The following is a 54,451-nucleotide window of genomic DNA, read 5'->3' as shown; positions in this document are numbered from 1 at the left end:
ATCTCGGGGTATGCGGCAACCGTGGAAAGCTGCACGCCGCTTTCCAGATTGCCAGCGCTGCCGGCTGTGACCGCCTCGGCCGTGACGATGACTGTGCCACCGGCCGCGATCGTGCCGCCCGAGGTGGTGACGTATGTGGTGGTGGCAGACGAGGCCAGCACGATACCCGATGCCAGGACGGTTCCGGCCACCCCTTCGACCGTGACCGATCCGACTGCCTTTGTCGCCGCGCGCGGCTCCACGCCCCAGATGGAGGCGTGCCGCAGGATCATTGTTTCGTCATCGGCGCTGTCCGGCATCCACTGTCGCGCCCACCATGCGATATGGTCGTGGGTTTCGCGAACCTCGGGAGCCACGGCGCTCCAGATAACCGCGAACATGCCACGCGCCGAACGGACGGCGCGGGAAATAGCCTTCACGTCCGCCTCGGGATAAAGGCCTAGCAAACCGATTTCGGCGGCGGCGGCGATGCGGGAGAAGATTTTTTTTGCCGAAGGGACAGGCCAGGCCATTATGCCACCTTCCGCGTCAGTTCGAGCGTGACATCCTCGACCAGGACGCGATAGGCCAGAACGCCGTCGCGAAGCCACCAGACTTCAATTTCTGCCGGCGTGCCGGTATCGGTCTCTGCCCACGCCAGCCCCTCGGCAAGGTAATATTCCGCGAGCTGGCGGGTGGTCTCGGTTTCCTTGGCCCGCTCCAGCAGCCACATCTTGCAACCGGCCATGTCGCCGGCAGCGTTGAGGCCGTCGAGAAGCGCGCCACGGCGCTCGGAGAAAGAGACAGGCGCGAGAAACTGAGAGCGGCCGTCCGGCAGGTCATCGTCCGGAGAAGCGCGGCGATCGACGCCGACCGAAAGCAGGATCGGCGTGACCGGGGTTTCGTCGATGACCAGATTGAAATCGTCATCGAGCACCAGATCGCAGCAGCGCCGCGTGGCGTTATAGGTCAAAGCAAGGTCGAGAAATCCGGTCATGGCGCGAAATTATCGCGCGCGCGAAAGCCTGATCAGGCCCGCCGTGGTGGGCGGTCAACCGCCAACTGGTACGCTACTGATGCCGCCGCCTGGCACAACGCCCGTGTGCTTGTGCGTCTTGTCGATCACCACGCCGTCATGCTTGATGCTGCCGCCTTCGACACTCAATCCCGAGGCGTCAAGCGTCATCGTGACGCCCCCCACCTTGAAGGTGATGGAGTTGGCGGCCTGGACATTGATGCCGCCGCTGGCTTTGATGATCATGCGATCGCCGAACTTGTTGGAAAGACCGACATCACCCTTGCCGAGACCGCCCATGCGTTGCGACGGATTGCCGAGCGGCAGAAGCACCATATCACCTTCGTCGCCGCCGATAGCAAGCGCCACGCCGACCGCGCCGTCATCATCCGGCACGGAGATCAGGCCATAGGGCAGCATGATTTCCAGATCGGAGCGAAAGACGCCTTCCGCCACCTCGGCCGAGGCCGTCTGCATCTGGCCATCATCCTTGATGTCCTTCACTGTGACACGGCGGATCATCCCGCGCATTTTGTTGAAGATTTCGCTCATAGCGCCTCCGCCGTGCCGTCGAGCGGGCCGGAGCTGGCCTTTTTTGCACCCTTGCCGGATTTGTTCGTGCGGCGCTTGCCGACCGGCTCCTTGTCGAAGGCCTCGGCCGAGCAGACGGAAATATCCGTGACGATCTCGCCTTCTTCCTCGCCATAGCGTACGGCCGAAATCAGCAGATCGCGCTCGATGCCGAGGAAGGCATCGGAGACGGCAACCTGCTGGTTGACGGTCCATAGCTCGCCGTTCACCTCGTGTCCCTTGACGGTATAGGTCTGTTCGTCGCCTTCAGCGCGGGATGTACGATTGCGCCAGTCGGCTTCGTCCTGGGCGCTCACTGCGCCTGCCTTGCTGCGGGCCAGATGGACGACAGGTCGATAACGTTTGATTTCGTCATCGGACGAAGTACCGGTTGCAACCGTGCCTTTCCGTTCGCGCTCGCGGGCTGAACCGTCGCCATCGTTGCGGGCATCCGCGCCAATCGGCTCGGCGGTGGCGTCGAGGGCGGCAGCGCTGCGGGCCTTGCCCGACCGTTCCGACTGGCCGCGCACCACGGTCTTGCTGAAGCGGTTCGCGGTGCTGAAACTCGCCCTGATGCCGATTACGTTGCCTGGAAGATTAATCCCATCGGGTGCGCGGGTCTTGCCCGTTCGGGTGATAACGATATTGCCAACGCCATCCGAAAGGATCAGGGCACTACGTTGCCGTGCCCCTTTCTCGATGGCGGAAAAGGCAGTCTCGCCTAGGTCGATCGAGTACCGATCGAAGGTTTCGCCGGTGTCTACTTCTGTCCGGACCTTCAGGCCGAACGGTTCGGCGATCTTCGCGGCCGCAGCCTCCAGCTTGACGCCCTTCAGCTCGGCCGGACCTTCCGCCAGTGCGGAACAGTCGATCAGATCGCCGGTCTTGTCGCGGCCGGAGATCGTCACAGAGGCGTTGCCGGGACTAACATCCGGGGCGACAGTTTCGACATGGCCGATCAGAACCGTCCGCTTTCCGATCATGATCTTTGCCTGCATCTGAGGGCGAAGACGCGGGAGTTTCGGCATCGAGACGAAAGGGAACGTAGCGTCCGACGCCTCGCCATCGCGAAATGTGAAGCTGAAGCTACCGGAGAAGTCCTTCAGGTCGCGGGTGACTTCACCGGATGTCCACTGGTCGTAGGCTGTGCCATCGAGAAAGAGTTTTATGCTTTTCGCCATTAGCCGCGCTCCAGAAACTCGACATTGCCGGCAGGCAGTTGCGCCGGATGGGTCGGGTCGTTGCGAGTGACGATATCGGCATAGACGGTTTCGAGCAGCGCCGGCGTATCGCCGGAAAGATGCTGCGCCACCAGCCACGCATCCGTGTCGCGACTGACCGACAGGCGACGGACGGACGGCAGGCGGCCAATCACCTCGTTGAGATCGGAGACGATTGCGGCCGTCAGCGATCGCGCGGCCGAGGAAAGTGCCGAACTGGCGGCCTGCATGGCCTCCGGCGCTTGCTGTTCGACCTGGTCAATGAGTGCGGCAAGTGCCGAGGTCATCGCCGAACGATACCGAAGCGCCTCCTGCCGGGAAACGAAATCCGCATAGGAAGATTGCTCGGCCGTCGCCGCAAGGAATTGACCGGCCGCATCGACCAGCAACAGCGCATCGATCGCGGAAGGTGCCTTGCCCGCTTCCGCCAGCAGTCCCGACGCCAGGGAAAGGCCGGCGCTCATCAGCGCCTGGGCGCTCGGCGTGGTGGCCCCGGTTGTCGTCGCCGGCGCAACGGCTGGCACCTCGACCGTCTGGGCAATGACCGACGCGGCCGAGCTAGCCCAACTGTCGAAAGCCACGGGCGAGGACGGCGACGAAGCCGCCAGCGCGGAGCGTATCTGGCTGACGGCCGAACGCGCGTCCGGACGCGCCGTGACGGAATCGGCAACCGACGACGTGATGCGGCGACTGCGGACGGTGGCGGCCGTTCTGGCGCTGGAAATGACGGTCAGCGCGATCGATGCGGCAAGCGAGGTCACGGCGCTGGTGAAACCGGAGAGCGCCGAGGACAACAGCCCACCGGAAAAGCCGGAGATCGATGACGACGGCGCACGCTTGAACCGTGCTGAAATCCGAATGACGCGCAGCTCACGTTCAGAGAAGCGGATTTGCGCCGGCTCCTCCATGATGACCTGCATCGGTCCAAGCCATGGGTGAATGAGAAGCGCCGGCCCCGGTGTCTCGAAGGCTTTCGCAAGGAGCTGCGCGCGCAAGCGATAGTCGTCACCGACATACAGCGCCTCGATGCTGATGCCGGACGGCCCGACGCCGAAATCGTCATAGGCGGCCGGATCGACGCCCGGAAACAGATATTCAAGGACCCGCCGTCCATGGTCGCTGGATATATCGACGATGGAAATAGGAATGCCGCGATAAACACCCGGCAATAACCCTTGCGCGGAATTGAGGCTGTCGAGAAGCATTAGGGCCTCCCGACAGCGCGGCCGGTGTTGACGTTCGGCGACGGCGACGTGACGGTCGTTGTCTGGCCGACCACCTTGCCCGGACCTTCGACAACAACCTTCGCTTCGGTGTTGACGTTGAGCTGCTGCGGCGCGGCCGGTGCGGTCGGCGACGCCTGCGCCGGCAGAACACCGTTCTGGTTGGCGGGCAGCACGCTGTTACGGCCAAAGCGGGTCATGTTGCGCTGGCCAGAAACGCCGAGCGCGTTCGAGACGCTTTCAATGCTGAGCGCATTCTGCACTCTCTCAAGCGCCGATGCGACGCTGTTCCACGCCTCGGCAATACCTTGGGGCACAAGGGCGCTCCAGTCGATGCCGCGATTGATCGCTTCCACCAGTGAGGCGATCCCGTTCACGACCCACTCAATGGCCTTCGCAACGTCTTCCAGAACCATGACGGCCGCCAGTACCGTCTTGCCCGCGAGATCGCCGAGGAACGACATGATGCCGGTAAGCATACCGGTAATCTTTCCGCCTTCGCCCAAGCCGACCAGTTCGCGGATTGCTGTTCCGAGGCGATAGAAGCCGGTGGCAATGCCGCCGATCGCTCTGACCGCGCCACCGGCCGATTGTCCGATCGGCTCCAGCCAGTTCGCAAAACCGGAGCCAAAATCCCGGATCATTCTCCAGGCCGTGGCAATGCCGTTCAACGCGGCGTCGAGAACGCGGAACGCGCCGAGCTGGACATCGCTGATCGTCAGGTCGGAAAAGTCGAACTTGAGGTCGAGGCCGCGCATGAAGCCGGACACGAAGGTCTTCAGGTTCTGCCAGCCGGCCGTCACGTCCTGGAGCGCCCTGCCGAGGCCGGAACGGATGATCGGACCGAAGCGGTTGACGATCGCTGTTCCGACCGTCATGGCGTCGGCGTAGGCCTTACCCATACGGTTCCACAATTGCGACAGACGCGGCGCATAGCTCGACCAGTTGCGATAGAGATAGACGCCGGCGGCTGCGATACCGGCAAGCGCGATGCCCACCGGGCTGAAGAGTGCGGCCAGAACCGACAGGCCCGCGCCGATTGCGGGCAAGACAACGCCGAGAACGCCGAGGCCGGCCGCCGCCAGGACAGCCACACCGGCAAAGGCGAGACCTTGCTTGACCATGCCGCCTGTCGCCGTGTCCAGCTCGCGCAACCATTTGAGGCCATCCATCAGATAGCCGTTGATCGCCGGCATCCAGGTGCCGAATGCGAGGCCCACTTCGCGGGACGCCTGCGTGCCGATTTCGCGGAAGATGGTAAGCTGCCGATTGAGGCCCTGCATCTGGGTTTGGAAGTCGCCATCGATGGCGCTGCCGGTGGCCTTGGCCACCTCATCCTTGATCGACTTGTATTCGTCGATGTTGCCAAGCATCGGGATCAGAAAGTCCATCACCTGCATGTCGGAGAACAGCTCGCCGAGCTTGCCAGCGCCGTAAATCTTTTCGAGCTGCTCGCGCACGGATGCCAGTGCGTCGGCGTCGGACATGCCGGCATCTTTCGCCTTCTTCATCAGCCCCTGAATTTCCTTGCTGGAAACGCCGGTCAGCTTGGTGATCTTCTGGACCACGGCTTCGATCGGGTTGATGCCCTTCGTGACCGCATCCTGCATCACGCCCTGGATATCGACGCCCATGTCGGCAAAGTTCTTGACCGTGGTCGGCGCAAGCACTTTCGAGAGGAAGTTTTTCAGGTTGTTGGCGGCCTCGACCGGATCAGATGTTCCCTTGCGGGCGATCTGGAGGGCAGCGCCGAGGAAGTTGATGGCCTCACGGCCGGTCACGCCGAACTTGGCCATCTGACCAGTGAGGGTTGGGAAATAACGCGACATATCCTTCAGCTCGAAGGAACCGAGCTTGCCGGCCGTCACCAGAGCGCCCAGCGCATCATCCAGTTGGTCGGCCGGGAGCTTCAGCGTGGTCAGAAGCGACGTGGCGACGGACGCCATGTCGTTCATCTCGGCATTGGCGGCGGTGGCGGCACGGCTGATTGATCCGATCGAGCGGTCTACCAGCCCATTATCGACGCCGGCCGCGATCATCTGCCCTGCGCCTCGGGCGACGGTGTCGGAAAGCTGACCGACATCGAGGGCGAGCTGCTCGAATTTCGCCTTCGACTGATCGACGAATGCAAACGCCGCCTGTCCCGTCAGATTTGACGTTCCGGCGATGTCGATCAATTGCTGCTGAAAAGCTGCGGCCTCCTGCATGGGGCCGAGGAAGGAGATGCCGGCAACCGCCGCGCCGACGATACCGATCTTGCGGGCGGCGCTGGCGATGCCGTCAAGCGCGCCTCTAAGGCCGCGTAAAGGCCCGCTCAAGAGGTCCTTGAGGCGGACGATGACATCAAGGTTCATGTTCCGGTTGGCCATGCGCGCGCCGCTCCAATCTGGGGGCAAAATATCGCGCGCACGCGAGCCAATTCAGGCCCGCCTCAACGGGCGGGGCCTGAATTATCCTTGAGCGAGGTCGTTCACATGTTTTCGGTATGCCTGGATGCAGTTCCACCACATCCTTACCTGATCAATCGTCATGTCGCCGATCTCGGCCGCGCTGAAGCCGGAGCCGTCAGCGAGGCCGCCGAGCATTATCGGCCAGTCGTCCGACCACTCGTCAAAAAATGGTTGAGCACCCGGCCGGCGTCGGTGATGTCTTCGAGGTCGAGCTTTTCATAGAGCTTGTCCATGACCATCTGCGACAAACGTGTCGAGCAGGAAAAGGCGACAGACACCTGTTTTGCGTCGGACGCACTGGCGATGCGCTGCTGATCCGCACCGCGCAAACGATGGAAAGTGAGAGCGTCAAACTTGTCCTCCCACGTTTTGCCTTCCTTTTTGCGTCCGATGACCTGTGGATACAGCAGTGGTAGCGTAACCGAGCCATCCGCGTTCTGCACAGCACGCTCCGGAAGTCTGTCCCGTGGGTCAGCATCTTCATCGACGAAGTCGGCACGTCCGGTCACACCTTCGTCCACAATGTCGGTGGTAGCGGTTCCGATACTGTTCGTTTCGTCCTCGTCCAGGTCGATGGTGATATTTTTGCTGGTGCCGCCCATCAGAGAATTTCCTCGGGCGCGGATGCCGCCCACTTGAGTTCGATTTTGCCGCCTTCGCCGCCCGTCATCTCGGGGATATCATCCACGAGGAAGGCATCATTGAAGACATATGTCTGGCCGGTGTCACAAAGCACCTGCAGTTCACCTTCGCCGGCGTCCCAGAGATTGCCCCAGCGCTGGCCCTTTTCGAGGTTGGTGGTGGCGGTGACCTGCGACCCCTGAAACTCCTGGGCGCGGCCGACCTTGCGGCCATAGGTCACTGCGTTGTTCTTGATGCCGCCGATGCGCAGTTTTGCGCCCTTCTCGACGGGGAGATTTCGCCCCCGCCAGACAATATCGACGATGCCCAATACCTGTGTCATCGCTTAAAAGCTCCTATTAAACCTGAAACTCGATCCGGCCGGCAAACACCATGAGGTTGCCGACGATCTCCACCTGCTGCCGGCTTTCCAGCCGGTTGCGATCGTCCGTGGACCGTTCGAAGACGCTTTCCCTGACGGTGCGCTGCACGTCCTCGATCCAGACCTTTTCGCCATAGAGCGAGCACCGGGCCGCCCAGGAGGCCGCCATGCGCTTCGGGGTGACCACCGCCGTGCCGGGGTCCTGATCGTCATCATGGCGGGAAGCGAATGCGCCGGCGCTTTCGTCATCGACCAGCTTGGAGCGCGGATACATCAGGCCCACGTAAGCGGACCAGTCGTAGCGGATGCGGCTCATGGTGACGGGCACCATGATATCCAGCCAGGCGCGATCGGCGATATCGAGCGTGGTCTTCTTGTAGGTCGTGATCATGCGCGAGATTGTGATCGAACCATCCGACAGGCAGTCGAATGTGGAAATGCCGTTGCGCAACAGCAGATCGTTTTCCTCGTCAAGGAATTGATCCGCTTCGTCCGGAGCCTCGACACCGGGCAGCACGAGAGAGCGCAACTGGCGGGCCGGGTCATTGGTCAGATGGAACGAGGCGACACCAAGCGCCGAGGCTGCGATCGCCCAGGACGGCGTCGGGCTTCTCTTCAGGCCGGCGTTAGTCAGGAAAGCCGAGTTTGTGAGATTTCCGAAGGTGGTCAACTGACCATAGGTACCACCCTTGAACACGAAGCCGTGGCAATCGAGCTTCGAGGTCGCGATATACCGGATGCGCAACCACTCAGCGGTTTTTGCAAGGTTTGTCGCATCCGCCCAGGGATGCGTGATCTTGGTTACCCAGGTGCTTGCCAGCAGATCAAGTGCCGGCTGCACGTCCGGATTACCGGAACCGCCTGCCATGGCGACGACGGCACATGTCAGACCGGCCGGAAGCGGCTGAACCTTGGTATCAACACGCAGATCGATCTCGTTTCCGACCTCACCGCCGTGGCGGGCCGTGACCGTCACGACGGCTGCGGCGGCCGCTGCGGTCGCGACCATATCGAGGTCCGCATTGATGGCGGCGGCAAGCTTCGTCGCCAGCGCTGCGGGCGCATCTCCAGAAAGCGCGGTCATGCGAACCTGTCGGCCGCCGACCTTGAAGCGCAGGACGACAGAGCTGCTGGGGGAACCGGCGAAGGTGAAGGTGCCGGTTGCCTTCACGGCCTCTTCATCGTCGGCAAGGCCGATGACGTACAGTGGCGTGTTGCGGTTCGCCTTCTTGAAGTAAGCGACCTGCTCCGCGCCGATCGAGCCACGGCCGAAAAGCGCGACGGCCTGGTCAGCGCGGGTCACCTCCTGAATGACACCAGCCGCCAGCGTGCCGGTGGCGAGCTTGGGGCCGATGATGAAGACCTTTTCCGGCCAGGGCAGGATGCCGACATTGCGATAATTCGGCGCGATCTCGATAAGGGTCGCGGGTTCGAGGCGATCGACGGGGATTTCGTTGAAATCCATTACTTGTCTCCTTCAGGCTTCTTCGCCTCTTCCGACTTGGCCGTCCGGGCGGGTTTCTCGATCAGATCACCGTCAGCAATGCGCCGGCGCGTGAAATGCGTGTTCGGGTCGGGCAAGCCTTCCTTCGGCCATTCGGAACCGTCCGGAAGGTGGACCGTGCGGCCCTCGGCCGCGATGAGTGTTTTCGGGGTGGCCATGGCCGGGTTTACTCCTGCGGTGGTTGGATTTCGTCGCTGATGGTTTCGGTCGAGCCATTGATGGACCAGGTGACGCCAAGCGCCTCAAAGTCCTCGGGCTGCATCTTGCCCGTCGCAGCGGCGCGGGTTGCGAAGCTGAAGGTGAAGTCGAGCTGGGCGATCGCGACATTATCGTCGGTCCAGCCATCGGCGATGACGCTGTTGATCAGCGTCACGTTGGTGACACCCTGGCCCTCGAAGCTGACGCCCTGGAGAAGCACCGACGCGACATCGACCATGGCGTCCATGCCGATATCGTACTTGTCGCCCTTAAAGCGGGCTTCAAGGCCGCTCGAAACCCTGTTTATGAGGATCAGACGCCAGAGCATATTGCCCTTCAGCATCCGGCCATTGTCAGGGTCCGGCTTCATGCCCGTCCAGGCGAGGCCGATGAACGGCGACAATTTGACCACGCGCTTGAACTCATCAAGGCTGAGAACTTGAGGGACGCGCTCGATCGTGAAAGGGTTTTTCGGAAAGGCGATGCGGAGCCGCTCAACGATAAGCGGCTCCTGGTTGCGGATCGGCATCAGGGGGAACGTGTCCATCAGAAGCCCCTCAGCGTGTCGAAGGTCACGATGCGCTCACGATCGGAGATGCGCGGGCCGGAGCCGACCGCGTTGCCGCCTGTCGGCGATGCCAACTGAATGTCCAGGTGCACGATTTCCTTGGCGACGTTCTCAAGCCACTTGATGACCTCGGCGCGGCCCTTGGCCATTTCTTCCGAAGGGCTGGAACGTTCGGTATCGGCGAGATCGTAGCGGGCGAGGATGCAGGTGGCGCGCACTACGTCCTGCGGCGGGGTCGCGATTGGCGTCAGGTAGCGGCCGCGAATGTAGCTGTTGATCAGCTCGGTCGCGTCGGTCAGCGCGGTGTTGACCTTTTCGACGTCCGGCGTCTCGGCCTCACGATCTTCCGGATTGGACAGGCGCACGATCTGCACCTCTCCAAAGCGGGCGATCATGTCGGTGACGGTGGCGTACATGTCGAAGTCTCCAGTGGGAAAAAGGGCTGACCCGAAGGCCAGCCCCGGACAAGTCAGTTCGATCAGCAATAAATCCAGCGGCGGTAGTGCAGAGACTGCCCGCTGGTCAGCCAGCTTTCGCGATAGACGTGCTTCAGCTTGCCGATGACCCTGAAACCGGAGACCTTCGGCAGGGCGAGACGCGCCCAGAGGAAGGTCGCAGGCTTGGCCACGGCGTGGACAACGAAGCGCACGAGGTTCAGGGCGAAGACGACAGTGCCTTTGGCAAAGGTAGAAAAGGCCGTGAGGCAGGCGAAGAAAGCGAGGCTGAAATAGCCGTAACGTCGTGTCATGCGGTTTTCCTCTTTGGGTTGGCTTCAGGGTTTTGCCGCTGTTCTCGATGGTGGAGTTTCACAGCCATCGGTGGGCTTCGGGGCGATTGGTCCGGCATGCTGATCCGGTCCGCCAGCTCCCTCGCGGCGCTCCCGTCAAAAATTACTTTTTCTGGCCACCGCCCGCCGAGGCGGCGATCGTCTTCTTCATGTCGGCGATCGTTTCGACGTGGCCCTTGATGGTCTCGGCGTCCTTCGCGATGTGCGCTTCGAGATCGCCGACGCGGACCTCTGCTGCCTTCAGCTTCTTGCCGAGGGCGTCCATCGCGTTGTCGTGTTCCGCTTTCGTGTTGGCGAGCTTTTCGGCGACGGCGTCCGCAACAGCCTGGTTAAAGCTGTCCTGAAGCTTCCGGCGCTCGATCTCTACGAGGCCGGCAACGGTTGCCTTGATGTCGTCGCTGGAGACGGCACTGCCTGCGGCTTCTTGGACAATGAAGGCAGGATCGGCGCGAAACGCCGCGAGCTGCTCTTCCGTCCAGTGGCCGGCGTCATAGACCGCCTGGGCGGGATGCTCGGCACCGTTGCGGCGAATGCCCGGTTTCGAGCAAATGATCTGGATTTTCGACATGAGTGGTTCCTTGGGCTTCGGGTTTCGGGAAAGCGGCGGTAAGGGCCGTTTTCCGAAAACCCGCCAGCAATCGGGAGGTGACTGCTGGCGGTCGATCGAGCGATGTAGAACGCTCGACCATTAAGGTCAGGCGAGATGCGGGACGGACACGACGGTCGCAGTCTTTGCCCAGACGTTGGTTTCACCGCCGTTGATCAACGCAGCTTCGACGATCTGGCGGGCCTGACGCTCCAGCGCTGGTGGAACGAGCAGCTTGGTCGGACGGATCGCGTTGATCTGGCCATCGCGCTTGCGGATCGACTGCATGGCGGTACGAGCGGCTTCGTAGTTTGCCTGCGTGAGCTCAAGCTTGGACTTGAAGGCCAACTGCCAGAGGCCAAACCCGGCGTTGCCACGCGTGTCGGCGCCCCAGACATATTCATCACGCCAGAACACATTCGGGTCAGTTTCCGAAAACAGCTGCGTCAGTTTGAGCGCCTTTCGGGACTGCCAGATCATCGGCTTGATGACCTGCGTATCGTCGATCAGATACCAGGCGGGCTGAGCACCGGCTGCATAGTTGGCAACCGATATCTGGTTACCCTGTTCGTTGTAGCCGGGATGATCCGTGTCGAAGTAATACTGCCCGTCATAGCAGGTCGTGGTTTCGCCCTTCTTGAGCAGCGGCCATACGAGCGTGTCGGGGAAAGCTGCGCCGTCCTGGCCGTACTGTGCGGCGATCGGTGTGAAGATGCCGACCTGATCGTCTTCGATCTGCCGTTTCTTGATGGCGATCGTCTTTTCGAACGAGCGGTTCGTGATCGAGTAGAGCGAAGCGCCGACATCATGAGCAACACGATCACCGATCCATTCGCGGAAGCCGGGCAGTTCGTCCAGGCGCGGGTACTCGTTTGCGAATGTCGTGGACCCCACGGTCATCGCAATGGTGCTGTAGAAGGTCTGTGTTGCCGCAAGCGACTGATTGAAGATGGTCGAGAGCGAGGTGTAGATGCCTCGAAGATTGGTGGCGTTGATGTCCATTTCTGCCCCTTAAAGCGTCTTGAGCCAGACGCCGTCCGCGTCGATGGCATCGATGGTGCCAGCCTGGAGCAAAGCGCCCGCAGCCAGCGTGAAGGTGTCATCGGCCGAGGCGTAGACCGGCTTGTTGATATCGGCCGGCGTCGCACCAGCGAGCGGGATGTTGACCACGCCCTTCCGGGCATTGATCAGCTTGTCGCCGGTTGCGCCGTCGCGATTGTCTACCGCTTCCTCGGCAAAGCCGATCAGCGCCACGCAAGAAGCGTGGGCGGCCGGGACGGCGGCAAGTGCGGCGGTGACGCCGATCATCGTGCCGCCAAAGATGCGGACGCCGCCCAGAACGGGATAACCGTAGGCATCGCCCTTGCGCCATTTGCGGCGAATGTCGGTGGTGGCTGTCATTTCACTGACCCTTTCCGAAGAGCGCCTTGTGCTCTTTCTTGAAGGCTTCCGGATCGACACCCATCATGGCGGCGACGGAAAGCTCATCGCTGGTTGCGGTTTCGCCCTCGCCGGGCAACTGGCGACCGCCGAGGCCGCCGGCGTTGAGCGACGGCATGACCTTCAGCTCCGCTTCGACCTCGGCCGGGTTCTTCATGTGGCGGGAAATGAAGTGCTCGCGGAGTGACGGCACGATCTGCATCTTGGCGATCGCAGCGTCGATAACGGTGGTGGCCTTTTCCTTCGCGGAATCGGTGATAAGCGTTTCGACACGCGTATTGAGCGCCTTAACCTGATTTTTCAGGTCTGCGTTTTCCTGCTCGATGCCGGTGGCCGGCGTCGTTTTCGCCTGAATGGCGGTGACCAAGGCGTCAGCACCGACGGTGACTTCAACGCCGGCGAGTTCCGCCAGTCTCGACATCAGTGCCGCCTGCGCGGTCTGGGCAGAGTGAGCCGCAGTGAGCGCCGCAAGGATCGCGGCCTCATCTGCGGTTTCCGGCAGGCCAAGCGCCTTCCGGAGAGCTTCCAAATCCATGGTGGTCTCCAAGTTCTGAGAGTGAAGAGATTTCAGGTTGAGGTTGGGATCGTTGGTCAGCGCCACGCGAAGCAGCTTGTGAACCGCAAAGGGAGCCTTAGCGCTGTGCGTGAAAACCGGGGAAATGTAGCCGTAGGCCTTGCCCTGCATCATCGTGAGGCCATCGGGTGTCCACTCGACCTTTGCCCAAACACCATCGTCACGGCGCTCAAGTGCTGTGAGCCAGCCACGGGCAGGCGCGGAAAAACCCTGCTTTGCAGCAAGGTCAGTCGAATGGTTCTCATCGACCGGCAGCTTTTTGCCCTCGGCATTGAAAGCCGCAATCAGGGCGTCGGCATTGTCGAGCACGTAAGGGCCGCGACCATCGACGCCGGAGAAACGGCCGGTCGGCAGGACGTGCAACCATTCGGGCGCAGTTACGGCTGATTGCAGGGCAACAATATGGGTCGAGACCGGCGCAGCCGAGGCCGAATGAAGTGCAACAACAGTGGTCGAGATCAGATTTTGCATGGTCCGGATATGCCATGCGGGCAAAATTCAATTCATGCCTGCGCCTGCGGGCGGGCCTGAAGGAGGGAGAATTTCAGCGGGAGGAATAGCGGAGCACAAAACCGAAGACGGTCTCGGCGATCATCGCTTCGTCATCCGACGATATACCGAGGAAGGGACGTGCGGGCAAGGTGACACTGTCGGCTTTGATAAGGTTCCCGCCCATACGGAACCAGAGATGCGTTGCCCGAACCGGCACGATCGTTGCGCCAAACTGGTGAGCGGCCGCGTAAATGACATCGGTGCCCACCTGCACCTCGTCATTGCTCGCCATGGCATTGATGCTGTTACGCAGCCGGCCGCTTTCCGTCAGGATGCGGGAATTACGCTTGCCATCGGCATATAGAGGATGCAACGGCGACCACGCCTGACCGTCCGGATCGGTCTGGGTGACGAAGCGCATGTGCGTCGAGCCGACAAGGCCGACGCCGATCGCGCGCATGACAGGCGTGGTATTCGTCATCAGGCCTTCGAGCTGGCGAAAGCCGCGCCGGACTTCTGAATCGAGAACCTGTGCCGTGATCGAGATAAGCGCGCCGCTCATGCCGAAAACCTCACTGCCAGCCGGAGCCGAAGGCGTCAGTCAGATCGGAGCGGCTGACGCGCTGGAGCGAGGTCATGTAAACCGTCTTACGATCGGCCTTCATGACGATATCGACATTGGCTCGATAGAAGACGCCATCATGCTCCCCGACGAAGGCCGGCCGACCGCGATTGTCGCGCAACAGCTTTCCGGACTGGACGAGCTGGCCGGGGATGACACCGATTGTATCGGGCGACAATACCTCGGCTATTTGTGCCTGGCTGCGGATGGTGTCCGCCGTCAGGCGAATTTCCGTGCCGGCGGCGACATCGAGGGCGGCACCCGTCGCCTTGTTTGCCGTCGCAACCGGCGTCCAGGCACCGTCAGGCCATTTGCCCTTCAGCGCCGATTGAACGAAGGCGGCAACCTGCACCTGGTCAGCACTAACAGCTTTCGGACCAGGTGCCGTTTGCGTCAGCCAGGCAGCGCCGGGATTGTAGGCGAAGGACGGATCGATGCCCCGCGGCTGATCCGTGCCGAGCTGGTCAAGGTTCGGCGGGGTGTCGGGCTTGGATTTGCCGAGGCGGCGAAGACCAGGACGAGACACCGGCGTCACGAAGCAACCGCACCGGTAGCCGTTCGGCGGGTACATTTTCGCCCAGACCGGATCGGTTGCTTCGTAGCATTCACCGTCCCATGCCTTGTGGTCCAGGCGCGGATGAAGCGCGCCGGAATGATTGTACATCCAGTAGGGAAACGCTTCGAGCGTCTCCGGGGCCGTCATCTGGGCGTAGCGGCCGGCCGCGTAAGCCGTACTGAGATTGGTTTCGAAGATCAGGCGGGAGCGCCAGCCGCGTGAACCGTTGTACTGCCAGCCGTGGCGCGCGACGATGGCGTCGAAGTCAGCGCGGAAATCTTCCAGCGTCAGGCCCTGTTCGGCGGCCTTGATAATCGCCGCCTGAAAATCCTCGACTAGCGCCTTCTTGTTTGCGCCGGCCACCACGAACATCTTCGAATGGGCCGCGTCCCAGACATCGCGATGGCTTTCAGTTGGGACGGCGGTTTTCTGGCGAAGGAAGTCGATCGCCTCATCAAACGGCAGATTGATCGCGCCCACCGTCGTCGCCATCAGAGCAACGGCCAACGGGTTAAAAATTGAGGCGTTTTTAAAGGCCGTGGAAGCGTTTTTTAGGCCAGAAGCTACGGACGCAGCAAAAAGCCCCCTGAAGCGCGCCAACGGGCTTCCTGTCATGACTGCCTCTTGAGGTCATCAATGAGCGCGGCCTGCCCGATCAGGTGGGCCATCGTCATGCCGCGCGCCATGGCTTCCGCGAGTGCGTCGGCCGACAGATCGAGATCCGCGAGTTTTCGTGCGGCGTCCCGGAGATCGGTAGCATTGGACAGGATCTCGCGGACTTCGTCGATCATGCCGTCCATGGCTTCCGCCGCGTCCTTCTCCAGCCGGTCGGTCAGCTTTTCGAGCAAGTCCGGTTCCTCGCGGGAATGCGCCGAGGCGAATAGCCGATCAAGGCTTTGCTTTGCGGTCAGCGGTTTCGACTGCGGTTTGTCCTCGGGCGGAACGACAGGTGTGGGCCGGCCGCCGACCAGTTCGGCCCCTTCCTTGGGGGCAGGAATGCCAAGCCGATCACGCATGAAAGAAACTTCGGCCGTCAGTCCATGCGGGGCCAGCTTCTCGAAAGCCTCGGCAAAATCCTTCAGCGGCACCTCGTCCGGACGCCCAATGTGGATTTTTGGATATTCTTCCTGCGGCCCGAAATTGAAGGCGATAATGTTCGGGACGAGCTGCGCATTGAGCGTGTCGGAGGCGTCGAGTGCGTCGGATCGCTCGATATCTTCCTGGACCAGGCGATGTTCCTTGGCGACGGCGTGCCCACCGGAGACAGCATCCGTTGTCGTTGTCTGGCCGAGGATCAGCTTGGAGATTTCGCGATTGTGCCAATCGGCGCGGCGCTCATACATGTCCGTCGAGCTGCTCTTCGAACCGACTTCCTGAAACTCGATCAGCATTTCGCGTGGGATAATAGCGGCGCAGTCGCCGGCAATGCCGGACACCGCCCGCCACAAGACATCCTTTTCCTGCTCGGTCGCGCCCCGGCCGTATTTGCCGATGCGGAGCGGCTGGCCATAGTTTTGCATGAACACGGCCCAATCCTTGACCGTGAAGCTCTTGAACATCCACAGCCAGACGGCAACGCGGGCGATGCCAGAACGGATTGTGAGACCTGACTTTGCCTTCGAACGATGGACAATGAACTTGTGCGGGATAAGCGGCTGGCCGGCGACGCCTTCGCGCAAGAGCGGAGTTTCGCCGTCAACGCGGTCGAAAGTGAACCAGCGCTGCGTCCGCCAGATCAGCGCACGGGGCAGAATGTTGCCGTTCTTATGGTGCCAGTCCGTCTCCAGAACAGAGATCGCCTTGCCGATAGCGTCGAGCATGTCGAAGAGGCTGGAGCGCAGCACGCCTGTCTCGATCCACTCTCGCAAGAACTGTGCATGCTTCTTGTGTTCCTCGCTGTCCGACGCGGATGTGACGGTGATGGGTAGCTGTGCCACCGATCGGCGGCGCGTGGCGAGCTGCGCGAGATAATGGCTATCGCGCTCCTCGATGTCCTCGGCTAGCTCGAAGTAGGCTTCCACTTCACCGTTGTCCGCAGCACGCAGAATGGAGGCGAGCTTGATCGGCGTCATGCCATCGGCCGGGTGACCGGAAATCCACTGGCGGACACCGCCCACCTGTGCGCCGGCCGCTTCTTCCGTCAGCTCGGCAACGCTGACGACCTTGCCGTCCTGATCCTTCATGGAGCTGGCGAGGTGACGAGAAATCTTCTGCTTCTTCTTTTTCGCCATCAGAGCGATCCTCTCAGGTAGATATTGACGGTTCCGCCACGGCGATCGTCGTCATGCATCGGCGGGCCGCCATTGTGGCCCTGCATCGGATTGATAGCCTTGCGGCTGGTCTCGTACTCGTAGGCGATCGCCTCCTGGTTGGAAGCGAACCACGCCAGCGCGCCAGCCGGCGCGGTATCGCCGTGGCGATCGTAACCGTCAGCGCCCTTCGTCGAATGTTCATCAGGAACCTTGATGATCCCGTTGACGTAGGCGAGTGCCTGGTGATCGGCGAGAACATCGGCGTCGTTCGGCAAAAGCAGGCTCTTATCGACAAAGGCTTCGATGTAACCGGGCATGTTGGCCGCGTACCACTTGGCAGATGTCATCACTTCGTGGATGCATTCCCCCCAGCGCTGGCGGGCCTTTTCGGCAAGGTACTGGCCGTTGCCTCGCGCATCGAGCGCGCCACCGATGAGACGCGGCAAGGCATCGCCAATGTAGAAGAGGATGTCGCGCTGCTGATCGAACGGGATGTTCTTCAACTCGACAATCAGGCGGGCGCGGCGGATGAGATCGGCCCCGATCTCGAAGACCACGATTGCCGTCTTGTCGCCAGAACGGGCAAAGTCTTCCCCGAAGCAATGTTCCCGGTCCTTGTCGAGCTTGTCTAAAAGGGGCTTCAAGAGGCCTTCACAGAACTCGTCAGCCTGTTCGGCGCGCTCAAAATCGTCGAGGTTCTTGAATTCGTCCGGCCGGTCCCATCGCACCACGGCCGGCAGATCGGCGGACATGCAGCGCTCGATCAGGACGCGCGTCAATGCGGCCCCTTCCGATTCGGCCGGGATCGCGTCCAGCTCCTGCTTCATCTTGGAGGTGCGCGTGCCATAGGCCGAACGAATTTTCGCCTCCCAGGCGTCTTCTTTCTCCTGCGACCATTCCTCGCCCTTGATCAGGCAGACGCGTTTGAACAGGCCATTCTTGACGGCGTCGCCGAAGGTGAAGGTGTGGAAGTTGAAGCCGTTCTTTCCGGCCTCGGCTTCCTTGATCAGTTCGTTGAACGGGTTGCTGACGCCGTTGTGCGAGGAAATGACGCGGACCTTGCCGCCCCAGATCAGCAGCGCCGCAACTGAATCGATGACGGCGCGAACGTCGCGGTGGAACGCGGCCTCGTCGATGCAGACCGTTCCCTGAAGGCCGCGAATGTTTTCCGGCCGCGACGAAAGCGCCTCGATGCGGAAACCGGACTTGAAACGGATGATGTAGCTGGAGATCGCGTTCGTGGTGCCGTCGTCGCGCTGGTCGAAGAAAATACCATCCTCGATCGTCAGCAGTTCCTTGGCGACGGTTTTAGCGAAATGCGCGGCATAGCCGATGAACTCCCGGCCCTTCGGCTTGGTGTCCGGGATATAAAAATAGTTCTGGCCACCTGCGGATCGCTGGGCGGCGGCGATCAGCGTTGCATCCAGCGCCTCGACGAAGGTGATGCCGGTTCGGCGGCCCTTGGCGCAGCCCTTCAGAAGACTGTCGTCGGCGATCCATTCGGCCTGATGCGCCATAAGGACGCCTTCGGCCAATGGATCGAGATCAGCCGGAATATCGGCACCACGAGGCAATTCGTCCGGCAACTTGGCCGGATCGACAGGAAGCACTGGCGGGTCGGTCCATTTGCCTTGCGGCAAACCGGGCAAGGCTTCAGCCACGCTGTTCCTCCATGCACGCAAGACCGGTCCCTTTGCAGGACCGGCAATCGTTCTTCAGGTCATAGACGGTGCTGGAAATGGTGCCGTCTCGGCGACGGTTAATCCGCTTGATCGCCCGCCCCGTGCCATCGCACCTGGTGCACGGGTCTTTCGGAAGGGTGACGGTCATTGCTCGCCATCCTTCTTCTCGGCGTCCGGAGAGACCTCGGGAACGGATTTCGCCTTCGGCCGCACGCCGAGGAACTCGCGACGGGCGCGGGCGATAGCCTCTTTCGAAATGCCTGGTTCGTTCGAAAGTACGTCGAGCGCCTTTTCCGCCTTGGCCTTCATGTCGGCCTCAATGCGGCGGGCTTTTTCTTCGGCTTCCAGCTTCAGGCGGCGGTTTGACGACGCGACTTGGGCGGCCGATGCAGCGCGCAGCGCGTTCGCCAGTTCCATGGCTCCCTTCGGCGAAATGCCGGCGTCACCGGCAGATTGCAGCAGCTCGAAAATAAGCGTCTTGATCGCCTCGGCGGCGATCAGCGTCAGATCGTCGGAACCGGCCGCGTCCATGCGCTCGGAAATGGTGGCGGCAATCTCGCGCGTCTGTTCTAGCCGGCGCGTCATTTGTGATAGCCGGATGGCAAAGCGGTTAAATGCCGAAAATGATGGGATGTCGAAATCAAGGCCGATCTCGCCCTGAAGCGCGATCAGCTTGGTTTTCCACTCGGCGTAAATGTCGAGCTGGCTGCGATCACGGTCGGCAAGTTCCTGCGATGCCCAGGAGATAGCATCGCTGCATTCCTCGGGCAGAAGATCGATTGCTGAAAGTCGGCCGCGTGCTTTTGCCATGTCAGGCACCCACGCGCGACGGACGCTTCACGCCCTCGATGGCGGACTGACGATCGACATGGCGACGGCCAAGATCGGTCAAGGAAGCAATCTTGATGCTGCCAGCGCTGACGACAACAACAGCGCCCATGGTCTCCAGATACTCGATCTGCTGATGCACCCAGGGCCGTTCCTGGTTGATGCCAAAATTGGCAAGAACCGGCTCAAGCATGGAGCTGCTCAGGCTCTCATTCACCTGTTCCGCCAACGCCCTCAAGATGATGAGCCGCGCTTCCTCGCGCATGATTTTCATATAGTCGATACCGATGCTCATTGTTTGCCTGCCGTTTCCACCAGTAGCTGGTTCATTCTTTCGTTCGTGGCTTTGATGGGCTTGAGGGTTTCGTTCAGCGTGTCGAGGCGGCCATTCACCTTCTCCAGGGCAAGCTCCAGGCGGTGCTGGCTTTCCCGATCGGGCAGGTGGCGCATTTCCCCTTCGATCGCCTGGATGCGGCGGTCATGGCTGGTAAGCTTGGTTTCGTGGGCCTCTACGTCTTTGCCCAGGAGCGCGATTTCCTCGCGACCGCTTTTGATGTCGGCCTCAAGCTTTTTTTCGCCGCTGGAGAAAAAGACCTTGAGGTGACCGAGGACAGCAAGACTGGAGAGAACCAGCGTCAGCCAGGGAATGATTTCAGTCGGCGTCATCGGCGGGCCTTCTCAAAGTTTGTCTGGCAGACGATGCACCGTGTGGCGGATGGCAATGCGATGCGGCGCTCGCGGGCGATATCATTGCCGCAGTCTTCACACTCGATCGTGCCGGTTGTGCGCAGAGAGCGCGAGGCGGCGGCAATCCCCGCCTCGCGCTCCTGTTCGGCCCGTTCGGCGGCCAGATCGAGAGCGGCGTTTCCACCAAAGTTCATCTGGGGGTCTCCACCACCTGGCGAAGACTGACGCCTTGAGCGAGTTCCGGCAGCTTCGACATGATGATCTCGTTCAAAGCCTTTGCGTTGACGCCGAGTTTCTCGATCGCGTCCGGGTTCTTCTCAATGACGTATCTGGCCGCATCAGCGATGATGGCTTCGCTGACATGCCCGCCCACGTGGATGACGCCGGCCTTCGCCAGGGCAAACCGAACGGCGTTGGCGGCCGACTGATGCAGGGCATCGCGGAACTTGCTTTCGATATCGATGCGTTGCTTTTCGTCCGTGATCTTCAGGAGCGAAATCACGCGGGCGCTGATCCATGTGACCAACACCGGCCCAACGGTCGAGACGAGTAGCACGATAACCGGCTGCACGATCGTCCAAGCTTCATACCAGATCGAAGACGGTGCGATGACCGGGGCAGCGTCCTGGGCGAAGGCCGGCGTCAGAATGAACCAGCTGATGCAGACGAAAGCCACCAGTCCAGCAAGGTAATAAAAGAGCCTGGTCATGATTACCCCTCTACCTTTCTGGCTTCGTGCAGGGCGCGCGTGATGGCGGCATAGGCCTCTGCAACCTTCACCAGGGCATTCGCTGCGGTGACGGAGGAAGGGTCACGGCAAACGGCGTCCGCTCCGGCCCATGCAGCATTTTCCTTGGCCACGACGGATGGCTTGATGGTGCCGGTGCTCGCGACGATCACGAAAGCGCTATGCGCCGTCGCAGCGGCCGAGCAGGCGTGCGGCAAATTCTTCTGGATCGCATTGTCGATCGATCCGGTGGACTGGCAGGCCGACAACGCAAGCGTTGCGGCAACTGCGACGAAGACAGACTTGAACATCATGGTCCTTTTGATGATGGGAGGGGGAAAGGGCATTTCCGTCAGGCCTCGGTTTTCGAGACCGGCGCGCCGGCGCTGGAAAGCTCGACCTTGCCGCCGATCGGCGCGTCGGCCGTCTTCGGCCAGCGGACACCGCCAGTGACGAGGCGGCCTTTTTCGATACGGGTGATCGAAACCGAATTGTTCTGATTGCCGCCGAGGACGTGGTAGTGCGTCCGGTCCTCGCCGACGTAGAGGCCGACATGGCCGCCACCCTTGCGCTCGAAGACAAGGATCGCCCCGCGTGCAATCCGGCTTTCAGCGCCGAACTTTTTCCAGTTCAAAGCGCCGAGAGGATTTGCAGGTAGCGCCTCTTTGGGCAGCGTCGTGGCGATGAGATTGCCGACGAACAGACCGCACCAGGGAATGTCGTCGTCGGGAAGAAACTGGCGATCCAGCCGCCGAGCTTCTTGGCCCAGCCCATGATGGTCGGATTGGATTTCGGGCCAGCGATTTCCTTCAGGCCCATGAAGCGGCGGGCCTCGCGCATCCACACCGGCTCAGCTGGGACCACGACCTTGTCGTGAACAACAAGTGTGCTGTTCGGGTTTTTGCTCTTTACGCCGCGAAGGAGGTTTACGGTCGCAGTATCAGCGCGGCCGGTCTCGTTCAGCCCCGCCGCATGCTGGAAACGCAGGAGCGCCGCGATAACCTCACGGCCATGGACGCCGTCCGCGACCCCGCCGTAAGCACCGGCGACGCGCAAGCGATCGATCAGCCATTCGTCAAACGTTTGAGTGGTCAAGGAAAGCCCCGTCATGATGGCAACTGGCGGAGATCGCGCGGGCCGATATGGGGGCAAATTAGAGTTTGGGCCTGAAACAAATCAGGCCCGCCATTGCGGGCGGGCCTTTAAAACATTTCCATCTGGCGGGGGTCTGTCTTTCGCCTGGACTTGAGTGGCTCCCGTTTTCGGGCGCGCTTCAAAAGTCTTTCGACACCGCTTTCGGTCAAACCGAGCCTTTTGGCAATATCGCGGTTGCTCATTTCGGCATCGACATAGCGGCGGGCGCGAAACTCGCGTGCCAGAGGCACCCTTATATATCCGCCCGGATATGCTTTGGCTAGACGGTATGCGGCATCAACCCCGATCGTCGAGGAAAGTTCGCTACGCTCCGGATCAGACGGAACATAAAGCCTGACGCCGGCATGCGCCTCGACCAGAGAGAAGAAGCCATCTTCGCCAAGCGTCGATAACAGATCAAGGGTGAGGTCTTCGGCCACGGGTAATCCTGTTCGAAATGATGAGCTGCTCTTCGGTCAGCGCCCTCAGGCGTGCTTCCAGCTCGATACGTCGGTGCGAAAAGCGCGGCAGCTTGGCGATCCTTTCCGCCAGTTGGTCACGCCGGTTCTGAAGAACATCAATCTCCCGCTGGTCCGGCCAGCCAAAGAGCGGCATGCCATTCAGGGGAGTGATGTTCCCGGTCATCACTTTTGAGCCTTCTTCAGCCGGCGAACCTGCGGCCCGAAATGGTTCATCACCGTTATCCACTCGGCATCGCTCAAATTTCTGTAGCTGATGCTTTCCGTGACGATGTGCGTGACGGCCTGCCAGAAGGCATTCGGCTCGGTCGGATGCAGGATCGACCATTGTGCGCGGGCGATCTTGTAGCCGGGGCTTTTCTCGTAAGGCTCGCACGGCAGGCGATCGGCCCAGACAACACCGGCCCGCGCCAGCATTCCCTTCATCGCCTCGACGATGCTGGCGGCGTCCTCTGGCTTGTGAACGAAACGCATATCCGAAATGTTCGGCAACTGCCTGCCCATTGCGAAGGCTTCCAGTGCGCTGTCGCGGCGATCGTCGATCACGCCGAGATTGTAACAGGCGATCCAGAGCGCCCGCATCTTCGGCAAGTACTTGCCAGAAAGTTTGCGCTTGCCGTCGCGACCGTCCTGGCGAACCGGCGCGGGCCTCGCGGCACTGCCTCGCAAGCTGACGAGAACCTTCTGCCGCTCGGCCTCGGTCATGTCCTTGGTGGATGTCTTGCCAGTCAGAATGTGGAGTTTGGCGCGATAGGCGAAATCGTCGAGGCCGAGTTTCTTCTGCTCGATCTTGATGGCGGCAATGGTTTTGCTCATTTCGACATCCTTTCCGCAAGGTGAACGGCTATGTCAGTCAGGCAGATATTGAACTTTCCATGAAACGGGATTGGACCCTGCTCATCTTCGGTCACGATGATGCGGGCATAGATTTTGCCCTCTTTGTGCAGGATGAAATGTTCCTCCTGCTGATAAAACTCGATTAGGACCGACAGAAGATGGTCGGCGTCAAATGTCCTCGACATCATAGGCCTCGCTGATTTCGGTGGTTGTGTAGGTGGCTTTGAAAACCGGGATGAAAAAGCGCACGTAGACGAACTGGACGGACCAGCCCCGGCGTTGCGCCTTTTCCCACGTCTCGCGTTTGCGGTACTTGGATGCGATCGCCTTGGCGGCGGTCTCGCTCCATGTGTTCGGCTGAAGCTTTCCTGATGGAGAGCAGAGCACATGGCCTTTAGTGAAGGCCGCAGGGATTTGGCGTTTACCCGTCACTGGCGAACACCCCCGACGATGATTGTCTCAACAGGGGCCATCGGCCGTGTGGCGGCCTGAGCGAGCGCGTGAGAAACAGCGCGATCAAGATGGTCACGGAACATCTTGCGGTGACGGCGGTCGGGTATTGAGGCCAGAACCTCCGCGATATTGGTGGCAAGCGCGCCACCAACCGCATTGAGGATCGGGACCTCGAATTGTTCGCCTGTCTCGATAATGGCCTTGTGGATCGCATCGGCGAGTATCTGCGACTGTCGGGCCTCCTCGGCCTTCGCCTTGGCGATAGGGTCATTCATGGTCGTCACCGTGATAGCTGATCTGCTTCAGGGGAGCCGGAAGCGCCAGCAAGGGCGCATCCGTGTTCTTGGAAGAAGCTTTGCGAGGCGTTTTTGCCGCCTTCTGCTCTGCCTCGATCTCATCGAGCTGGTTGAGAATGCTGGCCATCTGGTAACGGTCGGCCGTTTCGATCTCGATCTTGATCGTGGACTTTCCGCCCTTGGTTGCGGCGGAAAAGGATTTCAGGGTGGCGTCGGAGAAATAGATGCTGGTCACGCAGCACCGCCCTTCGCCGGCGTCAGGTGCCGCGACACTATGGCCTCAATCTCGGTGAGAGGTGTGCGGCCGCTGGCGACGGCGAGCAACTCGGCGAGGAACCACATGCGCAATTCCTCGCGGCCTGCCGCCAGACGGGCTTTCTCAGGGTTTTCGCTGATGAGGCTTTTCAGGCGGGTCTCAAGCCTGTCGATCTCCGACACAGGCGGAGTCGGCATTCCCCCTTTCCGGAGTTCGATCAAGACTTCCTCGGCATTGATGCAGATAGTGTCCGCCAGCAGAGCCATGAGTTCCGGCTCTTCGCCGTCCTGGGTGAGAATGAGGGTGCGCTTCCCAGCGCCGGCCATCCAGCCAAGCTCAAGGTGAGCGCTGCGACCGCAGGGCAGTACCAGCAGGCAGGTGTCTGCCCACCGCATCGCTGCGAAATCAGACATGAAACCCTGTGCCGCACGCGGGTGCGTCAACAGGGCATTGCGGTAGTCCTCGGCCTTACAAGGCACAACAAGACCGATCTGATGCCACGCGAAACCCGTGTTATGAGGCGGATTGCGGAAGTCGTAGACCTCATGCCCGTTGTCGCGGAGAAGATCGACGATCATCGGCTGATGAGGGTTGCGCCACGAAGAAGCGACGTAAATTCGTGCCATCGTACAATCCTCACGCGTCGGCAATGTTGAGGGAAATGCGGACCCACTCCGCATCATGCGATTCCCGGAAGCTGAAATGCAGGTACTCTTTCGAGCCGATCACCCGCACGGCCGCATTGATGGCGTCCATCGCCTTCATCCAGCGTGGATCGTCGCTTTCGATCTTGAAGAGTTCGAAGACGGCATCCTTGCTGATCTTCCCGGCCTGATCGACATTGAAGGCGCGGGTGACGAGGCCACGGATTTCGGCACGGCCGTCTTCCGTCCATTCGTTCAGGCATTCGTCGATCAGACCCTTCGCGACCTGCAACTGCGGCCCGAACTCGATGAGCTTGTTGACGCGGGTCTCGACAGACATCAGCCCGTCGATCGTGCGGTATTTCTGGTTTCCTGCCCCGGCGCGACCGCGTTTGACGAGGCCGTATTTGGCCTCAAGGTTACGATCGAACTCGGCGATATCGGCGCGGGTGTGCGCTTTGAAGCGTGCCAATTCAGCCGAAAGCGGCTTGGCGAAACCGATAATCTTGCGGACCATCTGGTCCTCAAGGAAGTCTTCTGCCTTCACCAGGGCAAGCGGCGTCAGGCCGCCGTCTGCGTTGGTGACATATTCCTTTCCGTTGACGACGGTGATGCCAGCGTTCGCTTTTTCTTCGAGAATTACAGCTTCCATGGGTTTGAACCTCATATTTTAATGTGAAAGGGGATCAGGCCGCGTCGCCACCGGACGGCGCGGAAGGTGCAGGGGAATTGGAGGCCTTGGGACGGAACTGGACGACGTTGCCGCCGTCCTTGGTGTCGGGCTGCATCAGGCCGAGAACTTCGGCCGTGACCCGGTTCATGCCAGCCAGCAGCGACAGGCGGTCTTGTGAAGCGCGCCGGTTCCACTCCGCCTGCGACCAGGCGTTTTCGAGTTTGCGGGCGAGATCGGCGATGCGGCCGATATGAACGATGACTTTCGCAGAGGTCACCCGGTCAAGGTTGATGGTGCCGCGCTCATTGACGACGCCGTTCAAATCACGCGCCAACTGAAGCAGATAATCGGAAACGCAGTCAGGCTTCGCCGTCATTCTTCTTTCCTCCAAAGTTCGGGCGGATGATGTTGCCTTCGGCCTTTTTCAGAAGGCCGGTGAGTTCGCCGGTGGCGAGCTGCTCGGCGGTTTTGGCGAGCAGCTTTCCGGCCTCGCTGTCGCGCAGAATGGAAAGCTCCAGCTCAAGATAGCCGGCCTGCTGTGAGAGGCCGCGAAGGGTCTTCAGGATGGTCTGGGCGGACTCTGCATCCAGCTCCAGTTTTTCACCGGGTTCCATCTTCTTGGCGTCCGAGAAGATGCGCGCGAGATAATCCAGGTGAGATTTGAGGGAAGGGTTTTCCGGCGTCATAGGCTGTCTCCCATGTCGCGGTTCTTCCAGGCGGCCTGAAGGTGCTCCAGGCGCACGCCTTCCTCGCCATCGCCGATGGCTAGCATAGACGCGGCCTTCATGGTGCGGTCGATCTGGCGAAGCGCGCCAGGCTTGCTGGCGATGCCCTTCAGGAAGGTGGCGCAATCCGTTCCTTCGTCGATGCCCCAAGCCTTGATCAGAATTTCAGCATCGGCGACCGGATTGCGTGCCGTGCGGACTTGCCGGTCGAAGCGGGAAAGCACCTGGGCGCGGCTGGCGACAGAACGGCCGAGGTCTTTCACGAAGGCCGTCGCGGTATCCTCGTTGCCGAGCAAGGCAACACCGCAATGGTCGTTGTCGACGAAATGGCGCAGCTGGTTGATCGCATCCGGAACCGCGTTCTGCGCCTCGTCGATGATCAGGAGCGAGCCTTCGCCGACGCGCTTCAGCTTTGCACCGAGGGCTCGGACGAACTTTGCCGGATTGTGCTCATGCACTTCGAGCGCCCCGCACAACTCGACGAGCATGCCGTGAACCGTCTTGGTGCTCGGGCTGAGCGTCGCCATAAAGACGTGAGGGCGTGTCGCAGCGAAGTGCTTGGCAGCGGTCGTCTTGCCGGAGCCTGCGGGCAAGGTGACGCGAACAAAGCCAGATGTCACCTGGGCAAACAGGAGAGCATTGTATACGTCCTGGCCGACCGTCGTGCGCTGGAAAGGTGGCGACACCGGCATGATGGCGGCCATGTTCTGGCTTGCGTCGAGAGCATCGAGCCAGTTGGCCATCTGCTGGTTTACGTTCGCAAGAACGCCGATGTACTTTCCGCTAAACCAAGGGGAAAACGTGCCATCAGGAACGCCCGTGCGGCGGGAGACTTCCGCTTTCGTCCAGCCGTATGTGGCGGCGGCGTCAACGGTGCGCGCTGTAAGTTTGCGCCACTCGGCAACGTCCGAAGCCGGATGCTTGGCGGTAAACTCGATCGTCGGTTGAGACTGTTCCCACACGGTATTTGTGTTGGTCGTCTTTTTCATATAAAGGTTCCTTTGTTCAATTGTGGGGCGGCCTTTGGGTCGCTCATTTTTTTTCGCCCTGTTGGACTGGAACCGTACTCAGTACTTTTCGGCTCTTCTCTTGCGGGCAGGCTTGCCGCCTGCCTCGGTATTCCCGGTAGGGAATTGGATGATTGCGCTTTCCCCGCCCGCCACTCGGGCGAGGCCACGCGCAAAACTGTCTTCGAAGTGATCGACGCTGACTGCCTCGACCGGCGCATGTGCAAGGTTGCCGGTGACGAGGCGTGTGACGACCGGACGAACCGGCGTCTGTGGACGCTTCGCAGCCTCGGCCTTGCGGCCCTTTTCCATGATTTCGCCAAGCTGCATCGGTGAGAGCGCCGCATTGCTCTTGGCCACCGCCTGAAGGTTCTTGACGTGGGTCTTACGTGCCTTCTCCTGGCGGCGGGCAGCGCCCGTATCGGCAAAGCCGGTTTTAGCCAGGCAGTCGGCATCACAAAGGAAGCGGCCTTCCGGGTCATAGACCTTGACCGGCTTGTGCAGGTCGGCCGGATCGAACCGCACCGTCAGCTTCTTGCCGATCCACTCGTTAAGCACAGCGTTCCAGTAACGGTTACCGTGCATGTGGATCGCGCCGTCCGGCTTACGCGCCGTGATGGCGACGGCCGAGAGCATCCAGAGCGAGCGCTGCGCCATGCTGGCGTAGCGGACGATCGTGGACGGTTCGGCGATCGAAGCATCGAACGTTTGCGCGAAACTGCGGCCGTGGGCGGTTTCGGTGGTTCGGTTCAGACGGTGATTATGCTCGTCAACACACTGCGCGACATGGCGCTGGAGCGTTTCGAGCGGCACCGCGCTGTTGCCGTAGTTTTCCGGCTTCGCGTCCGGCCGGTTGCCCGTGTAGCAACCGGACATGGACGGATGCTTTGAGATTTCCTCGGCAAGATCGCGCCAGGCGCGTTCGATTGGTTTCGATTGACCGGAACGCGGCTTCACGAAATGCGGCTCGATGTCGAGCGTCTTCAGAAGACCGGCAACATCGTCCTCATTGACCTTGAAGCGGTGGCGGGTTTTTGCGCCGCCAGAAATCATTTTGCCAGCAAAGGCGCGGCCGTTGTCCATGTAGATGTGGTAGGGCAGCATGCCGTCATGGTTCTCGATCATCGAACCGATACAGGTGCGAACGGCCTCCCATGTCTCAGCCTCGGAGAGCGTCCACGAAAGAACCTTGCGCGAATAGACATCCTGAATACCGATCAGGATCACGCGCACCGGTGTTTCCGACCATGGCGCACGCACGAAGAGGTCGAGCTGGTGACCGTCCGTGTTGACGATCTCCATGGCATGCAGATGAGCCACCGTGCGCTTCTGCGCCGGGAAGAGCTGCTTTGCCTTGTCCTTGCCCTCACGGGCGATGATTTGCGCGGCCTTTGGCACTTCCGCGTCCAGGCGGCGGCGCAACGAACGCTCCGAAGGGATCGGCGACAGGTTCTGGTCGCGGGCAACCATCATCATGCGGCGATAGCAGGCGCTAAACGACGGGCGTTCGGGCCGCAGGAAATCCGATTTCAGGATTTTCCATGCCTCTGGGTGGCAGGGGGTGACCTCGGTGGCCTCGCCGCTGGCGCTGCCCGAAAATGATGGGGCGAGAGCGGCAAGCCAGTCCTGGCGGGAATGGCCTTCGACCATCTTGCGCCACTCGTAATAGGTGGCGGGCACGATGTCGGCCCGTCGAGTAACGTGGGCGACGGCATGTTTCATGCTGATGCCTGAAGCGCGCAGTTCCTCGACTTCCGTCAGGACGGCGAAGCGGGTCTTGCAGAGAGTCTTATGGGCGTCCGAAAGGGCCTCAAAACGGTCCCAAAGCATCTTTGAAAGCTTCGTCGGACGCGGATCGGTCGGCTCCGCATTGAGAAATGCGATCTTCGCCTGCGCCACCGAAGGCAGGAAGGAATAATGGTACTCGAACCCGCCGCCTTGTCCGGCCTTCGGGCGGGCTTTCGCGGTGGATCGCACGCCAGAACGAGCGATAAACAACTCAAGCCCTTGGCGCGTGCTCGGAATACCCGGCAAAGCTGCCTGGGCCAATTCGGCGGATGTGAACCATTCTTTCTTCATTTGCGCACCCGACGAATGTGCACCGGCGTCGCCTGAAGAACTTTCAGTTCCTGGGCGAGCTTCTTTTGCTCTTGGCGAATGCGGGACATTTCCGCGAGGCGGGCTTCGTCACCTTCGAGCAGCAACAGGCCGTCATCGGAAACGACGACATCCCAGAGCCAGAAGGCGTTGGTGGCGCGAACGAATGCCTTGAAGCGCGGCATGCTGATGTCGTGGGCGGTCTTGCTTTCGGCGGTATAGCTGTCGAGAGCCGACTTCGAGACCTTGTCGAGGCCGAGGTAATAGGCCATGCGCGCCGCGATCGTGTCGCGGTCGTACTGGCATTCACGGATGGCACGGGCCATTTCGCGTTTCAGGGTCGAGCGGAAGCGGTCGATATCGAGACGTTCCGACGCAGAGCGCACCGGGAAAACGGTCTCTTTGAAAAAGTCCATCTGGTTGGGATCGCGTTTCGTGCTCATGCTGCCTCCTCGCGGATCGCAGCCATGAGGGCATCCGGCGCGTCAGACATGCCAATGTGCTCAAGGAAGCTATCGCGGGTTTCCTCGCTCGCCTCGTCCCAGGCGGCGATCAGTTTGGTGAGGATGATTGATTGAGAAGGAGCGGGCGGCGGGGTGACTAGAGCGGGGGGCTTGGTGAAGGCAAGAACCTTCTTCACGTCCGGCTCATGCTTCAGCGCTGCTGCGACCTTCACCTGATCTTCACGGGGAAGTTTCGCGAGCGCCAAAAGCTGCGACTGATCGTTTTCAGCCGAGGTGCCACGCACCGCCTGTCTCAGCACCGGATCGAGATTTTTCCCGATGCTGGTCACCTTCTCATAGGTGCTTTGACCGAAGCCGAAGCGCTCTTTTACGCGTTCGGAAAGCTCCCGCCCGCCGGAGAAGATAATTCCGTAATCGTTACGGTTTTTTTCCGAAGGACGGCCGGGCTTGATCTCGCCATGCTTCTCTTCCCAAAGTTCGCGGTACTTCATGACGAAGATGGCGCGATCAAGCGGGTTCAACTCGTTGCGATAGAGGTTCTCGGAGATTTCGAGCAGCTGCGCCTCAACGGCGTCAGCCTTGACGACGATGGCGTCAATCTCCTTCCAGCCAAGCAGCGTTGCAGCGGTGGTGCGGTAGCCGCCTGCCACCAGCGTGAAAGGAGTTCCCTTTTTTGCAGGCGTCTTGCGGATCATGATCGGGCTGATCTGCCCGTGTTCAGACATCGAGGCGGCAATAGCCTCGGCATAATCCATATCGATCGGGCGGAGCCGCTCGCCGACAAAGATGCTTGATAGGGTGGCGCGGATGAACTCAGCCATAGGAGGCTTCCTGTCCGGCCGAGGCCTCGTAGAGCATTTCCATAAAGGTGTCTTTGGCGCGGGCGGCGATGCGCTCGTAAGCCTTGTCGAAAAGCGGTTCGAAGCGCCGCGCCTCGACGACGCGGACAGCCTGCATGACGGTCCAGCGGGCAACGCCCAGGAGCACAACCAGGCGGCGGCGCGGTACGCCGAAATCAATATGCAGGACATAGATCGCCATCTGCCGCGCGAGCTTCGCATCGAACATTTCGGCAGGCGGGTTGATGATGTGGCGGAGTGGCAGGTGGTTGAAATGCGAACGGCTGGCGCGGTAGCTGGCCGCCACCATCGCCTGCAAACGTTCTTCATCGGAATAGGGATTTACCATCGAAACCTCGGAGTTCGTCGCTCGGCGACGGCATTGCGGCAGATCGATGCCGGGGCGGTGGGGCTGGGCGTTGAGGCCGCCCCGGCATCTGGCGTCGCTCCCTGGGGGTAACAGAGCGACGGTTCGGGAAATCAGCGGGATTTGTCGGCGTCGGAGCGCGCAAGCAGGCGGCAAAGCTCGGGCTGCATGTCCATGGTGAGGCAACCGACAAGCTTATCGTCGATATCTGCATCGCCTTCGCCAAGCAGCAGGTCGACGAGTTTATTTCCAGCCGTCATATGAACATCGGCGTCCATGACTGTGGCGTCCGCTTCTGCTGTCAAAAGCTCTGTCAAAGCCTGCTGCACGACTGTGTCGTCGAGCGTGATCGATTCCGGGCTGTAACCGGCCGACAGCTTCGCTTCGTTGAGGGCATGGGCAGCAACGACAATGGCGCGGGCCTTCCGCAGACGCTCGGCATCCACAGTTTCAAGATCGACGACGCAGGCCATGGTGCGCGGCTTCTCCGTCGCTTGGGGCAAGGGCTTAGAGGCCGGAGTCGGAGCAGGGCTGAAAACGAGAACGTCGGACGGATGCGGGCGGTCGATCAGGCCGTTTTTGACACGCTCATGCCAGTGGGCGAACTCGTCAAAAGTCGGGCCTTCGACGTTGCGCTTTTTCACAGCGTTTTCGAAGAAATGGTAGGCCTCTCTGGTGGACTGGCCACGTTCGACGATGTTGTCGAAGGTGGTAATCACAACGTCTTTCACCCGCGGCGGCACACGGTCGAAGAAGGGCACGGCGACATGATTGCGAACTGCTACGCTCATAGAGCTGCTCCATAGTGTTTGAGGATGGTGATGAGTGCGGCCGAAACGCCCGCGAACGCAGTACTAAAAATCAGCAGGGTTTCGGCCCACCGGACCACGCGCGAGCGGGCCGGAATGAAAATCGGGCTGTCGAAATTGGCATGCGGTTTCGTCATTGTGGCGGGTCTGCTGATCGGCGATGGTCGGGGTGTGGAGCGGTCGAGAGATTGGGTCTGACAGCCGGGGCGATTGAGCGCCTTGCACACGATGTGCGGCAGGCTAGAGCAGCGATCCCGAACCGTTCCACGCTTCATGCTGCGGCTTGCTCCGCTTCGGCGGCGCGACGGCCGTTCCGGTAGTTCTCCGAAGGCTGCGGGCTAAGCCTGCGACCATCGGGCATGTAACGGGAGAACCAGAGAAGGTGCGGCCGGGTTTTCAGGGCCGCAGCGATGGCACGTTCACCGGCCGCGTGCGGCTCATGAACGGCATTGCCGGCTGTGCCGGTGGGCAGGCAATATTTCTTGTCGATCTCGGCAAGCGTAATTTTGGCTACGATGAGCTTGCCTTTAATCCGGGCAATTTCTTCCAGCCGAAGGCGTTCGGCACGGCTCATCTTGCCGCCGTCAGAGACACGGTGCATAAAGGATTCCTTCCAGAAGGGAGGCCCTGACCGGCCTCCTTTTTTGGGGTTATTAATTCTGCGAACACAGAAAGGATTAAACCAGAAATTCGGTTTTGTAAACTGGATTATTGGTTTAATGGGAAAGTTATTGGCTAGACCTGAAGCGAAACCGAAAACGGCGCTCGCTGAGCGTTTGCGCGACCTGCGGCGAAAGCTCGGCGATCCGGAAAGAGACCTGTTTGCGGAGCAGCTCGGCGTTAGCAAAAATACGCTGGCTTCCTATGAACGCGGGGAAACAGAGCCAACGGCTTCCATCCTAGACGCTTACCGACAGAATTTTGGTGCGAGCGTGCTTTGGATCGTGACGGGTCAAGGTGACATGTTTTCCGAATCCGCGACTGTGACCGAGGGCGTCGATATGGTGGAAATACCGCTGTACGACGTTCAAGCGGCTGCTGGCGCGGGTCTCATTCCAAAAGACGATGGTCTGCATAACTCCGTGGCCTTCAGCCGCGCCTTCCTGCGGAACATCGGCGCAAAGCCTGAGAATTGCATTATGCTGGAAGCCAAAGGCGAGAGCATGCTGCCGACCATTCCGGACGGCGCATTTATGATCGTCGATCAAAGCAAGACCGACATCGTCGATGACCAAGTTTTCGTGTTCCGCGTGGGACCTGGTATCAAGGTAAAGCGAGCAAACTGGCGCATGGACGGCTCGCTAGAACTAAGGTCCGATAACGAACAGAATGGCTATCCCAAAGAGGTCATCGGCGAGGACGTAGCAGATGATCTTTCCGTCATCGGCCAGGTGCTCTCTCTTCTTCGTCGAGCATAAATTAGGAATCACTCAAAGGTGGCATTGACTCATTTTGCAATGAGAACAAAATAGGAACATTAGTAACGCCGAAGATGAGGTAAAGGGTATGGCGCTAGCTGATAAGTTCGTTGTTGTTCCATTCGCGGAGCGGAGACCTGAGATGGTGAATGTGGATTGGAAGCTTGCGCCGAAAAACGCCCGGTGGTGGGCCGTCGATGCCAACGGTGAAGCGCACTGGTTTTGTGAGCCGGACATCGCGGCATTTACTGACTTCTGGTTTTCAGAGCCGATCGGCGCACCTTCATTCGGCTTCGACGGCGACTGGAGATCGAGCTTAACAGAGCGTCCGTCACGGTTTGGCCTGGTGCGCTAACGCAAAAAGCCGCGTTGCATCTTCTCGCAACGCGGCTTTCTCTTATTGTCTTTGATTTCATTGTAAAAAATCAGGATTTTTCGAACTTGCAAGACAGTTGCATGTTCAATTTAGCTTCGGGGCCGTCATTCGTGCTTGTTTGTGAGATATCCGCGCGAGGCCGCCGAATTCTTAAAGGCCGGTTTTCTGGGCTTTAAGGGGTCTTAAAAGACCGATAGGGTGGTTTTTGAGGAGTTGTTGAGGGACGCTCGAATTTTGGCCGTTTCTGCCACGACGGATCGCAGATCGCGCCGCCAGTCTGTCAAACTTGTTTTTGATTGGCGCTCGCATGCACGCTTGAAAGCCCCTGATTTATAAGGCTTTCTCGCCAGTTCCCGGATATTATCGGATATTCCCAGAGATTCCAGTAAGTGGTGACAAAGTACAGCCCAAAAAAAGGGAAACCCGCTTACTGCCAAAACGCAGCCAGCGGGTCTCAACCTCTACCCCCTCCCACAAGGGCGGCTGCACAAAAGCACATTGAATGAATTATGGCAAGATCAAGGCGACCATATTGTTGCTGTTGATGGCCCTGTTTGCCAGTTTAATGGCGGATGGCAGAGCGTGACCTGTTCCGTGTGCCGTTCGTACGGGGAGCGATAGGATACGATATTTTCGGTGCAGCGCATTTCCGTGAGATTGGAATAGATATTTTCGATCCGCTGCGGTTGATGATGTGTTTTGTGCGGTAAAACCCGTTCCTCACGATAAACCGTCATATCGGCGGCAGGCGATGTGCCTGGTATCGACAAGACGGCGAATGCGGCAATCAAGAGAATTCTTCCAGGATGTGCGGACATGGCTCTTCCCCGCGTTGAACAACGCAGGAGAACGTGCTGTGCACATAAGCTGTTCCAGGGGCGGCAGCAAAAAAATGCCCGCTCATGGCGGGCAATCAGAGGGGAACTGAGGTTAGGAGCCTCGGATTTGAAACGAACATCTTCCGGATAAGTTCCGCTTGCGGAATAATTTCCGTCGCGACTTGCCGACAAGGGGCTGCGCAGGCCGAGTCTCAAGCCGCACGACGCGGAACGATGCGACATGCGCGAACCGCGATACTTTGATGATGATTCTATCTTTAGGGAAATTTGGAGCGGGCGAAGGGATTTGAACCCTCGACCCCAACCTTGGCAAGGTTGTGCTCTACCCCTGAGCTACACCCGCTCAAATCCACCGGTCCGGGGTAGTTCGCTGAACCGTGGGCCGCCAAGCGGCGACGGGCGCTATATCGCTCAATCGATTTTGGAATGCAACAGGGAAATGACAAAAACGCGAAAATTTCTTTGAGAAATGCGACAAGCGGCGGAAATGATTGAGAATTTTTCATTCCGCTGTTTTTTCCTGCGTTGCCAAGTGTCGGTTGCCCCCTTAATCAGGAAACAAGGATAGTGGAATCGGCAGAGGCAGGCGGCAGGATATGGTGGAAAATTCCCAGAAGACGGCAACGGAGCTGTTCGAGTTTCTCGATGGACTCGGCATTTCCCACACCACGAAGCAGCATGAACCGGTGTTTACCGTCGCCGAATCCCAATCACTGCGCGACCTCATTCCCGGCGGCCATACAAAGAACCTCTTTGTAAAGGACAAGAAGGATCAGTATTTCGTTCTGACCGTTGAGGAAAATGCGGTCGTCGATCTGAAAAGCGTTCACAAGACCATCGGTGCGGCAAGCCGCGTGTCCTTTGGCAGACCGGAAAAGATGCTTGAATATCTGGGCGTCGTGCCGGGCTCGGTGACGGTGTTCGGAGCCATCAACGACACAGACAGGCAGGTCACCTTCGTGCTCGACAGCGGGCTTCTGGAAAACGAGCTGGTCAATGGCCATCCGCTTTCCAACGACCAGACGACAACGATCGCGTCCACGGATCTCATTCGCTTTCTCGAGGCAACCGGACATGCGCCGCTTGTCTTGAAAGTCAGCGAGTGAGATACGATCTTTGCTTCAAATAAGACAGATGACAGAAGTTTACGGGAGACCGGCATGAGCGGCGAAAATAATCCTTACGGCGGTTCCTATAGCGGGCAGATGACCGCAAGCGCCCATCATAATGGCGAGCTGAACGGTGCGGCCTCCGGCCACATCAAGGACACCACGACGGCGGGTTTTTCCAGGGACGTTCTTGAGGAATCGCGTCGCCAGCCGGTTCTGGTGGATTTCTGGGCGCCCTGGTGCGGTCCGTGCAAGCAGCTGACGCCGGTGCTCGAGAAGGTCATCAACGAGGCGAATGGCCGCGTGAAGCTCGTGAAGCTGAACATCGACGACCACCCGTCGATTCCCGGCCAGCTCGGTATCCAGTCCATTCCGGCAATCGTCGCCTTTGCCGATGGCCGGCCGGTGGATGGCTTCATGGGGGCCGTGCCGGAAAGCCAGATCAAGCAGTTCATCGAGAAGATCGCGGGGCCTGACGCGGGCGACCCCAAGGCCGAGATCGAGGCCGTTCTGACAGAGGCGAAGCAGCTTCTGGCGGATGGCGATTTCAACGGCGCGGCGCAGCTTTTCGGCGCCGTCATGCAGGCCGATCCGGAAAATCCGGCAGCGATTGCCGGTATCGCCGAATGCATGATCGCCGCCGGCCAATATGAGCGGGCGAGCGAACTGCTCTCTTCGCTGCCTGCGGAACTTAACGAGGATGCGGGCATTCAGCTCGTTTCGAAAAAGATCGCGCAATATGAGGAAGCCCGTAAGATCGGCGACCCGGTCGCGCTGGAGCGTGAGCTCGCGCTCGATCCCGATCGTCACGAGGCGCGGGTGAAGCTTGCCAAGGTGCTGAATGCTCAAGGGCGGCGCGACGAGGCTGCGGACCATCTGCTCTACGTCATGCGCAAGGACCGGACCTTCGACGATGACGGCGCGCGCCGCCAGCTTCTGGAGTTTTTCGAGGCCTGGGGCTTCAAGGACCCGGCAACCGTTGCCGGCCGAAGGAAGCTTTCGGCGATACTGTTTTCGTAATGCGGGCATATCCCGGCCGTGGCGGTTGATCCGCCGGCCGGGCAGCAGTGAACAGGGGGCTTGATTCCCATGCATGTCGGAAATGCGAGATATGTAAAGAACGACGATCTGCCGGAAACCGTGCCGGTCTTTCCATTGCCGGGCGCGCTGCTTCTACCGGAAGGCCATCTTCCACTCAATATTTTCGAGCCTCGATATCTCGCCATGATCGACTGGGCATTGGCCGGCCATCGCATCATCGGCATGGTGCAGCCCGCCCTGCATGTCATCGAGGCGGGGCTTGAGGGCGGCCCGCTGAGCGCCGTCGGCTGCCTCGGCCGCATCACGTCCTTTTCCGAAACCGGCGATGGCCGTTATATCATTTCGCTCACCGGCGTGTGCCGTTTCCGCCTGCTGGAAGAGGTGGAGGCGGGCAAACCCTATCGCAGCTTCCGGCATGCGCCCTTCATCGCCGATCTTTCCGGCGAATATGACGAGGATGCGGTGGACCGCGAAAACCTGCTCCGGGTATTCCGCTCGTTTCTGGATGCCAACCAGCTGGAAGCGGATTGGGAAAGTGTGGAAAGGGCGGGCAACCGCGTTCTCGTCAATTCGCTTTCCATGATGTCTCCCTTCGGACCGGCTGAAAAACAGGCGCTGCTGGAAGCGCCGGACCTGAAGACGCGGGCCGAAACATTGATCGCCATCACCGAGATCGTTCTTGCCCAGGGATCGGGCGAGAGCGGCAACGTGCTGCAATAGGATCGCCGCCATGGACGACAGGATGAGCAATGTCGATCCCAAGCTCCTGGAGCTGCTGGTCTGCCCTTTGACGAAAGGGCGCCTTGCCTATGACCGCGCCCGCAATGAACTCATTTCCGAAAGCGCGAGGCTCGCTTATCCGATCCGCGATGGCGTGCCGATCATGCTGATTTCCGAAGCGCGCAAAATAGAAGACTGACCTTCCCGCTTGCCCGCCTTCACACATTGCGTGTCGCGAATTGACGAAGATGCGTTGACAACCATGCGTGGATTTGACCAGAGTCCCGCCCGACATGTCTGTTGCGGGGAGAAAACTGATGTCGTTGCGCGCGCTCGTCCGGATTTCGCTGGTTGCGGTCTCAACCGCCCTGTTTTTTCCGCCAGCCATGGCGGCGGAACCCTCCCGCAAGGTCGTTACGACCCAAAATGGCGATTATTTCGGCTTCGATCTCAGGACGGAGCAAAATGTCTCGCTGGAGCAATGCGGCGAGATTTGCGTCGGCGATACCGCCTGCAAGGCCTTTACCTACAATCCCAAGGTGAAATGGTGCTTCCTCAAATCGGATTTCAATCAGCTGAATGCCTTCCCCGGCGCGGTTGCCGGCAAGATCGTGGAAGTGGCCGCGGAAGCCGATATCGGCGCGCCGCAGCGCCTGTCCTTCGTGACCGACAGCCTGCAGCAGGAAGCGCGCCGGCTGAAATCCGGCCTTGCGGCAAATGAGGGTGAGGGCGAACAGGGCCTGGAGGCTCTCGTGGAGACGGCGCGGCAGCAGGCAGCCGCCGGCAATATTCCCGATGCGGTCACGACCTATAAACAGGCCCTTGCGATCACACCTGACGATGGCGCGCTCTGGGCGGAATTGTCGGAAAAGGCCGCGCAGGTCACCGATAATTATTCGATAGCGGGACAAGCCGCTTCCGCCGCCATCAATGCCTATCAGCTCAGCCGCACGGTCAGCGCCCGCACCGAGGCCCTGAACCGGCTGGCGAAGGCGTTTGAAAGAACCCAGAATTATCGCGCGGCACTCAATGCCTATAAGGAAAGTCTCGCGCTTACCGACAATGCACAGACCAAAGCGGCCTATGCCGATCTGCGCACCCGGCAGGGTTTCCGCGTCATCAATAATACCGTGGATACGGATAGCATCAGCCCGCGCGCCTGCGTGCAGTTTTCCGAGCCGCTGGTGAAGAACGGCGTCGATTACTCCTCCTTCATCACGCTGGATGGGGCAGCGCCCAAAGCCATCGAGGCGAAGGGCAGCGAGATTTGCGTGGAAGGCCTGACCCATGGCCAGCGTTACAAGATCGCGTTTCGCGCCGGCCTGCCGTCTTCGGTGGAAGAGCCTCTGGAAAAGCAGGTCGATCTCGATATCTATGTGCGTGACCGCGCCGCCAGCGTGCGCTTCACCGGCGAGAATTTCGTGCTGCCGGGCACAGCGCGCCGCGGCATTCCAATCGTCTCTGTCAATGCCGACAAGGCCGACCTGAAGCTTTATCGCGTCGGCGACCGCAACATCACCTCGCTTCTTTCAAACTCGCAGTTTCTGACGCAGATGGACGGCTACAATGCCGACCGTATCGAAAACGAAATTGGCGAGCTTGTCTGGCAGGGCTCGATCGATATCCAGCCCGATCTCAACAAGGATGTGGTGACGAGCTTCCCGGTGGATGAGGCCCTGCCGGAGCGCAAGCCCGGCATCTATGTGCTGACCGCCGTACCGCCGGGCACCGCGCCGGAAACCTGGGATTCGCGCGCCACGCAATGGTTCCTGGTCTCCGATACCGGCATCACCACCTATGCCGGAACCGATGGTCTGAATGTCTTTGTCCGTGCACTTGGCAGCGCCAAGCCGCTGGCAGATGTGGATTTGCAGCTGCTCGCCAAGAATAATGAGGTGCTGGGCACCGCGAAGACGGATGCGGACGGCCGCGCGGTGTTCTCGGCCGGCCTGATGCGCGGCACGGCGGCGCAGGCGCCTGCGATCCTGACGGCGCGCAACGGCGACAAGGATTACGTCTTCCTCGACATGACCCGCGCCGGCTTCGATCTTTCGGATCGCGGCGTGACGGGCCGTGCAGCCCCCGGCGCCATCGACGTGTTCAGCTGGACGGAACGCGGTATCTATCGTGCCGGTGAGACCGTGCATGCCGCAGCCCTTGCCCGCGATGTCGACGGCAAGGCAATCGAGGATCTGCCGCTCACTTTCATCTTCTCGCGCCCGGATGGTGTAGAGGACCGGCGTTTCGTCAGCGACGGCAAGGCGCTGGGCGGCCATGCGGTCGATCTGCCGTTGCAGGCAAATGCGATGCGCGGCACCTGGACAGTGCGCATCCATACCGATCCGAAAACGCCTGCGATCAGCGAAAAGAGCTTCCTCGTCGATGATTTCGTGCCTGACCGCACCGAGTTCGATCTTTCCAGCAAGGCAAAGCAGATCGACCCTGGCGCAGAAACGGCAATCGACGTCGATGGCCGTTATCTCTATGGCGCGCCCGCTGTCGGCCTGACGCTGGAAGGCGAGGTTGCCATCAAACCGACGCGCACCAGCGCCGACTTCGAAGGTTATTTCTTCGGTCTGGCCGATGAGGAGAGCGAAGAGGAAAACCGCACCACACTTGCCGATCTGCCGGTTCTGGACGAAGAAGGCAAGGCGAGCTTCAATGTCGATCTGACCGACCTGCCATCCACAACGCAGCTTCTTTCCGCCAACATCACCGTGCGCATGCAGGAGGCCGGCGGCCGTGCCGTGGAGCGCTCCCTGACGCTGCCCATCAAGGCGGAAGCCTCTGTCATCGGTATCAAACCGCAATTTTCCGGCGATCTCGCCCAGAATTCCGTTGGTCGTTTCCACATCATCGGTGTCAGCGCCGAAGGTGCCAAACAGGCGATGAATGGCCTGGCCTGGAAACTCATCAAGGTCGAGCGGAACTATCAGTGGTATCGTCAAGGCAATTCCTGGCGTTACGAACCGGTGGAATATACCAAGCAGCAGGAAGCCGGTACGCTTTCGGTCGATGCCAATGGCGGCGAGATTTCCGTGCCTGTCACCTGGGGCCGCTATCGGTTGGAAGTGGAGGGCGCCGGCAATGGCGCGCCGGTTTCCAGCGTTGAGTTCGATGCCGGTTTTTATGTCGAGGCAAGTTCTACGGAAACGCCGGATGCGCTGGAAATCGCTCTCGACAAACAGAGCTACAAGATCGGCGATACGGCCAAACTCAAGGTTTCGTCGCGTTTTGCCGGCGAGTTGATGGTAACTTCCGGTTCGGAAAAGCTGATTGCCGTGCAGAATGCCGAGATCGGCGAGGATGGCGGCGAGATCGATATTCCCGTCACCGAGGAATGGGGTGCGGGCGCTTATGTGACGGCCACGCTGTTCCGTCCCGGCGATGCGCAGGAAACCCGTATGCCGATGCGCGCCATCGGCATCAAATGGCTTGCCGTCGACCCGACCGAGCGCAAACTTGCCGTCACGCTCGGTGCGCCGCAGAAAACGCTTCCGCGCCAGCCGCTTGAAATTCCGATCACCGTCGCCGGTGCTGGCGTCGGCGAAAAGGCCTATGCCATCGTTGCGGCCGTCGATGTCGGCATATTGAACCTTACCCGCTATGAGCCGCCGAAACCGGATGAATGGTATTTCGGCCAGCGCCGGCTGGGGCTGGAAATCCGCGACCTCTATGGCCGCCTGATCGACGGTTCGCTCGGCGCCACCGGCCGGCTGCGCACCGGCGGCGACGGCGGGCAGGCAGCCCTTCAGGGCAGCCCGCCCACGGAAAAGCTCGTGGCCTTCTTTGCTGGTCCGGTCGAACTCGACGGTGACGGCAAGGCGACGGTCAGCTTCGATATTCCGCAGTTCAACGGCACGGCCCGCATCATGGCGGTGGCCTGGACGAAGACAGGCGTGGGACATGCTGTCTCCGATGCCATCATTCGTGATCCTGTCGTGGTCACGGCCAGCGCGCCGAAGTTCCTCGCACCCGGCGATGTCTCGCAATTGCGGCTCGATATCGCCAATACCGATGGCGAGGCTGGCGATTACCGGCTGGATGTGACCAGCAATACCGCATTGACGGTCGATCAGGGTGAGATGTCGCAAACTCTCGCGCTTCAGAAAGGCGGCAAGTCTTCGCTGACGGTCCCGCTGACGGGTGAACAGCCCGGCAATGGCGCGATCACCATCAAGGTTTCCAATGCCGCCGGTCTTTCACTGGAGCAGGTTCTGAACGTGCCGGTACGTCCGGCCGTTCTGCCGGTGACGACGCGGCGCGAAATCAAGATCGCGCCTAATAGCAGCCTGACGATCAATGGCGATCTTTTGGCCGACAGCATGCTTCTCGGCTCTTCCGTCGCGGTCAATGTCACGCGCTCGCCCGCCTTCGATATTCCGGCGCTGGTGATGATGCTGGACAAATATCCCTATGGCTGCGCCGAACAGACGACGAGCCGCGCTTTGCCGCTGCTTTACGTTTCGGAACTGACGAAGGATAGCGGCCTTGCAGAAGACCCCGATACCCGCCGGCGGGTGCAGGAGGCGATCTACCGCGTGCTGTCCTTCCAGTCGAGTTCCGGCAGCTTCGGCCTCTGGTCGCCGGGTTACGGCGATCTGTGGCTCGATGCCTATATCAGCGACTTCCTGACAAGGGCGCGTGAGCAGAATTACGACGTTCCCGAACAGGCCATGGTGCAGGCGCTGAACAACCTGCAAAACGGTCTTTCCTATGACAGCAATGTCAAGGATCGCGGCAACGAGATCGCCTATTCGCTTTATGTGCTGGCGCGCAACCGCAAGGCGGCGATCAACGATCTGCGTTATTACGCGGATACGGCGCTGGCCGATTTCCCGACACCGCTCGCCAAGGCGCAGGTTGCCGCCGCCCTCTCGCTTTATGGCGATCAGGCCCGTTCTAAGGCCGTGTTCGGCGCTTCGCTCGACATGGCAAGCCGCACCACCAATGTCAGCTTCTCGCGCGCGGATTATGGCTCCGCCCTGCGTGACGGCGCGGCGACGCTGGCGCTTGCGGCGGAAAGCCGGCCGGTTCCGGCCGTCGTGCCGCAGCTTGCCGGTGCGGTGGCGAAGGAATGGGAAAAGAAGCCCTATACCAGCACCCAGGAACAGGCATGGATGCTGCTTGCCGCCCGCGCCGTCAAAGGCGAGGACAAGGATATCCGTCTCGATGTGAACGGCGATCTGCAGACCGGCGGCTTCGGCAAGCGGATGAGCGGCGATGAATTGCTGGCCGCACCCTTGAAGATCGCCAATGCCTCGGCCGATCCGGTCACGGCCGTCGTCACCACGGTGGCGCCGCCGGCGCAGCCGCTTGCCGCCGGTGGGGAAGGCTTCACCATCACCCGCACCTATTATTCCATGGATGGCGAGGAGGTGAATCCGAGCGAGGTGGTCCAGAACGAGCGTTATGTCGTGGTGCTGAATGTGGTGCCGCAGAATAACTGGCAGTCGCGCATTCTGGTGACCGACCTGCTGCCCTCCGGTTTTGAAATCGACAATCCGAGCCTCGTCAATTCGGCGGAGCTTTCGAATTTCGACTGGCTGCCGGAAACGGAAGCGGCGCATACGGAATTCCGCTACGACCGTTTCGTGGCGGCCTTCGACCGCTCGGCCGGCGACAGTTCGGAAATTGCGCTGGCCTATGTGGTCCGCGCCGTTACCCCCGGCACCTACGATCATCCGGCAGCTTCGGTTGAGGATATGTACCGGCCGCAATTTGCCGCCCGCACGGCAACCGGCCGCATGGAGGTGCGCTCGGCAAACCCATGAGGCGACGCAAGGCGATCATTGTCGGCATCATGACGGCCGCGTTGCTTATGGGCGGCGCGGCCTTCGGTCTTGATGCGCTGGACAAGGCCTATCCGCCGCCGCTGGACGCTGCGCAGCAACGATCCTTCGAGGTTCTGGATCGTGACGGCAAGCTTTTGCGCGCTTTTGCGACACCCGATGGCCGCTGGCGGCTGAAAACCTCGGCCGCCGAAGTCGACCCACAGTTCCTGCGCATGCTGGTGGCCTATGAAGACCAGCGTTTCTATGAGCATCACGGGGTCGATCCCTGGGCGCTTTTGCGCTCTGCCTGGCAATTGGCCAGCAACGGCCGGATCGTTTCCGGCGCATCGACGCTTTCCATGCAGGTGGCGCGGCTGATCGAGCCGCGGGCCGACCGGTCGTTCTCGGCGAAATTCCTGCAGGCCGCGCGCGCGCTCCAGATCGAAAGAAGGCTCAGCAAGGCGGAAATCCTCGATCTCTATCTGAATATCGCGCCTTATGGCGGCAATCTCGAAGGCATTCGCGCCGCAAGCCTCGCCTGGTTTGGCAAGGAACCGGGCCGGCTCGATACGGCGGAGGCGGCCCTTTTGGTGGCGTTGCCGCAATTGCCGGAAAAGCGACGCCCGGATCGCTTTCCGGAGGCGGCGAAGCAGGCGCGCGAGCGTGTGCTGCAACGGCTTGCCGTGGAACGCGTGGTGGGTGAGGGGGAGGCGGAACGGTCGGCTCTTGCGAATGTGCCCGCCAACCGGCGGGACCTACCGGCCTATGCGCCGCATATGGCCGTCGCCGCACGGGTGAAATTCCCGAATATTGCCGAGGTGCGCTCCACGCTGAAGCTGCCGATCCAGCGGGAGCTGGAGGGTGTTGCCCGCCATGCGGCGGAAAAGCTCGGCGACAGGGTCTCCGTCGCCATCGTCATGGCGGATGCGCAGAGCGGCGATATTCTGGCGGAAGTGGGCTCGGCGGATTATCTCGATACGGCAAGACGCGGTTTCGTGGAGATGAGCCGGGCCGTTCGCTCGCCGGGCTCCACCCTCAAGCCATTCATCTACGGCCTTGCCTTCGAAGACGGTCTTGTCGGGCAGGAAACCATCATCGAGGATCGCCCGGCCGACTTTTCCGGTTACAGGCCGCGCAATTTCGACATGCATTATCAGGGCGATGTCAGCATCCGGCAGGCGCTGCAACTGTCGCTCAACGTGCCTGCCGTCAAGCTGCTCGATGCCGTCAGCCCCTCGGCGCTGATGGTGCGGTTCCGGCGGGTGGGCGTCAAACTCGTGCTTCCCGCCAATGAAGCGCCGGGGCTTGCCATCGCCCTTGGCGGCGCGGGTGTTTCGCTGGTCGATCTGGTGCAGCTTTATGCGGGGCTTGCCGGCGGCGGCGATCCCGTGCGTCTTGGAGACGGCGTCCGCTCCGCCCCGGAACGGCTGGAGGGTGACCGGTTATTTTCCGATGCCGCGATCTGGAATATCTCCGACATCCTCTCCGGCGTGCTGCCGCCACTCGGCATGAAACAGCGCGGCATCGCCTACAAGACCGGCACCAGCTATGGCTATCGCGATGCCTGGTCGGTGGGGTATGACGGGCGGCATGTGGTGGGCGTCTGGGTTGGCCGGGCCGACAATGGCGCGGTGCCGGGCATTGCCGGTTATGCGACGGCCGCCCCGATCCTGTTCGAGGCTTTCGAAAAATCCGGCGTGGCGATCACGCCGATGCCGGCCGCACCTTCCGGTGTCGCGCGGGTTGCGGTCAATGACCTCCCCGCCAACCAGCGGCGTTTCACAACGACGGCCAGCGGCCTGCTTTCTGCTTCAAGACGTGAAAGCGCCCCGCGCATCGTTTACCCGCCGGAAGGCGCGCGCGTGGAGCTTTCCGGCCAGTCAGGCATCTCGCCGTTGGTACTGAAGCTGCAGGGCGGGCGCGCACCTTTCCGCTGGCTCGCCAATGGTTTGCCCTTGCCGAACGCTTCCCATCGCCGCAACAGCGAATGGCGGCCGGAAGGCCAGGGATTTTCCACACTGACGGTGATCGACGCCGATGGCCGCGCCTCGAGCGTGCGGGTTTTCGTCGAGTAACCGGCAGAAAAGCCCACCCGACGAGGCAGCGCCACGCGGTTCAGGCAGGACAACGTCGTGCCGCGCCTGCCGTCAAGCAATATCCAGTGAATGGCGGCGGATACGCTCCTGGAGCGATGAGACAATGGCCTGCAGAAACTCCCGGCGTCTGGAGTCATCCGTTGCATCCAGCTTCATCTGCAACTGGCCACTGATCTTGTTCATGAAACCAACGTGGTCAAACGTATCGGCGGCAATGTTGACCTCGACCTCGTCCATATAGTGAGTCAGGTGCGACTCCAATGCGAGATTCGCATCCATCTGGTACAGGGCGGCCATGCGCTCTCCAAGCGTCGACATCTGCACGTATGGACCATATTCGTTGATCATCAAATCTCCTTCGCCTTGCGGATGCCGCTTCGACACCTTCTTTCGCCGCATATCATTCATAATAGGAAGCGATTTTCGGCTTTCAATGTTCACTTCAATATTCCCAAGCAGCGTTAAGTTTTTTGCCATCCGGCAAATGGGCTTCTCAGGAAATGCGGGATACTTCGTCGCTCAACCCATAAGAGGTATGGTGTCTGCCAAACGGTTCCATGCATGGCGGGATGTCTTCGCCATGTCCGGCGACGCACCGGAGGCGGGCAGATCATCCGATCAGCTGATTTCGCTCCGTTGATTTGTCGCTGTGACGGTAGTTTTCCCTGATTTCATTGAGGAATTTTAGAGGGTATCCCAAAGGTCAGGGCGAATTGCTCCGATAGGTGTGTCCAGAAACTAAAGTGCCGGAACTGCAGGCAATAAAAAAGCCCGCCGAAGCGGGCCTTCCAAACTAAGATTGTACGTGTTCGTCGAAAGACGATCTTCGTTTTATTGCCAGTGCGCCACGTCCGATCTCCGATAGAATCTCGAGTTTCTACCGGTCGGTTCATAAATGGGTAGCACTCCCTCGGCCTCGAGCTTTTGACGAAGGATTCCTGGAAAGACACCCGCACGGTCTGACAAAAGAGCGAGACAAATATGCTCTGCAATGAAGGCATCTACGGAATTTGCCAAGACGTATTGTTGCTCACGCCGAGTAGCAGGATTGATCCGGGTTTCCGTCTTTAGATAACCGAGGCGCAGCAGTTCGCTGATCGTGCCTCTCGCCGTCCCGATCCGGCGTTCTGTGTCTCGGACATTGAGGTGTCTATGACTATCGTTTTGAACGTTGCCATTCAACGATGCCACGTCAGGAATAGAGCGGTTCAAGCAGGCTCTGACTTCCTCCCAATCCACAAGGAGGTTCAAGAGAGTCGTCCGACCACCTTTGAAATGGAGGCTTTTCAGAGAACCTTCCAGGCCCAATTTGAGGATGGTCTCGGTTTGGCAACCACATCTTTGCGCTGCTTTATCCAGCTGCACCAGGCCGTCTGTATTTGAACCGTTTAGCGAACGCCCGAAAAGCGCTTTCTTGAATGCCTCAAATTCGGACCGTTGGACACGCGAAAACACGCGTGCGCCGTCTTTTGGTTGCTCCACGCGGCGCAGAAGTCCGGCATCGAGAATGGCTCGCATGCGGTCATCCCTGATTCCGAGAACCGTCCGGATTTCAACACTGGTCATCGTATCCAGCGCATTGGACAATACCTCGTGGCCCCGACGCGCATCGAAGTAAATCTGGGCGCTCGTCAGCTGCGAAGGTGCAATGAGATTAGCTTCCAGAAGGAGGTCCTGGATACGGTCTTCCATCATGCCATATTCGAGGCCTGCCGATCTGATCGAATGCAGATGGCGTTTTCGGGTCGGCAGCACAAAGGCTTCATCAGGACCGATTGGGAGATTCCGCTCGGCGATGTCCTGAAAAATCTCTGTTACGAGGGAGAATTCAGGCTTCTTGTGATTGCGCATCAGCCAATCTCGCAACGGCCCGAAAAAGGAAGCCATTTCATAGACCATCGGTTTTGATTGTTCGATCGCCTGGCAAATAATCTTCTCAATCAGATCGCGTCCGGCCGAGGCGGAACCAAACCCGCACTCGACGTCGGAATGAGACGCCAGGTCGCAACGATCATATGCGATCCGGTGCATCTTCTGGAAGCGACCGAAATGACGGCAAACATCGACAGCCACATAGGTTTCAAAATTGTCGAGAAACTCGTTGGCGGGGAGACCGTCGATTCTTGCGACCACGTATCGATCGATTTGAGACGAGGAGGCTGCGCTGGTGTCGACCGCCTCCTCCCTGATCATTGAAATATTCAGGCGTACGAACGAGGCGAAATCACCTTGCTCTTGCGAGGACGCCGGGGCTTCCTTGATCGCACAAGCATGGTCATGGCAATTCTGTAGGGCCCGGGTCATCCACGCCGCCCGGACGTAGGGACGTGAAGAAGGACGTCCGCTGCCGTTTTCGAGATCGTCAACGACACATTTCGGGCAGTACCGATGATTTCGTCCCGGTCGCATATCACGGCCCATCAATGCGTGACCCAGCTTCCACGTCGCTCCGGCGGTAACGGACGCGATTGCATACGCTGCGAGACGCGCTTCTTCGACACCTGACCAGTGTGCGAGTAATGCCATCGCTTCGGGATCGCCCGAGGCGATGGCAGTGGCGTTTGTGTCCGTCGTGGCGAGAAACCCCCGCATTGAACGATAGCCATTTGCGTGCGCGAGGCGGGATGCCAGGCTCAGGGGCGTTTCGGTTTTGTGAAACTCGACGGTGACGGGGAGTGCCATGACGCGATACCTTTCTGGCTATTACTTCTTCTTTTTCGAGGGCTGGGCAACGAGGTCCGTCAATGCATTGCTGCGATCAATGTCGCGCCACCGGGGCGAGGTGATGATGTTGTCGCCGCGAAGACTGCCTGACGCACGGTCGTAGAAACCTGCGAAGTCGCGAGCCGTGAGATTTTTGCGGTTTCGTCCCAGGGCTGCGAAACAAGCTGCCCGTACCATCTCGATCATCGTACCCAGCCCACCACCCGTGGATGCTACCAAGCGTCCCAGGAAGTCGTCAGTCATCAACTCGTCCGCCAGCACAAGACCGCAATGGTCGACGGCAATGTCGCGCAGAAGCTTTTCGACTAGCGGCTTATCGGAAGGAAAACGCACCGGTTCGAACCGCATCACCAACGACCTGTTCGCGAGTTGAAGATCGCCGGATACCAGCTTGGCCAGGTCCGGTACGCCGCTGTAGATCGTGTGGAGTGGCCAGTCGGGAATGGCGATGAGGCTTTTCAGGCGATCCTGAAGAGACCTTACGGCTGCAGCTGTTGGTGCCCGCAAGAGGTCTTGTGCCTCGTCCAGATGCAGAAAGAGGACGCGGCGTTCTCTGAGCTGTTGTTTGACTGTCTCGTAAAGTTCATGCTCATTTGCACGATTGCTCGCGGGCAGACCCATTTCGTGAAGGATACGGATTGCCAAATCTTTGGTGGAGCAGGGTTTCGGCACCTCGATACTGATCAGTGGACGCACCGTTTCGCCATACTCATTCTGGTACGGCTGAAACGATGGGATCATCGTAAACGCTCGCTCCAGCGAGGTTGACTTCCCACTACCGGACTCGCCGATTACGATGAAGGAGCGCCTTCTCGAGCCGCCGCCGGCAAGGCAATCGAGGGCATGCTCCTCGAATTCCGTAAGGCGCTTCACGAGTTCCAGGCAACGGCCTGTCTCGAAGTAACGGTTGGTTTCCCTCACACGCAACGCGCGCAGTTCGTTGGTTGCCGTCATCTTAGTACTCCTCATCATAGTAGAAGCCGGAAGCAAGCGCGTCAGAGGCTTGCGTGGCGGTGGGTTCGTTTTCTTTGATTTCTTCGGTCACGGATTTTTCGAGGGCGAACAGGTCGGGCCGCTGGATGACCATGCCGATCCGCAACGGATCGTCGGGCAGTGGGCCATCGGCGAGGAGCGGGGTCTGATCTTCAGAGGGCGCGGCCATCCACGCCCCGAACAGTTCCGCGTCCCAACGGTCGAAGTCTTTTGCGGTCGGTACGCTGGGAGAAAGACCCGCGCGGAGAGTTGCGGCATCACCGATAGCGCGAAGACGATTGATAGCGTCGTACATCACCGTCATGCCCTGCTCGGCAGCAGTGGCGTAGCTGGCACGCAATTCCTTGCGCGCGGCCATCCATTCGGCGAGCGTTACACTGTCATCGAGACCGACGGTGTTGCGAACGACGAACCAGCCCTTGTCGCCTTTAACGGCGATGTGGGCGGGGCATTCTGGATCGTATTTGATCTCGACGTCGACCTGGTCGAACTTGGTCCGGAGCCGCTGGATTTCGGCATCACAGTAGGTGATGCCGAATACGGTAATACCGTAGTCGGAAATCCGGCGGGTCGTCTTGATCCCGAAAATCTGGAGCATTTCTTCGGCATCTGGCGGGTAGAGGATTTCGTATTCTTTGGAGGCCTCGACCCACGCATTGTGGGGGGTATTACCGCCAAGGCCCGAATGCGGCTTGTTGTGATAGATGTCGCATACCGCGAAGATGAAAATCTTGATCAGTTCGTCGACCAGCAATGCGGCATGAACCTGCGGATCGTAATCGCCCTTTTCTACGACCGAAGAGAAAGTCCGGCCCTCGAAATACGGTGCGATCAGCAGGCCGATCGAATGGAAAAGGCTTTCAATGAACGGGCGGCAACCAGGATCGCCGGCGGGCGGACGGGTGCCGTGAATGCGAGCGGCACGAAGCACCTCTGCGGTCCGTTGCGCGGTGAATTCCGCGCCGTTGTCGGTGTAAATGACCCGGGGCCTGATTTTCCCGATCCATGGCGTCTTGGCGGCCACATAGGACGACAGGTGTCTCTTGTCGGTCATGATCATGCGGATCGTGGCAACGGCGGACGCGGCGTTCGGATTTGTGCTTGCCTTGAGTGCAAGGATGTAACGTGTCGCGACGTCGATTGCAGCGCAGAAGCAGATGCGAACGCGAGGGATACGCTCCTGTACTGTTTCCGGAAGGGCGTTCCAGATACCCGTTTCCACGAGAAGCGAGATCAGATCGACGGTGACAAAATCCATCTCGATCCGCTGGCCAGGAGCGACCACGTGGAAACTCCGGCGGATCGCCTTGAACTTCTGGATGGCGAACTTCTCGCCGTGACGGCTCGCGATGACGTGGAACTTGTCGAATTTCCCGATCATCGCTTCGAATTTTTTGCGGGATACCTTGCCGATTTTCTTCGGGATCGGGAGGTCGGCATTGTGCTTCTGGAGTTCAGCCAGATACGACCGATAGACATGTGCCTTGGTAGGACGGCGGCGATCCAGGTAGGCCATCGCCATCTTGTGTGCGAACGCGATCGTAGCTGGTTTCGGGGCGAACAGCTTCGGGCCCGGACCGTGATGCCGGGGAAGAAGCGCCATCACGTCACCGTCGCAATTATGATAGTCGTCGTAGTCGCGTTTGAAGGTTTTAACGCTTGGGCAAGGGAAAATGACGACCTGGCTTCTCTGGTCGGCCCGGCCATCAGCGGCTAGGTCGAACAGCGCGTCGTTGATTTCCCGGTTCCACGCCAGCAGCTTCGGGCCGAGCTTTTTCTCGGACATTGGCAGGAGCTTGCCGATGCGGTCGCATTCCACATCGTATCTGTGGATCAGCTTTTCCCGATGAACGGCGAGATCACGATCTTCGACGTCGAATTCGTCCCATGGCTTATCGCCGAAGATGGCACGGATTTTCTGCTGCGCGGGGCTGTTGTAGCCGTAGCGGATCGATGCTTTGTTGCTGTCGAGCGCGGCGTAGATTTCCTGGTGGGAGAGGAAAATCTTATATTCCACATCGCTTTCTGAACGGAGCACATAGCCTACGTCGTCGCGACTTACAGGAATGAAGAAGGCGTTCCTCGTCTTGTCATGGTAGCGATCCATTTGACCCATACCGATGAGGGAATGAAGGAATTGACGAGCGGGCAGGGTGCGGGATTCCATGATGGTCCTTTCTCTGATGGATGGAATTTTGATTTGATTGGGAACGGCTAGGCGCAGGCGCGCAGCCAGGATCGATCATCGATACGGCCCGAGTAGACGGGTGCGATCAGACGGAGATCGATAAGACGCCACACGGCGGTGCGGCGTTTACTGCGTGAGGGGACGTCGCGTAGAAGGTCACCAAACCGGAACTGGCCCGGCAGACGTTTCACCACATCCACAAGTCTGGTACACTCGGCATCGTCGTGGTGGAGGCGAGAAGTCAGGATGAAGTAGGCATTTTCGAATGCCTCTAGGGTTGCTTCATCGTTCGTCATCAAGGCGACGGCGTCCGCGACGCGCGGCGTCAACTTTCCGAGTGGGCCGACCCCTGTGATACCGGCGGCGCAGATGCGATCAAGCAAGTCGAGCATTTCGGCTCGCTTGCGGGCATACTTCACCGCAACGGCGACCCTTGTGCCGTCGTTGAGAACGATGAAGTAATCGAACGTATGCTCACGAAGGACGCCGTCGGCGTCGGTGTAGTGAACCTTCGGGTATTGCGACTGGAGTTCTCGAAGGCCAGCCAGGGTTTGGAGTACAGAGCTGACGCGGTGCTCGAGTTCGCTCTCGTGGTAGACGCCGTTGCCGTTGAAGAACGTGTGACCACGTGCGGTCTTTGCCTGTTTGTCGGCGGGCACGCGCAAGGCCAAGCCGAAGTGCGGCTCGTGCCAATACTCCTTGTCCGCTACGCTGACGGCCGGATTGGCGGCTGGGCTATATTCGTAAGCCCCCGGCCAAGGTCGTGCCGGTGTTCTCCGGCGGTTGGGTCATGGACGCAAGGGAAAGGAACCCGAGGCCCTCGCGTTTCTGGTAAAGGTATTGGGCGACTTTATGGGAGTGACGCATTCCGATCTCCTGCCTCGTATCCTGCGATGATCTCGCTGGCCGAGGTTTCCGGTCGGAAATCCTCTGGCTCAGAGAGAAGCAAAACCTATAGTGGCTGCTATCGTCATCATGCGTCCTCATTACTGCTCACGCTGTCGGCGAGCGGATATTACGTCGAGGCAGGGCTCTTAGGGTTCAAACGTAAATGAAAAGAAAATTTTTTCGGCGATTTCTCATAATTGGGCGCGTTACGAGTATTATTTTTTGGCTACGGCTTTATGGAACCAGTCTGGTATTTGAAGCTGATCAGACCACCATATGTTTTCGGGGACCGAAAGCCAAAAAGCCCTGAAGGCGGCGTGAAACTCGAGAAGGTGTTCGCGCGTGACGGAGAGATGCGAATGGTCTGCGAACTTTAGCCACGCGGCCTCATTTTCGTCCGGCAACCCAATTCTCAAGTAATGAGAATAAGATTCTTTTAGGCTTTCGAGAGATGTACCCGGGCCATGTTTATAGACATTAACAATTAACCTGCATGCATCGATTTTTTGGAAATATTCTTCGGAAGAGGCATCCCATCCCCAAAGTCTGAATAGACGAAAAATCTCATCGATATTCACAGACCAAATTTTGGGACCAAGGTGGTCCATATTGAAATTGTGAGACAGCTCCCTGTGCAGCCATTCGCGCAGTTGTTTGTCCCATTCATGATACATGCCCGCTGCTACCGATAGGAATGTGCGGCTCCGAAGGTCGTCGAGCATCTCATAATATTCGATTCCCTCTTCCCAAGCGGCCTCTGCGAGGTCACCCATGTCATACATCTCAGGGCGGCTGATTTCAGCAAGTTGAGTATACTTGTCGTTGGCGTAAGCCTCAGCTTCGTCATTGATATTGTTGAACTGACTGAGAATACGTTTTTCCGCCTGATCCATATAGAAGTCGAGTTCATCGATGAGGCGTTCGCGCCATCGCGACCAGATATTCAACAGCGTGCGTGCCATTCCTACTCCTGGAGAAGATCGAAAAAGGACATAAGATTTTCAACGCTCTACGGACACAAGTAGTCTTCAGTCAGAAGAAGCAAGGTTTCATACCAGACGCTTGGATTTCTCTCCCGCGGCCCTCGTGGTTGGCTTACGGCCACGCCCATTTGACTTCGAGGGGATAGTTTTACCGTACTCTTCCCACCAGGCGGCCAGTGCCTGCATCGTCGGGCCGAGACCAAGCGCCTTTTCTGTCATCTCATATTCGACGCGCGGTGGCACTTCAGCAAAAACGGTGCGCGAGACGAGACCGTCCGCCTCCAATTCGCGAAGCTGCGCCGACAACATGTGCTGGGTAATTCCCGGGATCGCCTTTCGCAATTCTCCAAAGCGGTGGACCCGCTGATGGAGTAACCACATGATTTCCAGCTTCCATTTTCCCGAGAGCATCGCGAAGGCGCGACGCATCTCGTCCTGCATCGTAAAGCCGGTTTCAGTCATTAGTCTGAATTTCCATACCTAGTGTCATAAATTCATCCTACTTGCGAAAATTCATTATAGCCTACAAATTCTCTACAAGCTCTTCGTAGCCGATGCAACGCGTCATCCGAAAAGCGCAAGATCAATGCTCAATTTCGCCGGGACGCCCGGTGAGAGGGATATTCCATGACCTACACTTACTGGATCAGCACCGTTCTCTTGTCGGCGCTGTATCTGTCTTCGGCGACCCTGTACCTGACCAAGAGGATTTTCGTCGAAAAAGCCCAAGCCGATCTCGGCTATCATGCGGCCCATCTGGTGCCGTTCATGATCGTCGTGAAGATACTCGGACCACTTGCGATCCTGGCCCGTCTGTCTCTGCCACTCAGCGATCTCGCCTATGCGGGCATTTTCTATCACCTGATCCTGTCGGGAATGGCGCATCTCGGCGTCCGCAGCATCAAGGGTGCGATGCCCGCTGCCATTGGCCTCATCCTGTTGGCCACATCCTTCGCGACGCAGAACCACGCTCGCGATGTTCCCTCACCGTATGCTCTCGAAGCGGCGGTGCACCAGTAAACATGAAAAAGGAAACACCCATGAAAAGACTGGAAGGTAAGGTTGCGATTGTCACTGGAGCCGGCAGAGGAATCGGCCGCGCCACCGCCAAACTATTCGCGGCGGAAGGGGCAAAAGTCGCTGTACTCTCTCTCACACCCACGAATGTCAGCGCTGTTGTGGAAGACATAGAAGCCGCAGGCGGAATTGCACTGGGCATTGCGGTTGATGTTGACCTGCCACTGAGAATTTCCTCCAGA

The 54,451-nt window shown here is 59.7% G+C and carries 65 protein-coding genes and 1 tRNA gene (1 of these 66 cut by a window edge); 10 read left to right on the top strand and 56 right to left on the bottom strand.

All coding sequences use genetic code 11. The annotated features are described in order from the left end of the window. The 47 genes from L904_RS26170 to L904_RS25945 all read right to left on the bottom strand — a co-directional run. Positions 1-512: the 5' end (the start) of a baseplate J/gp47 family protein gene (locus L904_RS26170; protein ID WP_035264184.1), read on the bottom strand. It extends 628 nt beyond the left edge of the window; 512 of the gene's 1,140 nt are visible here — the first part of the coding sequence; it begins with the start codon at positions 510-512; its stop codon lies off the left edge, out of view. Beyond that, entirely contained in the window at positions 512-976 is a 465-nt protein-coding gene (locus L904_RS26165; RefSeq protein WP_035264183.1) for a phage GP46 family protein, read from the bottom strand. The genes L904_RS26170 and L904_RS26165 overlap by 1 nt, the downstream gene beginning before the upstream one ends. Before the next feature lie 54 nt (positions 977-1,030). Then, positions 1,031-1,546 carry a phage baseplate assembly protein gene (locus L904_RS26160; protein ID WP_035264174.1) on the bottom strand — a complete coding sequence of 172 codons (516 nt, stop codon included), beginning with the start codon at positions 1,544-1,546 and terminating at the stop codon, positions 1,031-1,033. After that, positions 1,543-2,745, bottom strand: a complete 1,203-nt coding sequence (locus L904_RS26155; RefSeq protein ID WP_035264166.1) for a phage baseplate assembly protein — start codon at positions 2,743-2,745, stop codon at positions 1,543-1,545. The genes L904_RS26160 and L904_RS26155 overlap by 4 nt, the downstream gene beginning before the upstream one ends. Continuing rightward, positions 2,745-3,989 (bottom strand): DNA circularization N-terminal domain-containing protein, encoded by a 1,245-nt coding sequence (locus tag L904_RS26150; RefSeq protein ID WP_035264164.1) that lies wholly within the window; start codon positions 3,987-3,989, stop codon positions 2,745-2,747. The genes L904_RS26155 and L904_RS26150 overlap by 1 nt, the downstream gene beginning before the upstream one ends. Next, entirely contained in the window at positions 3,989-6,376 is a 2,388-nt protein-coding gene (locus L904_RS26145) for a phage tail tape measure protein (RefSeq protein WP_035264161.1), read from the bottom strand. The genes L904_RS26150 and L904_RS26145 overlap by 1 nt, the downstream gene beginning before the upstream one ends. A 215-nt stretch (positions 6,377-6,591) precedes the next feature. Then, positions 6,592-7,059 (bottom strand): hypothetical protein, encoded by a 468-nt coding sequence (locus L904_RS26140; protein WP_035264157.1) that lies wholly within the window; start codon positions 7,057-7,059, stop codon positions 6,592-6,594. Next, on the bottom strand, positions 7,059-7,421 hold the full coding sequence (locus L904_RS26135; protein ID WP_035264156.1) for a phage tail tube protein: 363 nt from the start codon (positions 7,419-7,421) through the stop codon (positions 7,059-7,061). The genes L904_RS26140 and L904_RS26135 overlap by 1 nt, the downstream gene beginning before the upstream one ends. Positions 7,422-7,437: 16 nt before the next feature. After that, positions 7,438-8,925, bottom strand: coding sequence for a Mu tail sheath family protein (locus tag L904_RS26130; RefSeq protein ID WP_035264154.1), 1,488 nt, complete (start codon positions 8,923-8,925; stop codon positions 7,438-7,440). Continuing rightward, complete coding sequence (locus tag L904_RS26125) at positions 8,925-9,122, bottom strand: DUF2635 domain-containing protein (RefSeq protein WP_035264151.1); 198 nt, start codon at positions 9,120-9,122, stop codon at positions 8,925-8,927. Before L904_RS26125 ends, L904_RS26130 begins: the two co-directional genes overlap by 1 nt. A gap of 8 nt (positions 9,123-9,130) precedes the next feature. Continuing rightward, on the bottom strand, positions 9,131-9,709 hold the full coding sequence (locus L904_RS26120; protein ID WP_035264149.1) for a hypothetical protein: 579 nt from the start codon (positions 9,707-9,709) through the stop codon (positions 9,131-9,133). Continuing rightward, a complete protein-coding gene (locus tag L904_RS26115; RefSeq protein ID WP_035264146.1) occupies positions 9,709-10,146 on the bottom strand; it encodes a gp436 family protein in 438 nt (145 codons plus the stop codon). Before L904_RS26115 ends, L904_RS26120 begins: the two co-directional genes overlap by 1 nt. 62 nt (positions 10,147-10,208) lie before the next feature. Next, positions 10,209-10,478, bottom strand: a complete 270-nt coding sequence (locus L904_RS26110; protein ID WP_035264145.1) for a hypothetical protein — start codon at positions 10,476-10,478, stop codon at positions 10,209-10,211. 142 nt (positions 10,479-10,620) lie between these two features. Next, positions 10,621-11,085: a hypothetical protein gene (locus tag L904_RS26105; RefSeq protein WP_035264142.1), complete on the bottom strand. Its 465-nt coding sequence runs from the start codon at positions 11,083-11,085 to the stop codon at positions 10,621-10,623. A gap of 126 nt (positions 11,086-11,211) precedes the next feature. After that, a complete protein-coding gene (locus L904_RS26100) occupies positions 11,212-12,105 on the bottom strand; it encodes a Mu-like prophage major head subunit gpT family protein (protein ID WP_035264140.1) in 894 nt (297 codons plus the stop codon). A gap of 9 nt (positions 12,106-12,114) precedes the next feature. Continuing rightward, the gene (locus L904_RS26095; protein ID WP_035264139.1) at positions 12,115-12,504 is read right to left on the bottom strand and encodes a hypothetical protein; all 390 of its coding nucleotides are present in this window, start codon (positions 12,502-12,504) and stop codon (positions 12,115-12,117) included. Between the two features lies 1 nt (position 12,505). Further along, positions 12,506-13,588 carry a phage protease gene (locus L904_RS26090; RefSeq protein WP_035264137.1) on the bottom strand — a complete coding sequence of 361 codons (1,083 nt, stop codon included), beginning with the start codon at positions 13,586-13,588 and terminating at the stop codon, positions 12,506-12,508. 73 nt (positions 13,589-13,661) lie between these two features. Next, entirely contained in the window at positions 13,662-14,171 is a 510-nt protein-coding gene (locus tag L904_RS26085; RefSeq protein WP_035264136.1) for a phage virion morphogenesis protein, read from the bottom strand. 10 nt (positions 14,172-14,181) lie between these two features. Continuing rightward, positions 14,182-15,279, bottom strand: a complete 1,098-nt coding sequence (locus L904_RS26080) for a phage minor head protein (RefSeq protein ID WP_155272901.1) — start codon at positions 15,277-15,279, stop codon at positions 14,182-14,184. 119 nt (positions 15,280-15,398) lie between these two features. Then, the gene (locus L904_RS26075) at positions 15,399-17,018 is read right to left on the bottom strand and encodes a DUF935 domain-containing protein (RefSeq protein ID WP_059762472.1); all 1,620 of its coding nucleotides are present in this window, start codon (positions 17,016-17,018) and stop codon (positions 15,399-15,401) included. After that, complete coding sequence (locus tag L904_RS26070) at positions 17,018-18,649, bottom strand: hypothetical protein (protein WP_371259426.1); 1,632 nt, start codon at positions 18,647-18,649, stop codon at positions 17,018-17,020. The genes L904_RS26075 and L904_RS26070 overlap by 1 nt, the downstream gene beginning before the upstream one ends. Positions 18,650-18,865: 216 nt before the next feature. Beyond that, complete coding sequence (locus L904_RS26065; RefSeq protein WP_035261591.1) at positions 18,866-19,531, bottom strand: phage protein Gp27 family protein; 666 nt, start codon at positions 19,529-19,531, stop codon at positions 18,866-18,868. A gap of 1 nt (position 19,532) precedes the next feature. Further along, positions 19,533-19,844: a hypothetical protein gene (locus L904_RS26060; RefSeq protein ID WP_051671866.1), complete on the bottom strand. Its 312-nt coding sequence runs from the start codon at positions 19,842-19,844 to the stop codon at positions 19,533-19,535. Continuing rightward, a complete protein-coding gene (locus tag L904_RS26055; protein ID WP_051671865.1) occupies positions 19,841-20,215 on the bottom strand; it encodes a DUF2730 family protein in 375 nt (124 codons plus the stop codon). Before L904_RS26055 ends, L904_RS26060 begins: the two co-directional genes overlap by 4 nt. Then, positions 20,212-20,430, bottom strand: a complete 219-nt coding sequence (locus L904_RS26050) for a TraR/DksA C4-type zinc finger protein (protein ID WP_035261589.1) — start codon at positions 20,428-20,430, stop codon at positions 20,212-20,214. The genes L904_RS26055 and L904_RS26050 overlap by 4 nt, the downstream gene beginning before the upstream one ends. After that, entirely contained in the window at positions 20,427-20,945 is a 519-nt protein-coding gene (locus L904_RS26045; RefSeq protein WP_035261586.1) for a hypothetical protein, read from the bottom strand. Before L904_RS26045 ends, L904_RS26050 begins: the two co-directional genes overlap by 4 nt. A 2-nt stretch (positions 20,946-20,947) precedes the next feature. Beyond that, positions 20,948-21,277 carry a cell wall anchor protein gene (locus L904_RS26040; protein WP_245285021.1) on the bottom strand — a complete coding sequence of 110 codons (330 nt, stop codon included), beginning with the start codon at positions 21,275-21,277 and terminating at the stop codon, positions 20,948-20,950. 38 nt (positions 21,278-21,315) lie between these two features. Further along, a complete protein-coding gene (locus L904_RS28505) occupies positions 21,316-21,597 on the bottom strand; it encodes a hypothetical protein (protein ID WP_245303292.1) in 282 nt (93 codons plus the stop codon). Next, positions 21,594-22,073 carry a peptidoglycan-binding protein gene (locus L904_RS28500; RefSeq protein WP_245303291.1) on the bottom strand — a complete coding sequence of 160 codons (480 nt, stop codon included), beginning with the start codon at positions 22,071-22,073 and terminating at the stop codon, positions 21,594-21,596. Before L904_RS28500 ends, L904_RS28505 begins: the two co-directional genes overlap by 4 nt. Before the next feature lie 92 nt (positions 22,074-22,165). Continuing rightward, on the bottom strand, positions 22,166-22,537 hold the full coding sequence (locus L904_RS26030; RefSeq protein WP_035261583.1) for a sigma factor-like helix-turn-helix DNA-binding protein: 372 nt from the start codon (positions 22,535-22,537) through the stop codon (positions 22,166-22,168). Then, on the bottom strand, positions 22,515-22,742 hold the full coding sequence (locus tag L904_RS26025; protein WP_035261580.1) for a hypothetical protein: 228 nt from the start codon (positions 22,740-22,742) through the stop codon (positions 22,515-22,517). The genes L904_RS26030 and L904_RS26025 overlap by 23 nt, the downstream gene beginning before the upstream one ends. Continuing rightward, positions 22,742-23,392, bottom strand: a complete 651-nt coding sequence (locus L904_RS26020) for a regulatory protein GemA (protein WP_035261576.1) — start codon at positions 23,390-23,392, stop codon at positions 22,742-22,744. Before L904_RS26020 ends, L904_RS26025 begins: the two co-directional genes overlap by 1 nt. Before the next feature lie 189 nt (positions 23,393-23,581). After that, positions 23,582-23,845 carry a hypothetical protein gene (locus L904_RS26010; RefSeq protein ID WP_035261572.1) on the bottom strand — a complete coding sequence of 88 codons (264 nt, stop codon included), beginning with the start codon at positions 23,843-23,845 and terminating at the stop codon, positions 23,582-23,584. Continuing rightward, positions 23,842-24,141, bottom strand: coding sequence for a hypothetical protein (locus L904_RS26005; RefSeq protein ID WP_035261571.1), 300 nt, complete (start codon positions 24,139-24,141; stop codon positions 23,842-23,844). Before L904_RS26005 ends, L904_RS26010 begins: the two co-directional genes overlap by 4 nt. After that, positions 24,134-24,397 carry a hypothetical protein gene (locus L904_RS26000; protein WP_035261570.1) on the bottom strand — a complete coding sequence of 88 codons (264 nt, stop codon included), beginning with the start codon at positions 24,395-24,397 and terminating at the stop codon, positions 24,134-24,136. Before L904_RS26000 ends, L904_RS26005 begins: the two co-directional genes overlap by 8 nt. After that, a complete protein-coding gene (locus L904_RS28495; protein WP_245285019.1) occupies positions 24,394-25,044 on the bottom strand; it encodes a hypothetical protein in 651 nt (216 codons plus the stop codon). The genes L904_RS26000 and L904_RS28495 overlap by 4 nt, the downstream gene beginning before the upstream one ends. 10 nt (positions 25,045-25,054) lie before the next feature. After that, positions 25,055-25,714 (bottom strand): DUF3164 family protein, encoded by a 660-nt coding sequence (locus L904_RS25990; protein WP_035261569.1) that lies wholly within the window; start codon positions 25,712-25,714, stop codon positions 25,055-25,057. A gap of 34 nt (positions 25,715-25,748) precedes the next feature. After that, positions 25,749-26,111 (bottom strand): hypothetical protein, encoded by a 363-nt coding sequence (locus L904_RS25985; protein WP_035261568.1) that lies wholly within the window; start codon positions 26,109-26,111, stop codon positions 25,749-25,751. Then, the gene (locus L904_RS25980; protein WP_035261567.1) at positions 26,095-26,421 is read right to left on the bottom strand and encodes a hypothetical protein; all 327 of its coding nucleotides are present in this window, start codon (positions 26,419-26,421) and stop codon (positions 26,095-26,097) included. The genes L904_RS25985 and L904_RS25980 overlap by 17 nt, the downstream gene beginning before the upstream one ends. Next, positions 26,418-27,449: an AAA family ATPase gene (locus L904_RS25975; protein WP_035261566.1), complete on the bottom strand. Its 1,032-nt coding sequence runs from the start codon at positions 27,447-27,449 to the stop codon at positions 26,418-26,420. The genes L904_RS25980 and L904_RS25975 overlap by 4 nt, the downstream gene beginning before the upstream one ends. Before the next feature lie 78 nt (positions 27,450-27,527). Further along, entirely contained in the window at positions 27,528-29,546 is a 2,019-nt protein-coding gene (locus L904_RS25970) for a transposase domain-containing protein (protein ID WP_035261565.1), read from the bottom strand. Then, on the bottom strand, positions 29,543-30,007 hold the full coding sequence (locus tag L904_RS25965) for a hypothetical protein (RefSeq protein WP_035222383.1): 465 nt from the start codon (positions 30,005-30,007) through the stop codon (positions 29,543-29,545). Before L904_RS25965 ends, L904_RS25970 begins: the two co-directional genes overlap by 4 nt. Further along, the gene (locus tag L904_RS25960; RefSeq protein ID WP_059762475.1) at positions 30,004-30,849 is read right to left on the bottom strand and encodes a ParB N-terminal domain-containing protein; all 846 of its coding nucleotides are present in this window, start codon (positions 30,847-30,849) and stop codon (positions 30,004-30,006) included. The genes L904_RS25965 and L904_RS25960 overlap by 4 nt, the downstream gene beginning before the upstream one ends. Next, on the bottom strand, positions 30,842-31,216 hold the full coding sequence (locus L904_RS25955) for a hypothetical protein (RefSeq protein ID WP_051671868.1): 375 nt from the start codon (positions 31,214-31,216) through the stop codon (positions 30,842-30,844). The genes L904_RS25960 and L904_RS25955 overlap by 8 nt, the downstream gene beginning before the upstream one ends. A gap of 131 nt (positions 31,217-31,347) precedes the next feature. Continuing rightward, positions 31,348-32,025, bottom strand: a complete 678-nt coding sequence (locus tag L904_RS25950; protein WP_035261681.1) for a hypothetical protein — start codon at positions 32,023-32,025, stop codon at positions 31,348-31,350. Continuing rightward, entirely contained in the window at positions 32,022-32,180 is a 159-nt protein-coding gene (locus L904_RS28015) for a hypothetical protein (RefSeq protein ID WP_155272862.1), read from the bottom strand. Before L904_RS28015 ends, L904_RS25950 begins: the two co-directional genes overlap by 4 nt. Positions 32,181-32,314: 134 nt before the next feature. Further along, positions 32,315-32,644: a helix-turn-helix domain-containing protein gene (locus tag L904_RS25945; RefSeq protein ID WP_035261684.1), complete on the bottom strand. Its 330-nt coding sequence runs from the start codon at positions 32,642-32,644 to the stop codon at positions 32,315-32,317. Positions 32,645-32,774: 130 nt separating this feature from the next. Here L904_RS25945 and L904_RS25940 point away from each other — a divergent pair, with 130 nt between their 5' ends. Both L904_RS25940 and L904_RS25935 read left to right on the top strand, forming a co-directional pair. After that, entirely contained in the window at positions 32,775-33,461 is a 687-nt protein-coding gene (locus L904_RS25940) for an XRE family transcriptional regulator (RefSeq protein ID WP_035261687.1), read from the top strand. 142 nt (positions 33,462-33,603) lie between these two features. After that, entirely contained in the window at positions 33,604-33,816 is a 213-nt protein-coding gene (locus tag L904_RS25935) for a hypothetical protein (protein ID WP_035261701.1), read from the top strand. A gap of 539 nt (positions 33,817-34,355) precedes the next feature. Here the strand turns inward: L904_RS25935 and L904_RS28010 are convergent. Beyond that, entirely contained in the window at positions 34,356-34,655 is a 300-nt protein-coding gene (locus L904_RS28010) for a hypothetical protein (RefSeq protein WP_155272863.1), read from the bottom strand. Positions 34,656-34,944: 289 nt separating this feature from the next. Beyond that, positions 34,945-35,019, bottom strand: a tRNA-Gly gene (locus L904_RS25930). A 253-nt stretch (positions 35,020-35,272) separates the two neighbouring features. Here L904_RS25930 and L904_RS25925 point away from each other — a divergent pair. The 6 genes from L904_RS25925 to pbpC all read left to right on the top strand — a co-directional run bounded on the left by L904_RS25925 (position 35,273) and on the right by pbpC (position 45,395). Further along, positions 35,273-35,782, top strand: a complete 510-nt coding sequence (locus L904_RS25925) for a prolyl-tRNA synthetase associated domain-containing protein (RefSeq protein WP_020808694.1) — start codon at positions 35,273-35,275, stop codon at positions 35,780-35,782. Between the two features lie 54 nt (positions 35,783-35,836). Continuing rightward, complete coding sequence (gene trxA / locus L904_RS25920) at positions 35,837-36,805, top strand: thioredoxin (protein WP_035261692.1); 969 nt, start codon at positions 35,837-35,839, stop codon at positions 36,803-36,805. A 69-nt stretch (positions 36,806-36,874) separates the two neighbouring features. Next, positions 36,875-37,546, top strand: coding sequence for an LON peptidase substrate-binding domain-containing protein (locus tag L904_RS25915; RefSeq protein ID WP_020808696.1), 672 nt, complete (start codon positions 36,875-36,877; stop codon positions 37,544-37,546). A 10-nt stretch (positions 37,547-37,556) separates the two neighbouring features. After that, positions 37,557-37,745 (top strand): Trm112 family protein, encoded by a 189-nt coding sequence (locus tag L904_RS25910; protein ID WP_003523265.1) that lies wholly within the window; start codon positions 37,557-37,559, stop codon positions 37,743-37,745. A gap of 118 nt (positions 37,746-37,863) precedes the next feature. Further along, positions 37,864-43,320, top strand: coding sequence for an alpha-2-macroglobulin family protein (locus L904_RS25905; protein ID WP_020808697.1), 5,457 nt, complete (start codon positions 37,864-37,866; stop codon positions 43,318-43,320). Next, on the top strand, positions 43,317-45,395 hold the full coding sequence (pbpC, locus tag L904_RS25900) for a penicillin-binding protein 1C (RefSeq protein ID WP_020808698.1): 2,079 nt from the start codon (positions 43,317-43,319) through the stop codon (positions 45,393-45,395). The genes L904_RS25905 and pbpC overlap by 4 nt, the downstream gene beginning before the upstream one ends. A gap of 72 nt (positions 45,396-45,467) precedes the next feature. On the opposite strand, the gene L904_RS25895 is transcribed toward pbpC, so the two are convergent. The 7 genes from L904_RS25895 to L904_RS25860 form a co-directional block, all read right to left on the bottom strand. Then, the gene (locus tag L904_RS25895; protein WP_031233375.1) at positions 45,468-45,764 is read right to left on the bottom strand and encodes a hypothetical protein; all 297 of its coding nucleotides are present in this window, start codon (positions 45,762-45,764) and stop codon (positions 45,468-45,470) included. Between the two features lie 483 nt (positions 45,765-46,247). Next, the gene (locus L904_RS25890; RefSeq protein WP_020808701.1) at positions 46,248-48,098 is read right to left on the bottom strand and encodes a TniQ family protein; all 1,851 of its coding nucleotides are present in this window, start codon (positions 48,096-48,098) and stop codon (positions 46,248-46,250) included. Positions 48,099-48,119: 21 nt separating this feature from the next. Then, positions 48,120-49,094, bottom strand: coding sequence for an ATP-binding protein (locus tag L904_RS25885; RefSeq protein WP_020808702.1), 975 nt, complete (start codon positions 49,092-49,094; stop codon positions 48,120-48,122). Position 49,095: 1 nt separating this feature from the next. Beyond that, positions 49,096-51,300, bottom strand: coding sequence for a DDE-type integrase/transposase/recombinase (locus tag L904_RS25880; RefSeq protein WP_020808703.1), 2,205 nt, complete (start codon positions 51,298-51,300; stop codon positions 49,096-49,098). A gap of 47 nt (positions 51,301-51,347) precedes the next feature. Next, positions 51,348-51,992, bottom strand: coding sequence for a hypothetical protein (locus tag L904_RS25875; protein WP_020808704.1), 645 nt, complete (start codon positions 51,990-51,992; stop codon positions 51,348-51,350). Between the two features lie 432 nt (positions 51,993-52,424). Beyond that, a complete protein-coding gene (locus L904_RS25865) occupies positions 52,425-53,171 on the bottom strand; it encodes a hypothetical protein (RefSeq protein WP_020808706.1) in 747 nt (248 codons plus the stop codon). An 87-nt stretch (positions 53,172-53,258) separates the two neighbouring features. Continuing rightward, positions 53,259-53,654 carry a helix-turn-helix domain-containing protein gene (locus L904_RS25860; protein ID WP_020808707.1) on the bottom strand — a complete coding sequence of 132 codons (396 nt, stop codon included), beginning with the start codon at positions 53,652-53,654 and terminating at the stop codon, positions 53,259-53,261. A gap of 165 nt (positions 53,655-53,819) precedes the next feature. Between L904_RS25860 and L904_RS25855 the strand changes: the two genes are divergently transcribed. After that, the gene (locus tag L904_RS25855; RefSeq protein WP_020808708.1) at positions 53,820-54,212 is read left to right on the top strand and encodes a DoxX family protein; all 393 of its coding nucleotides are present in this window, start codon (positions 53,820-53,822) and stop codon (positions 54,210-54,212) included. 20 nt (positions 54,213-54,232) lie between these two features. Next, on the top strand, positions 54,233-54,451 hold a 219-nt coding region (locus tag L904_RS25850; protein WP_059762480.1), incomplete at its 3' end, for an SDR family NAD(P)-dependent oxidoreductase.

The organism is Agrobacterium sp. LY4, from assembly GCF_001526585.1.
Lineage (GTDB): Bacteria > Pseudomonadota > Alphaproteobacteria > Rhizobiales > Rhizobiaceae > Agrobacterium > Agrobacterium leguminum.
This window is presented reverse-complemented; position numbering and strand designations above follow the sequence as displayed.

Coding starts and splice junctions, on each gene's coding strand:
- L904_RS25895 (WP_031233375.1), bottom strand. CDS start 45,764: ATGATCAACGAATATGGTCCATACGTGCAGATGTCGACGCTTGGAGAG.
- L904_RS26130 (WP_035264154.1), bottom strand. CDS start 8,925: ATGGATTTCAACGAAATCCCCGTCGATCGCCTCGAACCCGCGACCCTT.
- L904_RS26120 (WP_035264149.1), bottom strand. CDS start 9,709: ATGGACACGTTCCCCCTGATGCCGATCCGCAACCAGGAGCCGCTTATC.
- L904_RS26025 (WP_035261580.1), bottom strand. CDS start 22,742: ATGACCGGGAACATCACTCCCCTGAATGGCATGCCGCTCTTTGGCTGG.
- L904_RS26040 (WP_245285021.1), bottom strand. CDS start 21,277: ATGATGTTCAAGTCTGTCTTCGTCGCAGTTGCCGCAACGCTTGCGTTG.
- L904_RS25975 (WP_035261566.1), bottom strand. CDS start 27,449: ATGAAAAAGACGACCAACACAAATACCGTGTGGGAACAGTCTCAACCG.
- L904_RS28010 (WP_155272863.1), bottom strand. CDS start 34,655: ATGTCCGCACATCCTGGAAGAATTCTCTTGATTGCCGCATTCGCCGTC.
- L904_RS25880 (WP_020808703.1), bottom strand. CDS start 51,300: ATGGAATCCCGCACCCTGCCCGCTCGTCAATTCCTTCATTCCCTCATC.
- L904_RS25860 (WP_020808707.1), bottom strand. CDS start 53,654: ATGACTGAAACCGGCTTTACGATGCAGGACGAGATGCGTCGCGCCTTC.
- L904_RS26085 (WP_035264136.1), bottom strand. CDS start 14,171: ATGAGCGGCGCGCTTATCTCGATCACGGCACAGGTTCTCGATTCAGAA.
- L904_RS25985 (WP_035261568.1), bottom strand. CDS start 26,111: ATGACGGCGAAGCCTGACTGCGTTTCCGATTATCTGCTTCAGTTGGCG.
- L904_RS25865 (WP_020808706.1), bottom strand. CDS start 53,171: ATGGCACGCACGCTGTTGAATATCTGGTCGCGATGGCGCGAACGCCTC.
- L904_RS26020 (WP_035261576.1), bottom strand. CDS start 23,392: ATGAGCAAAACCATTGCCGCCATCAAGATCGAGCAGAAGAAACTCGGC.
- L904_RS25885 (WP_020808702.1), bottom strand. CDS start 49,094: ATGACGGCAACCAACGAACTGCGCGCGTTGCGTGTGAGGGAAACCAAC.
- L904_RS25955 (WP_051671868.1), bottom strand. CDS start 31,216: ATGGTAAATCCCTATTCCGATGAAGAACGTTTGCAGGCGATGGTGGCG.
- L904_RS26065 (WP_035261591.1), bottom strand. CDS start 19,531: ATGGCAAAAGCACGCGGCCGACTTTCAGCAATCGATCTTCTGCCCGAG.
- L904_RS26145 (WP_035264161.1), bottom strand. CDS start 6,376: ATGGCCAACCGGAACATGAACCTTGATGTCATCGTCCGCCTCAAGGAC.
- trxA (WP_035261692.1), top strand. CDS start 35,837: ATGAGCGGCGAAAATAATCCTTACGGCGGTTCCTATAGCGGGCAGATG.
- L904_RS26140 (WP_035264157.1), bottom strand. CDS start 7,059: ATGGGCGGCACCAGCAAAAATATCACCATCGACCTGGACGAGGACGAA.
- L904_RS26075 (WP_059762472.1), bottom strand. CDS start 17,018: ATGGCGAAAAAGAAGAAGCAGAAGATTTCTCGTCACCTCGCCAGCTCC.
- L904_RS26005 (WP_035261571.1), bottom strand. CDS start 24,141: ATGAATGACCCTATCGCCAAGGCGAAGGCCGAGGAGGCCCGACAGTCG.
- L904_RS25950 (WP_035261681.1), bottom strand. CDS start 32,025: ATGAGCGTAGCAGTTCGCAATCATGTCGCCGTGCCCTTCTTCGACCGT.
- L904_RS26095 (WP_035264139.1), bottom strand. CDS start 12,504: ATGACAGCCACCACCGACATTCGCCGCAAATGGCGCAAGGGCGATGCC.
- L904_RS26160 (WP_035264174.1), bottom strand. CDS start 1,546: ATGAGCGAAATCTTCAACAAAATGCGCGGGATGATCCGCCGTGTCACA.
- L904_RS25855 (WP_020808708.1), top strand. CDS start 53,820: ATGACCTACACTTACTGGATCAGCACCGTTCTCTTGTCGGCGCTGTAT.
- L904_RS25970 (WP_035261565.1), bottom strand. CDS start 29,546: ATGAAGAAAGAATGGTTCACATCCGCCGAATTGGCCCAGGCAGCTTTG.
- L904_RS26090 (WP_035264137.1), bottom strand. CDS start 13,588: ATGCAAAATCTGATCTCGACCACTGTTGTTGCACTTCATTCGGCCTCG.
- L904_RS25960 (WP_059762475.1), bottom strand. CDS start 30,849: ATGGCTGAGTTCATCCGCGCCACCCTATCAAGCATCTTTGTCGGCGAG.
- L904_RS26110 (WP_035264145.1), bottom strand. CDS start 10,478: ATGACACGACGTTACGGCTATTTCAGCCTCGCTTTCTTCGCCTGCCTC.
- L904_RS26150 (WP_035264164.1), bottom strand. CDS start 3,989: ATGCTTCTCGACAGCCTCAATTCCGCGCAAGGGTTATTGCCGGGTGTT.
- L904_RS26165 (WP_035264183.1), bottom strand. CDS start 976: ATGACCGGATTTCTCGACCTTGCTTTGACCTATAACGCCACGCGGCGC.
- L904_RS25965 (WP_035222383.1), bottom strand. CDS start 30,007: ATGAGCACGAAACGCGATCCCAACCAGATGGACTTTTTCAAAGAGACC.
- L904_RS25910 (WP_003523265.1), top strand. CDS start 37,557: ATGGACGACAGGATGAGCAATGTCGATCCCAAGCTCCTGGAGCTGCTG.
- L904_RS26060 (WP_051671866.1), bottom strand. CDS start 19,844: ATGAGCATCGGTATCGACTATATGAAAATCATGCGCGAGGAAGCGCGG.
- L904_RS25915 (WP_020808696.1), top strand. CDS start 36,875: ATGCATGTCGGAAATGCGAGATATGTAAAGAACGACGATCTGCCGGAA.
- pbpC (WP_020808698.1), top strand. CDS start 43,317: ATGAGGCGACGCAAGGCGATCATTGTCGGCATCATGACGGCCGCGTTG.
- L904_RS25935 (WP_035261701.1), top strand. CDS start 33,604: ATGGTGAATGTGGATTGGAAGCTTGCGCCGAAAAACGCCCGGTGGTGG.
- L904_RS26080 (WP_155272901.1), bottom strand. CDS start 15,279: ATGGCGACGACGGTGGGCGCGATCAATCTGCCGTTTGATGAGGCGATC.
- L904_RS25990 (WP_035261569.1), bottom strand. CDS start 25,714: ATGGAAGCTGTAATTCTCGAAGAAAAAGCGAACGCTGGCATCACCGTC.
- L904_RS26125 (WP_035264151.1), bottom strand. CDS start 9,122: ATGGCCACCCCGAAAACACTCATCGCGGCCGAGGGCCGCACGGTCCAC.
- L904_RS25945 (WP_035261684.1), bottom strand. CDS start 32,644: ATGCACCGTGTCTCTGACGGCGGCAAGATGAGCCGTGCCGAACGCCTT.
- L904_RS26135 (WP_035264156.1), bottom strand. CDS start 7,421: ATGACACAGGTATTGGGCATCGTCGATATTGTCTGGCGGGGGCGAAAT.
- L904_RS26055 (WP_051671865.1), bottom strand. CDS start 20,215: ATGACGCCGACTGAAATCATTCCCTGGCTGACGCTGGTTCTCTCCAGT.
- L904_RS26155 (WP_035264166.1), bottom strand. CDS start 2,745: ATGGCGAAAAGCATAAAACTCTTTCTCGATGGCACAGCCTACGACCAG.
- L904_RS28495 (WP_245285019.1), bottom strand. CDS start 25,044: ATGGCACGAATTTACGTCGCTTCTTCGTGGCGCAACCCTCATCAGCCG.
- L904_RS26115 (WP_035264146.1), bottom strand. CDS start 10,146: ATGTACGCCACCGTCACCGACATGATCGCCCGCTTTGGAGAGGTGCAG.
- L904_RS28015 (WP_155272862.1), bottom strand. CDS start 32,180: ATGACGAAACCGCATGCCAATTTCGACAGCCCGATTTTCATTCCGGCC.
- L904_RS26100 (WP_035264140.1), bottom strand. CDS start 12,105: ATGGACATCAACGCCACCAATCTTCGAGGCATCTACACCTCGCTCTCG.
- L904_RS25980 (WP_035261567.1), bottom strand. CDS start 26,421: ATGACGCCGGAAAACCCTTCCCTCAAATCTCACCTGGATTATCTCGCG.
- L904_RS25905 (WP_020808697.1), top strand. CDS start 37,864: ATGTCGTTGCGCGCGCTCGTCCGGATTTCGCTGGTTGCGGTCTCAACC.
- L904_RS25925 (WP_020808694.1), top strand. CDS start 35,273: ATGGTGGAAAATTCCCAGAAGACGGCAACGGAGCTGTTCGAGTTTCTC.
- L904_RS26045 (WP_035261586.1), bottom strand. CDS start 20,945: ATGACCAGGCTCTTTTATTACCTTGCTGGACTGGTGGCTTTCGTCTGC.
- L904_RS28500 (WP_245303291.1), bottom strand. CDS start 22,073: ATGACGGGGCTTTCCTTGACCACTCAAACGTTTGACGAATGGCTGATC.
- L904_RS26105 (WP_035264142.1), bottom strand. CDS start 11,085: ATGTCGAAAATCCAGATCATTTGCTCGAAACCGGGCATTCGCCGCAAC.
- L904_RS26050 (WP_035261589.1), bottom strand. CDS start 20,430: ATGAACTTTGGTGGAAACGCCGCTCTCGATCTGGCCGCCGAACGGGCC.
- L904_RS25890 (WP_020808701.1), bottom strand. CDS start 48,098: ATGGCACTCCCCGTCACCGTCGAGTTTCACAAAACCGAAACGCCCCTG.